Source organism: Vreelandella sp. L-15 (genome assembly GCF_056857635.1).
Genome location: NZ_JBSXNN010000088.1, coordinates 1 through 50,566, shown reverse-complemented (window position 1 = coordinate 50,566; position 50,566 = coordinate 1). Strand labels below are relative to the sequence as shown.

Genomic DNA, 50,566 nt, shown 5'->3' with positions numbered 1-50,566 from the left:
ACCACTCGTCTACCGAAGGCGGCAGCAGGTAATCGGTCTGGCGATCCACAGGGATGAAGCGGCTCATGGCGATCTTCTCAGCTCGGCGATGACGGTGGTCAGTATCTCACGGTGCAACGGAAAGACCGACAGGCTGCTAGAGGTGTTGTATCTACCTGAGGTGCGCTATACCGAGCTTGGGTTCACAGAGTTTACCCAAACGTTGATATTGGCTAGCTGCTGCGCGCTGCTTATTTATATTCGACAAGTGCTGAAGATCTGGCCAACGGTAACACTGCTGCTCTTGGCGTTTGTGTCCGCTTCGCTCGTACGCGAGCAAGATTACTTTCTGGACTATTACGTAGCGGATAACACCTGGAAGTTTGTAGTGGCGCTGATTGTGCTACCGAGCCTTGCCTGGGTCATTATTCATCGTCAGCGTTTCCTGGATGAGTTCCGCTACTACAGCAATACGTTTTCATTTGGGCTGTTCGCGGCAGGTGTCCTGGTCACTTATATCTTTTCTCGTCTATATGGACGTCAGGATTTTTGGCGCGCCGTGCTTGAAGAGAGCTACATTCGCGACTTTAAAGATATCGCCGAAGAGGCCATCGAACTACTCGGCTACAGCTTGATTCTGTTTGCCACCATCGAGCTTCTCTTTCTCGCACGACGCATCCATCGCGCACGGCAAACGCCTTAACCAATCACTTATCCCCCCAGCCAAACACCGCTGACGCCCCGCGTCAGCGGTGTTTCATTTTTTACATCTCCCTATACGTAAAGCCATTTGCGCCGCTTGCATTATCAACGTAGTGTCAGCCACCAAACCTACATGGGCATTTTTGCTGAAAAATAACCTATCAACGATATAAATCTTATGACAAACCCACAAAATCGCGAAGAAAACCTAAAACGCGGAGCATTTACCCGCTTTCTCGATAGCGTCGAGTGGCTGGGAAATCTATTACCGCACCCGGTCACACTGTTTGCCATTCTGTGTGTACTGGTCGTGCTGGCTAGCGGTATCGCTGCCGCCCTGGGCATATCCGTCGCCGACCCGCGCCCAGCAAACGAGGGCGAGTGGATTGCGGTGAATTCACTGCTCAATGCGGAAGGGCTACGCCTTCTCGTCACCAATATGGTGACCAACTTCACCGGTTTTGCACCTTTGGGCACAGTGCTGGTGGCCATGTTAGGAGTCGGGGTTGCCGAACACTCCGGCCTATTATCGGCGAGTATGCGCGCGCTGGTGCTCAACCGCTCTCCGCGCATCGTGACTTATGCCGTAGTGTTTGCCGGAATCATGTCGAACATGGCCTCCGAGCTTGGCTATGTGGTGCTCATTCCGTTGGCCGCAATGATTTTCCACTCTTTGGGTCGCCACCCACTGGCTGGCTTAGCAGCAGCTTTCTGCGGCGTTTCTGGTGGCTATAGCGCCAACCTTTTAATCGGCACGGTCGACCCGCTGCTTTCCGGCATCACCCAAGAAGCCGCACGCCTACTCGACCCTGCCTACATCGTTGGCGCCGAGGCTAACTGGTTCTTCATGTTTGCCAGTACGTTCTTCGTCACCCTGATTGGCGGTTTGGTTACCGAACGCATCGTGGAACCCAAGCTTGGCAAATTCGATTCAGCCTATGCCGATAGCGATATCGACCAGCACCGTATGGAGGGTCTGACCGCTACAGAGAAACGGGCACTCAAAGGTACGGGCTTGGCTGCCCTGGCGCTGGTAGCGTTAGTGGCCGTCATGGTAGTGCCGGAGAGTGGCATTCTGCGCAACCCTGAGACGGGCCTTGTGAGCGGCTCGCCCTTCCTGCGCGGTATTGTGGTTATCGTCGCCATTGCCTTCACCGTACTGGGCTTTGTCTATGGCCGACTCGCGGGCACCATGCAAAACGATCGCGATATCGTCGATGCCATGGCCAAAAGCATGAGCAGCCTGGGGCTCTATATTGTACTGGTGTTCTTTGCCGCTCAGTTCGTGGCGCTGTTCAACTGGAGTAATTTTGGCACCGTGACTGCCGTGGCGGGCGCTGACCTGCTGGACTCCCTTGGCTTGCGCGGCCCTGGCCTGTTTGCGCTGTTCATCCTCATGTGCGCCTTCGTGAACCTGTCGCTGGGTAGCGCGTCGGCGCAGTGGGCGGTCACTGCCCCTATCTTCGTCCCCATGCTGATGCTCATGGGTTACGCGCCCGAAGTCATTCAGGCGGCGTATAGGATCGGCGATTCCGTCACCAACCTGATTACGCCCATGATGAGCTACTTTGGCCTGATTCTCGCAGTGGCGACCCGTTATCGTAACGACATGGGCATCGGCACGCTGGTCGCTCTCATGCTGCCTTACACGCTGTTCATGCTGATCGGTTGGAGCATGCTGTTCTTTATCTGGGTGTTTATTCTTGGCTTGCCGGTTGGTCCAGGCTCTGCCACTTACTACACGCTCTAAGCTTTAAACGGCATAACATAAACCGAAAAGCCCGCCGTTCAGAGAACGGCGGGCTTTTCGGTCTTCGTGGCGACTCTATTTCACCACTCACTCTTCACTACTCGCGGCTTTACTCGTCTAGGAACGAACGAAGCGGTTCTGAGCGGCTGGGGTGACGCAGCTTGCGCAGCGCTTTGGCCTCGATCTGACGAATCCGCTCACGGGTGACGTCAAACTGTTTGCCCACCTCTTCCAACGTGTGGTCGGTGTTCATGTCGATACCGAAACGCATACGCAGGACTTTCGCTTCGCGGGCAGTCAAGCCACCCAGCACGTTGCGGGTTGCTTCGATCAAGCCTTCGCCGGTGGCCATATCGATCGGCAGCAACATGGTGCCGTCTTCGATAAAGTCACCCAGGTGCGAATCGTCGTCATCACCAATCGGCGTCTCCATAGAGATCGGCTCTTTGGCGATTTTGAGCACCTTGCGCACCTTGTCTTCCGGCATTTCCAGGCGTTCGCCCAGCTCTTCCGGCGTCGGCTCACGACCCATCTCTTGCAGCATTTGACGGGAGACGCGGTTGAGCTTGTTGATCGTCTCGATCATGTGGACCGGAATACGAATGGTCCGCGCCTGATCGGCAATCGAGCGAGTGATGGCCTGACGAATCCACCATGTCGCGTAGGTCGAGAACTTGTAGCCACGACGGTATTCGAACTTGTCCACCGCCTTCATCAAGCCGATGTTGCCTTCCTGAATCAGATCGAGGAATTGCAGGCCGCGGTTGGTGTACTTCTTGGCAATCGAGATTACCAAGCGCAAGTTCGCCTCAACCATCTCTTTCTTGGCGCGACGAGCTTTTGCTTCACCAATCGACAGCTTGCGATTCACCTCTTTGAGGTCGGCAACCGAGAGCTGCACCATGTCCTCTTCGAAGGCAATCTTACGCTGAGCGCGGGCGATATCGGCACGCAGTGGCTCTAAGCGGTCAGCGTACTTGGGATGCGCTTCTTGGAAGGCGTCCAGCCACGTCGGATCCGACTCGTGGCCCGGGAACGACTTGATGAACGTCTTGCGCGGCACCTTGGCTTTCTTGACGCACAGCTGCATGACCGCTTTTTCTTGGGCACGCACCTGTTCAACGCTGATACGTATCTGACCGACCAAACGCTCAAAGTGTTTAGGCACCAGCTTAATCGGCGAGAACAGCTCCGCTAGGCGGGCTTGTTCAGCCTTGAGCTCAGCGCTACCCCGACCATGCTTGGCCAGCACTGCTTCAACGGCAGCATTTTGCTCACGAATCTGCTCAAAACGTGCCTTCGCCTCTTCGGGGTCCGGGCCACCTTCACTGGCGGTAGTGTCGTCCTCTTCGTCGTCATCGTCGCTGTCGATATCGTCATCATCGCTCAGCTCAGTCTCAACGACAGGCTCCGGCACTTCCGCTTCAGCAACACCCGGAATACCTTCGTCGGGGTCGATAAAGCCAGAGAACAGGTCAGATAGGCGCCCAGGTGCTTCTTCATCCTGGGTAGCGTCGTAGGCTTCGAGAATAGAGGCAACTGCACCCGGCAAATAAGCCAGTGCGGACATCACTTCCCGCGTGCCTTCTTCGATCCGCTTGGCGATTTCGATTTCGCCTTCACGGGTCAAAAGCTCAACCGTTCCCATTTCACGCATGTACATGCGCACGGGGTCGGTGGTGCGACCTACGTCGCTTTCCACGGCGGCGAGTGCCGCAACGGCCTCTTCCGCAGCGGACTCGTCCGTGGAGTGATCCGACATCATCAAAGTGTCTTCATCTGGCGCTTCCTCAACGACACTAATACCCATGTCGTTGATCATGCCAATGATGTCTTCCACTTGATCCGGGTCGGCGATATCCTCGGGTAGATGGTCGTTGACCTCGGCATAGGTCAGGTAGCCCTGTTCCTTGCCGCGCGCGATCAACTCCTTCAGACGTGACTGCTGCTGCGCATTTCCAGCCATAGAAACCCTATCTCGACGAAGAAGAATGAAACACCTGGGGCGCTGAATCGATTAAACTCAACAAGCCGAACAGTATAGCGTAAATAGCTGGAATTTTTCCAGCGAAACGTATTTGCGCGGTCATTCAGGTGTGTTAGGTTGTTCGGTTAGGCCAGCGCCTGGCGACTAACCCTGTATGTGGTGCTGAAGCTTGTTAATTCAACCCCATTGTGCGAATTGCTTTGGTTTGACGCCCTCATATGCGCTGAATTAGCTCCATCATCAGACTCGCCAACCGCTGCCGCTGAGCTTTATCCAGCTTCTGGCCAGAACGCTCTAGTGCCAACAGCGCATCGTACTCTTCCTGGGGCGAACGCTTACGCTGCTTCTCGACCAAATGCTCTACCAGCCCGCTTAGCTCTGCTTCCCTTGCCCCCTTAGGAATCAGCAGCTCCCGCTGTGCCAGCTCTGCCAACACCTGCCCCTCATGGCTACCCTGAAAATGCGCTAACACCACCTGCGGACTGCGATAGCGTCCGGCGCGCAGCAGCTCGATTAAAGCGCGGCACAGCGGCGCCTCTTCACTATTTTCTGGCAGCCAATCCAGCGATTCGGGCAACGATGTCACCAAGCACGGCTCATGAAGCAACAGTTGCACAATACGGCTCACCGTAGAGAGCGTTTGCAGCCTTGCCCCTTGGCGGCGGCCACGTGCCGCCGAGCGAGGCAGCGCCTGCTCTGGCACCATTTCAGCGGCTGGCTCCTCAACAGGCCCCCACTGCGGCAACGCTTTTGCAGCGGCATCTGCCGTGCGCCTATCTAACAGCGCCTGCAACTGCGACTGCGCCAGCCCGCTACGCTTTGCCAGTGATTCAAGCAGTAGCGATTTGAGCATGCCTTCAGGCACTTTGTTCAATGCCTCTAGCACCTGGGTGGCAAAACGCTCGCGCCCTTCCACCGTGTTCAAGTCACGCCCCTGGGCGGCCTGCTCAAAGAGAAACTCCGAGAGCGGCATCGCACAGGTCACACGATCCTGAAATGCTTCGCTACCCTCGCGACGCACCAGTGAATCAGGGTCATCGCCATCGGGCAGAAATAGGAAACGCGCCTCACGTCCATCAATCATTTGCGGCAGCGCCGTTTCCAAGGCGCGGCTTGCCGCCTGACGGCCAGCACGGTCACCGTCAAAGCAAAACACTACTCGGCTCACCAAACGAAACAGGCGGCTTAAGTGGTCTTCCGTGGTGGCAGTTCCCAACGTAGCGACGGCGTTATGAATGCCGAACTGAGCCAGCGCCACCACGTCCATATAGCCTTCGACCATCACCAACTGCTCAAGTTTGCTAGACGCTTGACGCGCCTCGTACAAACCATATAGCTCGCGCCCTTTATGAAAGACAGGCGTTTCTGGTGAATTAAGATATTTGGGCTGTTCATCCCCCATGACCCGGCCGCCAAAGCCTAGGGTACGGCCACGCAAGTCGCGGATGGGAAACATCACTCGGTCGCGAAAACGATCGTAGGTGCGCCCAGTGTCTTCGCGGTGGATCAGCAGTCCGTACTCGACCTGTACCGGCTCGCCGATACCTTTTGCAGACAAGTGCTGTTTGAGCGCCTCCCAGCCACCCGGTGCATAACCAATACCATAGGTATCGATGACCTCTGGCGACAGCCCGCGGCCCTGCAGGTAGCGCTGAGCACTTTGACCCTCCTGCATTTTCAGCCGCTCGCGGTAGAAGCTGGCGGCCACTTCCAGCAGGTTGACGCCCTCTTTACGCTTTTTCTCGCGCTGCTGAGCACGCGGGTCATCCGCTCCCTCACGGGGAACATCGAGACCTAAACGCCCGGCCAACTGCTCTACCGCCTCGGGGAACGGCAGCTTGTCGTACTCCATCAAAAAGCGCAGCGCGTTGCCATGAGCGCCACAGCCAAAACAGTGGTAGAACTGTTTATCGGCACTCACCGTAAACGACGGCGTTTTTTCTTGATGGAAAGGACACAAACCGGAGAAGTTACGACCCGCTTTCTTGAGCTGCACGCGCTCGCCGACAACCTCCACCACGTCAACGCGGCCGAGCAGATCGTCAATGAAACGCTGTGGAATTTGGCCTGCCATGAACTGCGGGCATCCTCGCGCGAAGCGCTAATGGGCGAGTCTAACGTCATCAGACAGCGCGCCTGATCACCTTAAACCGCGCAAAACACACATCACAGAACGAAAAACAAACGGCCACCTAGTGGCGGCCGCTTGGCATCCCTCTTGAGACAACCAGCCAACTGCTCTGGCTCTCTCCAGGTACGGATCAATAGAGCCGTTCGAAACGCTTACGCTCACGCTGCAACTTCTTGGCGTGACGTTTTACGGCAGCGGCCGCTTTGCGTTTACGCTCAGCAGTCGGCTTCTCGTAGTGCTCGCGACGACGTACTTCAGACAGAACGCCAGCTTTTTCGCAAGAACGCTTGAAGCGACGCAGGGCGACGTCAAACGGCTCGTTATCACGTACTTTTACAGAAGGCATTAAGCACTCACCTACCTTAAGGAGTCTTGAGTTCGGATAGTTCGCACACCGAACACAACGGTGTACGACCCAGTTTTACAGCGCACAGTAGTCTAGTCGTGGTTGGCGATCTTTGCAAATGCTTACGCCCCTCTACTGCCATAATGCTAGACTAGCCGGTTTTAAACCTCTGCCTTACCACCTACACGAGTTCTTTTGCCATGCGCGTACTGGGCATTGAAACGTCTTGCGATGAAACTGGCGTCGCTATTTACGATACCGCGTTCACCGGTGGACAGGGCCTGCTGTCCGATGCGCTGTATAGCCAAATCGCCATGCATGCGGAGTATGGCGGCGTCGTGCCTGAGCTGGCCTCTCGGGATCACACCCGCAAGCTATTGCCGCTAATTGAGCAAGTATTGAAGGATGCCAACCTCACCCGTCAAGACCTGGACGGTATCGCCTACACTGCCGGACCGGGCCTGGTTGGTGCCTTGATGGTGGGCGCTAGCACCGCTCACGGCATGGCCAAAGCTCTGAACATACCGGTGCTGGGCGTTCACCACATGGAGGGCCACCTGCTCGCCCCGATGCTGGAAGATGACGCGCCGGAGTTCCCGTTCGTGGCCCTTCTGGTCTCGGGCGGCCACACTCAGCTAGTCGAAGTACAGGGGTTAGGGCACTACCAACTGCTGGGGGAGTCGGTGGATGACGCCGCCGGGGAGGCTTTCGACAAGGCCGCCAAAATGCTCGGCCTTGCTTATCCAGGCGGCCCGCTGGTCGCAAAGCTTGCCGAACAGGGCGACCCAAAGCGCTTTCGTTTTCCGCGCCCAATGACTGATCGTCCGGGGCTGGATTTTAGTTTCTCCGGTTTAAAAACCCATACCCTGACGGCGATTCGCCAGTTAGAAGCAGCGGGCGAGCTGGATGAGCAGGCCAAAGCAGATGTGGCCCGGGCCTTTGAAGAGGCCGTGGTGGATACGCTGGTGATCAAATGCCGCCGAGCGCTCGACCAAACCGGGCTAAAGCGCATTGTTATGGCAGGTGGCGTGAGCGCCAATACGCGCTTGCGTGAACGGCTAGCGCTGGAGACCCAAAAGCGCCAAGCCCGTGCTTATTACCCTCGCGGGCGCTTTTGTACCGACAACGGCGCCATGATTGCCTATGTCGGTGCGCAGCGCTTGGCAGCCGGCGAGCGTGATGACAACGGCATAATGCAGGCGACCCCTCGCTGGCCGCTCGATACGCTTACAGCACCACGGTAGCTCTCGCGCCTATCCGCGTAGGGCTATCCGCGTAGGGGCGGCTCTTCCCCACGGCGTAAGCGGCGAATATTGAGGCCATGGCGGGCTAATACGAGCAGGCTAAAGCCCCCTACAACGCTGACGTAGCCAGGGGCTAGCCAGAGACACAGCAGCGGTGCCAACAGCGCGCTAACGAGCGATGCCGCCGCCGCCGTGCGCAACCGCCACGCGAGTAGCGCCCAGCAAAGCGCCGTGATCAGCGCCACGCTGGGCACCAATACCAGCAACACGCCAAACGCACTGGAGACCGACTTTCCACCACGGAAGCTAAACCAAATCGGGTAGCTGTGTCCCAGCAGCACAGCCAAGCCGACAAGCCCCTGCAGCCATACCGGCAGCGCCAGCAGCTTGGCAGCCAGCACGGCAGGCACCCCTTTTAACGCATCGAGCAGCAGCGTGGCCGCGGCGAGCCTTGGACCATACAGGCGGAGCACGTTCGAAAATCCTGGGTTGTAAGAGCCGCAAAACCGTGGATCCGTCACACCGGCCCACCGACATACGCTCACTGCCGCCAGCCAACTGCCGCTTAAATAGCCGATCACTATCCATATCATGGCCTGCCCACCCTGGCATTAGCGGCCAACGCCGCTGCCTTACTGTCGTTTCTGGTCATCCTCAAGTACAATCGCCCGCTTGTTGACCCTGGGGAAGGCCTGTGGACCGCATTTTGATCGAAGCACTCACCGTAGACACCGTCATCGGTGTGTACGACTGGGAACGCACGATAACGCAATCGCTGAGCCTGGATCTATCGCTGGCAACGGATATTCGGCCAGCGGCCGCTACGGATGATTTACGCTTAACGCTTGATTATGCCGCGATATGCCAGCGAATCCAGCAGTTCGCCGATGAGCATCAGTTCGCCTTGGTAGAAACCTTCGCTGAACGTCTCGCCGCCTGCTTGCAACATGAATTCCCGATTAGCTGGCTGCGCATGACCGTCCGAAAGCCGGGCGCGGTGCCTCAAGCGGCAAGCGTTGGTCTTGAAATCACTCGCGGTACGCTGCCGGAGGCTACCAAGGACCCGAACTTATGAGCCTGGTAACTCTCAGTCTAGGCAGCAACATTGATCCCGACACGCATATTCGCCTCTGCCTGGATGCTCTAGAAGCTACGTTTGGCCGCCTACAGATATCGCGCATTTTTGAAAGCGAGCCCGTAGGTTTCAAGGACAGCCGCAACTTTTACAACTTAGTGGTGGCGTTTGATAGCGACTGGTCGGTGGGTGAGCTCCAGGCGTGGTCTAAGCAGCTTGAGATTGATCATGGCCGCACCCCCAACATGGCTAAATACAGCCCTCGTGCTCTGGATATCGACCTGCTGACCGTCGGCAGTGTCTGCGATACGATTGATGGCGTCGCCCTGCCCCGCGCGGAAATCACCCGCAATGCCTTTGTGCTCCAGCCACTCGCTGAACTGTTACCCAACGAGCGCCACCCCGCCTGCCAAACATCCTACGCTACACTCTGGAAGCGCTTCACATTAGGTGACCAGCGCCTGTGGGCGATTGATTTTCACTGGCGGGGCCGTTGGATTTCCCAAGCAGATCCGCAGCCTCGTGCGGCGATGCCGCGCTAGCGCGACTACCCCTCGCCTAACGCACCTGCCACCGCCTTCTGCCGATGCTGGCGCAGCGCTTCTCCTAATGCCGCTCCCCGATACCCCTCGCTCAGCAGCGCTTGCGGGCTTACCGCTTGCGCTGCCTGCCACGCAGCGCGCAGCACAGCTTGGCGCTCAGGTGCCAGACGACTAACAAGCGCCAGCTGCGCCGCTACCTGGGCAGGTTTACGCCAGCCATCCAGCCGCTCCAGCCAGTGCAACACTCGCTCGCCGTTTAACGGTTCATTGAGCAACGCTTTAGTCAGCGCGGTATGGCGAGCCAACTGCGCTACTGAGTTGGGCAGCCGCAGCCTGCTCGCTAGCGCATCCCGCTGCTCATCACTCAGCAGCGAGACCAGCAGCGCGTAGCGCCAGTGGGCCAGCGGCAATGCAGACTCCTCAGGCGCGCTTGGTATTTCAGCGAGCGCGGCAGTCAACGTCTCGCCCTCGGCAAGCTCAGGCCACCAAGTGGCAAGCGCCTGGCACTCGTTTAGCGTGGTGAAATATTGTTCAGGATTGGGTTCACCCAATGCTTTCTCGGTTTCTATCCACACCCGCTCTGCGGCTAAGTGGCCAAGCTCACCGCTTTGGCTCACTTCACGCATCAGCGTTTGGGTATCTGGGGCAATGGTAAAACCTAGGTGAGCATAGCGGGCTAAAAAGCGCGCGGTACGCAGCACCCGTAACGGGTCTTCGCTAAACGCAGGCGATACATGACGCAGCAGGCGCTGCTCTATATCCTGCTGGCCGTGAAAGGGGTCTGTCAGTTGGCCGCCTGGCCCTTGGGCAATGGCATTGATCGTTAGGTCACGCCGGGAGAGATCCTCTTCCAGTGTTACATCGGGGCTGGCATACACCTCGAAACCACTGTAGCCATGGCCGGACTTACGCTCGGTGCGCGCCAGCGCATACTCTTCCGCGGTGTGCGGGTGCAAAAACACCGGAAAATCTCGGCCAACGGGTTTAAAGCCCCGCTGACGCATCGCTTCCGGTGTGGCACCCACCACCACCCAGTCGTGGTCCACTACTGGCCAGCCAAGCAGCGCATCCCGCACCGCGCCGCCTACCCGGTAAACGTCAAGCCCTTGGGTCAATGCATCCTGTTGAAACACTTAACGGCCTCCTTGCAGGCTCGGCACGCTAGTACGTTCACCGGTGTCCAGGTTCATCGCGGTGAGCGAGCCACCCCACACGCAGCCGGTATCTAGCCCTTGAACGTTGATCTTCGCATTCGGCGTGCGCCCTTCCAGTGCCGCCCAGTGGCCAAACAGAATGTGCAGATCATCCTGACGAGCAAATTGAAACCAGGGGGCAAAGCCTGCCGGTGCGCTATCGAGCCCCTCCTTGGCGGCAAAATCGAGGCACTCCTGCGCATCAATGAAGCGCATGCGGGTAAACACGTTAACGATGCAGCGCAGGCGATCCACGCCTTCCAAGTCCTCCCGGAAACGGTCAGGCTGATTACCAAACAACTGGGTCAGAAACGCACCCGCGCTTTCACTGTGTAGCGCCGCCTGAACTTCACCGCTCAGCGCCAGAGCCTGCTCAGCACTCCAGCTCGGCAACACTCCGGCGTGGGTCATTAACGTATTGCCTTCTTGAACCGCCAAAGGCTGGCTCTGCAGCCAATCCAGCAGCGCTTCCCGCTGGGGCGAGGCGAGAATATCGTCCAGCGTATCGTTTTTCTTCAACCTGCCGCCCCCGCGGGCGACCACCAGCAGGTGAAAATCGTGGTTACCGAGCACACAGCGCACGGCACTGCCCAGCGCTTTAGCTTCCTGCAGGCAGGCAAGCGACCCTGGGCCACGGTTAATCAAATCCCCAACCAGCCAGAGCGTATCGTGGGTCGGGTTAAAGTCTATTGCTTCCAGCAGGCTAATAAATTCAACATGGCAGCCGTGCAGGTCGCCAATGACATAGATACTCATGGGCATTCCCGGCTAACAGAGTTCAGTGCAGTTGACGGGGCACCGCTAGACGAAAAGGCGAAACGGGCACATCAAAAGCCCGCTGGGTATACGTATTAAGCAGGGTGTAGGCACCCTCCATCACACCGACCGGCGTTTGCAAAATCGCCCGGCTGGTATAACGAAAACGCTGGCCAGGGCCAATCAGCGGCTGCTGGCCCACCACGCCCTTGCCACGCACCTCTTGGCTGTCGCCGCTGCCCTGGGTGATTTTCCAGTAACGCGCCATTAGCCGTACGCTGTGCGGGCTTTGGTTATGAACCGTCACCGTGTAGCTAAACACGTAGCGGGATTCACTGTCGCTAGACTCTGCGTCACGAAACTCCGGCGTGACGCTCACCTCAATGTCTAAACCGCTCAAGCCTCATCACTCCCCTTAGTATCACCGTTAGCCACTGCGCTGGCCGCCTCATCGGCGGCTACTTGGTTGGCAATTGCCACGTACTCCGCCACGGTTAGAGTTTGCGGCCGCCGTGCAGGGTCAATGCCTAGCGCTTCCAACGTGTCGGCACTCACCCGCCCTTTCAGGTTATTCCGCAGGGTTTTACGCCGCTGGCCAAAGGCCAGCTTCACCAGCTCGAACAGCAGCGTCGGGTCATCGGCGGTGTGGGGCAGGTGTTCGTGGGGCGTTAAGCGCACAATCGCGGAATCTACCTTCGGACGCGGTACAAAGGCTTCCGGCGGCACGATGAACAGATGGTCTACCTGGCAGTAGTACTGCGCCATGACGGAAAGACGGCCCCAGTCGGTGCTGCCTGGCTCGGCGGCCAAGCGCTCCACTACCTCTTTTTGCAGCATGAAGTGCATATCGGCGATGGCGCTGCCCATACTCAGCAAATGCACGATCAAAGGCGTGGAGATGTTGTAAGGCAGGTTACCCACTACCCTCAGCGCCGGGCCATCGCCCTTCAGCTCGGCAAAATCGAACTTCAGCGCGTCGCCTTCGTGAATCACGAACTCGGGGTAGTTGAAAAACTGCACCCGTAGGCCAGGAATCAGGTCGCGGTCGAGTTCGATTACTTCCAGCTTGCCAGTCGCCTCTAACAGCGGCGCCGTCAGTGCCCCTTGCCCAGGGCCGATTTCAACGAGTCGGTCACCTTCACGTGGCCCAATGGCGCGGACGATACGAGAAATAATACCGAGATCCCGCAGAAAGTTTTGACCGAAACGTTTACGAGCGCGGTGCTGCTGAGGCACTTGAGACATCTAACAGTGTTCCTTGGAGGGTTGATTCATGGAGCGGCCAGGGTGCTGGCACGCTGGGCAGCAAGCCGCTGTGCAAGCGATAGCGCGACGCCCAGGCTGTTGGGGTCGGCAGTGCCGCGGCCCGCCAAATCCAGCGCGGTGCCGTGGTCCACTGAAGTACGTACCAGCGGTAGGCCGAGGGTAATATTCGCAGCTTGCCCAAAGCCTGCGTATTTTAGCACTGCCAAGCCCTGGTCGTGATACATCGCCAGCACCGCATCGACTCCGGCTAGGTGGCGTGGAGTGAACAGCGTATCGGCGGGCAGCGGCCCTTGGATATCCAACCCGTCGGCACGCAGCGCGTCGAGGGCCGGAATGATCGTGTCCAGCTCTTCGCGCCCCAAATGCCCTTCTTCCCCGGCATGGGGGTTGAGGCCGCACACCGCAATGCGCGGATTCAAGATGCCAAATTGGCGCCGCAGGTCAGCGGCCAGTAAGCGGCTAATCTGGGTGACCCGCTCGAACGTGATGGCATCGGCCACGTCACGCAGCGGCAGATGAGTCGTCACCAGCGCCACGCGCAAATCGCCGCTGCCTTGCCAAAGCGGGTTCTTGGCATGCAGCGCGGCATCGGTCGCCAGCAGCATCACCACCTCATCGACGCCACAGGCGTCGCGCAACCACTCGGTATGGCCGGTGAAGTGGGGAAAGCCCCCTTCGATGATGACCCCTTTATGCAGCGGCGCGGTGACCATTGCCGCAGCCTGCCCTGCTTGGCAGGCGTCTACGGCAATTTGCAGTGTCTCCAACACGTAGCGGGCATTGGCGGGATCGAGCACCCCAGGCGTGGCAGGCGCTCGCAGTGTGGCGGGCCACACCACCAAACGCCCTGGAGAGGATATATCCAAGCCACCCGGCGCGGCCTCGACGACCTCTACGGCCAGCCCGAGCAGCGCGGCGCGCTGGCGCAGCATCTGCGGGTCACCCACCGCCACCGTGTTGGCTAATTGCCCACGAGCGGCCAGCATCAGCGCAAGCTCTGGCCCGATGCCCGCAGGCTCACCGGTGGTCAACAGCAGCGGCCGCGTCATTAGAGACGAATATCCACGAAGGCCTGTTCACGGATTTCACGCTGCCAGGTTTGCAGCTCTTCGTTGGCACGACGCTGGAAAATCGCTTGGCGCACCTGCTCACGACGGCTCTCTTCGGTCACGTCCTGACGGCGACGCTCCAGCACTTCGATGACGTGATAGCCGAACTGCGAGCGCACAGGCTCGGAGAGCTGGTTCGGGCTGAGAGACGTCATGGCTTCTTCGAACGCAGGGACCGTTTGGCCAGGGCGCACCCAGCCCAGGTCGCCGCCGTTCATGGCGCTACCACGATCGTCGCTGTACTCACGGGCCACCGACGCGAAGTCTGCGCCCTGCTGTAAACGCTGGCGAGCCTCTTCTGCGCGGGCGCGGGCTTGGTTCTCGTTACGCGTAGGCGTCAGTTCCACCAGGATATGGCGGGCACGGGTCTCTTCGATAAAGGCTTGCCCCTGCTGCTGGCTTGGCTGCTGGCTCAAGAAACGCTCCACATCGCGATCGGAGACCGTGACGCGCTGACTGATCTGGCGCTGCTGTACTTGACGCATCAACATTTCACGGCGTACGTCTTCGCGCACGTCGGCCAGAGTAATGCCGTCGGCTTCTACCGCATCGGCAAACTGATCCAGCGTCATGTTGTTGGATTCGGCAATGCTGCGTAGCTGGCGGTTGAGTTCGGTGTCATCCACACTCAGATTGGCTCGGCGGGCCATTTGCAGCTGGATTTCATCCATGACCATACGCTCCAACACTTGCTGGGCCAGCTGGTTACGCGGCGGCAAATTGCCGCCCTGAGCCGCTGCTTGCTGCTCCACCTGGGCAATGCGGTCATCCAACTCGCTGCGCATGATGACGCCATCATTGACGACTGCGACGACGCTATCCAACTGCTGACGCTGGGCCGACTCGAAATTTTGCGCATGCACGGTCAGCGGAACCAGCGCCGCACCCGTGCTCAGGCAGAGCACCATCAGGCTGCCTGCGGACAGCTGGGTGGCTCGTTTCTTCAGCGCGCAGCTCAGCAAGGTCTTTCTGATCATCATAAAAAGTCTCTTTCAGTCGCTATTTTAAAGTGGTCGTTCATAAGGGCGTGGGACGGTAGCCAGGAATCGCCTGCTCAAAGTAGCCGTCGGCCTCTTGACCCACGCCACCTAGACCACGAAACACAAAGCGCAAAAATAGCCCGCGGTCGTTGAAGTCATCGCCAACCCGCGCCGTATCGTTATCGTCGATCCATTCACGCCATACCAGCTGTACGCCATAGCAGCAGTCGTTCCACTGCAGGCCCGCGAGCTGTTCCAGGGGACGGTTGTTGGTTTGATCGTGCAGGTAGCGGCCAATCAAATCAATCCTTGGGTTCGCTTTCCACGCCAGCGAAAGATCCCACTCTTCGCGACTGTAGTCACGGAAGCCATAGTCGCCGGGTATCACGCTCGGATCGAACCCTTCGATCTCCCAACGGTAGCCAAGGTTCACTACGTGCCCTTCCGGGTGGCGATAGCGTACATCCACACTGGAGCGCTCGGTCTGTTCACGCTCGTCATCGTAGAGCCATTCGTAGCCGGTACTCCAGCGATCCGATATTTGCCAATCCAGGCGAGTGACCAGCGGAGAGCGGTCACGGGTGGCCTGATAGCGGCTTTCCGGATTCACGGAAGGGTCTTCGCTGGGGCGCGGCGGCAGCGTGTCCGGGTCGCCTTCGCTATCGATGCGCCGCTCGGAGAAGTAGTAGCTTTGACCGACGCCGAAGGTGAGTCGGTCCCGACCAGCGCTATCTTCGATCAAGCGTGACTGTACGCCCAACGAGACGCGATTCAGATCACCGACCCGGTCAGCCCCCGAGAAGCGGTGCGGGGACCAGAGCTGATCCCAGGAGAATACCCGTTCACGGCTATCGAAGTACGGCAGCTGGGTCTGGTCGGTACGCGGCACGTAGGCATAGTTAACGCGGGGTTCAAGCGTCTGGCGATAACCGCGCCCGCCTAGCTCAAGCTCACGCTCAAATACCAGGCCGCTGTCGATGGAAGTGATCGCCACGCTGCGCGTCGGTGAGGTCGTGCGATCGGTCACGCGGTCGCCATAATCCAATTCGTACGCGGTGTGCCAAAGCTCGGTGCGTGGCTCGATATAGCCCCAGGGCTGCTCATAGCGCCAGCCCACCGCAGGCGTCAGGTGAAGGCGCGAACCGATGGCCGCCTCGCGCTCCGGAACTCGCCGCTCATCCACGTCGCGCCAGAAGTAGGTCGCGTTCGAGCGCCACTGGGTATACAGGCCGTTGTCTAGCTGCCAGTTGGCATTGGCGGTCAAACTCGGCAGGCGGTAGAACGGACGGTCGGTATCGCTGAGCGGGTCTTCCAAACGTTGGAAGCCCTGGGCGCGGGCGTCTAACTGCCAGCGCTCGCCGCGATAATCGACCTGGGCAAGGCGCTCCATACTGACGCGGTCGCTGTTGCCGAACTCGCCGCCAAAGTCGTCGAAATAGCGCCCGTCGCTGGCGGCGCCGTAACGGAGCCGGTAATCACTGCGGGGCGTTAACGTGCCCGCGTGCTGGGCATCAATGTACCAGCGGTCGTCGCCTTCAAAGCGGTTGTCACCTCTATTGGTGCCGCCGTCGCTATCGAGATAACCGCCCTCGACCAAGCCTTGGCTCTCTTCCAGCAGGTAGCGGTACTCGCCGTTGAGCAGCAGTCCTCGGTCAGACATCCAGCGCGGGGTAATGGTGGCATCCTGGTTCGGTGCAATGTTCCAGTAGAAAGGCTGGGTATAATCAAAGCCATCGCTTGAGAAGCTCACTGACGGCGAGAGCAGCCCGGTATGGCGGCGGTCATCAATGGGGAAGCGCAGCCACGGCCAGTAAAATACCGGCACATCTTTAACTTCCAGGCGCGCATGGCGGGCAGTGCCAAACCCCGAGGCTTGATCGAGGCGAATATCACTACCTACCAACTGCCAGCTATTGGCGCCGGGGTCACAGGTGGTAAACGTGGCCTCCTGAAGGCGGTACTGATTTTCGCCGGTCTGCTCTAGCTGGCTGGCCTGGCCGCGCAGGTGCTGGTCGTAGAGCACATAGTGGCTGTTACGCAGCGAGGCGCGGTCTTCGTTCAGCATGAGGGTGGCTTGCTCGCCACGCACCAGGGCTTGTCCATCGCGGATAGCCAGGTTGCCCTCAGCATCCACCTGCTGACGGTCTGCGGGTAGAAAGACGCGCTCTGCCTGCAGTTCGGTATCGCCCCGGCGTAGTACCACGTCGCCACGCAGCAGGGCTTCACCGTCTGCGGCGTAATCCACTTCCCGGGTTTCTACCGAGAGCGTTTCCGGGTTCTCTTCCGCTGGCAAGCGGTAGGCGGGCATCACATAGCGCCCCCGACATAGCTGTTGCGGCGCTTCGTCTTGGCTCCAGGCCTGCCAGTCCAGCGCTTCTGCGGGCAGGGTTTGGTCCTGCGCCACCGCTGAAAACGAGGCGCCAGCGAGAAAACTGCCCAGCAGCGTATGCGCAACCGGTACGGTGCGCGAGATTCGCTTGCCCATGTTCGTTATCCTTGGCATCCAGAATCGGTATTATACAGCCCGCATGATGCCCGACCAGCAAGGAGCTTGCATGTCCTCTTCTCGGATTGACGCCCTCACTCAGTGGGCGGCGCAACACCACGGCCTTGATAGCGCCACTATTCGCCTCTCTGCTGCGGGCGGTGACGCCAGTTTTAGGCGCTATTTTCGACTAACGCTACCGGATGGCAACACCCAAGTGGTGATGGATGCACCCCCGGCACAGGAGGACTCGGCGCCGTTTGTGGCTATCGGCCAGCGCTGGCACGCCGCCGGGCTGCCTGTGCCTTACATTCACGCCAGCGACTTAGACGCTGGTTTTTTGCTGCTTGATGACTTGGGCGACACACCGCTGCAGGCTACCTTCACCGATCCAGCACGCACAGAGCAGAGCCATTTAGACGCACTCGCTCTCATTGCCCAGTTGCAAAACCGCACTAACCCGGCCGCCCTGCCTGATTACGATGCCGCCCTGCTTGGCCGGGAGCTGGACCTATTTCCCGAGTGGTGCCTGGGGCGCTGGCTGTCGCTATCAGTTCCCGATAGCTGGGAGGCAGTACGCGATAAATTGATAGAGCATGCATTAGCGCAGCCGGTGGTGAGCGTCCACCGCGATTTCGATGCCATGAACCTGATGCTGCACGATCAAACGCTTTACATGATCGACTTCCAGGACGCCGTGGCAGGCCCGCTCAGCTACGACGTTATTTCGCTACTGCGGGGCCGCTACTGCCGTTTTAGCGCTGACCAGTTTGCCTCCTTCGTCGGCGCTTTCTATCAGCAGGCGCGGCAAGAGGGTCGCCTGACCCGCTCGGTCAGCGAGGAAACTTTTTTAGCGCAGTGCCACGCCATGGCCGCACAGCGCTCGCTAAAAGTGCTGGGCATCTTTTGTCGGTTGACGCTGCGCGACAGCAAAGAAGGCTATTTAGCCCGCCTGCCCCACTTTTTGGCGCACCTGGAAGATAGCCTAGCGGCCCTACCCCAACACCGCGAGTTTACCGACTGGGTAACGGGCGTGCTGCGCCCGGCGATCATGCAGCGCCTGGAAGAGGGCGCGCCATGAAAGCGATGATTTTGGCGGCAGGCCTGGGCAAACGGATGCGCCCGCTCACCGACCACTGCCCTAAACCATTGCTGCCCGTGGCGGGCAAACCGCTGATCGTGCACCACTTGGAGCGTTTAAAGCGTGCAGGCATTAATGAAGTGGTCATTAACGTGAGCTACCGTGCCGAGCAAATTATCTCTGCACTGGGCGATGGCTCGGCCTACCAAATGCGCATTCACTGGAGCCAGGAGGCTAGCCCGCTTGAGACCGGCGGTGGTATTCAACAGGCACTACCGCTGCTGGGCGATGCGCCGTTCTTACTGGTCAATGGTGATGTGTGGTGTGACTACCTACCGAGTGCTTCCACGCTGGCAGCAGGTGATTTGGCGCATCTGGTATTGGTGGATAACCCTGCCCATCACCCTGAAGGCGATTTTTCACTTCGCCAGGGGCGCGTTTCACCACACGGGGAGGCTCGCTTCACCTTTGCAGGCATCAGTTTGATACGCCCTGAACTGGTCGCCTTTGAACCTGCCGGCGCCTTCGCCCTGGCCCCACTACTGAAACGGGCCATGGCAGAGCACCGCGTTAGCGGCGAGCACTTTGCGGGCCACTGGGTCGATGTGGGCACGCCTGAACGACTGGCCGAGCTTGATAGGCACCTTCAATCAGCCTGATACCAGCTGGCAGCGCACGATGAAGCCGTGCGTTGCCTTCTAGAAATGTTATGCTGCGCGACTTACCTTTCGTCGCCAAGATGAGGAGAGCAACGTGAAAGCACGGGTAAAATGGACCGATGGCCGCCAGTTTGTAGCGGAATCCGGTAGCGGACACAGCGTTGTGATTGATGGCCCACCCGACCACGGCGGTCGCAACACCGGCCCTCGGCCGATGGAAATGCTGTTGATGGGCATGGGCAGTTGCACCGCCTTTGATATCTTGAACATTCTTGATAAGGCCCGCGCAGAGGTCACCGACTGCGTTGCCGAGCTGGACGCCGAGCGCGCCGATGAAGTGCCGTCCGTGTTCACCAAGATCCACGTCCACTTTGTGGTCACTGGTCGTGGCTTAAAAGAGAAGCAGGTTCAGCGGGCTGTGGAGCTATCGGCAGAGAAATACTGCAGCGCTTCTATCATGCTGGTCAAAGGCGGCGTTGAGATCACTCACTCCTATGAGATCCGCGAAGCTTGAGCCGTCATGGGTCGGCTGGCCACGCGGGTGACGCTGCAGCATCAAAAAAATGGCGTGACTGGATGCAAGCCACGCCCTGGGCGGGCATAATACGCCCGCTTGTTTTTCCCTTTACTGCGTAGTGCGGGGTCGTCTTCACGGCGGCTGCGTTAGCACGGTGACAAGTGTTTATCGGTTCCGGCGCTGGCTCGTCGGGGTGTCCTCATCTGCCATAGGGAGGTTCGGAAGTGTCAGATAATCTCCGACTCCACGGGTTCAACAACCTGACCAGCTCTTTGAGCTTCAATATTTACGACATCTGTTACGCCAAAACCGAAGAGCAGCGTGCGGCTTATATCGACTATATCGATGAGCTTTACAACGCCGAACGTTTGACGCAGATCCTGAAAGACGTCACCAACATCATTGGCGCTCATGTACTGAACATCTCGCGTCAGGATTATGAGCCGCATGGCGCGAGTGTGACCATCCTGATCGCCGAACACGAGCTGGATGAGCCAACCGCAGGGCAAATCGAACCAGGCCCAGGCCCGCTACCGGAAACCGTGGTGGCCCACCTGGATAAGAGCCATGTGACGGTACACAGCTACCCGGAGTCGCACCCTGACAACGGCATCAGCACCTTCCGTCTGGATATCGATGTCTCGACCTGTGGGCATATCAGCCCGCTGAAAGCGCTGAACTACCTGATCCATAGTTTTGATTCCGATATCGTGACCATGGATTACCGCGTGCGCGGCTTTACGCGGGATGTGGATGGCAAAAAGCTGTTTATTGACCACGACATCACCTCGATCCAGGACTACTTGGCGGAAGACACCAAGCAGGCCTATCAGATGATCGACGTGAACGTGTATCAGGAAAACATGTTCCACACCAAGATGCTGCTCAAGGACTTCGAGCTGGATAACTACCTGTTCGGCACGTCGCGCCGCGACATCACCTTCGAAGAAGCGCGGGATATCGAAAGCCGCCTACGTAAAGAGATGCTGGAGATCTTCTACTCCCGTAATCTCGATTAAGGCGTTGCCTTAAGCAAGCTATGAAGCCACCGAAAAGCTGCCCGCGGGCAGCTTTTTTTATGCGCTTTGTTGATACGGCTAGTAAAAACCTGCCTCGCCCTCAGGACGGGTTTTAAAGCGCCGATGCAGCCATAGATACTGCTCGGGATGTTTGCGTATCGCTCGCTCGATGAAGGCATTTACCCGCGTAGCATCGGCCAGTTCATCGCCGCAGGGGAAATCCTCGAACGCCGGCAAACACTCAATGGTGTAGGTGCGATTATCCGGATTACGGTGGAACATCAGCGGAACGACGGGGGCGCCCGTCATGCGGGCAATTTTGGCCGTAAGACGAATCGTCGCCGCTTGCTGACCAAATAGCGGCGCAAAGACGCTCACATCGCGGCCGAAATCCTGATCCGGTGAGTACCACACGATGTGCCCCGCTTTGATACGGCGCACCACGCCGCGCAGGTCATGGCGATCAATGGCTTGGCCGAAAATACGCGAACGGGCGCGGGTCATAAATCGCTCGAACAGCGGGTTGTTATGGGGGCGGTAAACCACATCTGCCGGGAAGAACAGCGAGTGCAACGCCCCGCCTAAGTCCAGCGTCGAAAAGTGGATACCCACCACCAGCACGCCTTTGCCCTGGGCTTTAGCGCGTGCAAGGTGCTCTTGGCCGTGATAGGCCACTCGATGACGCAGCCCTTCGGCATCACGACACCAGCCAGTTGCGGTTTCAACCAAACCGATCCCGTTGGCAATGAATGTCTCTTTGACCAGTTGACGCTGCTCGTCGGCGCTTTTTTCTGGAAAGCAGAGCGCGATGTTCGTGGCGGTGATGTGCCGACGACGCTTCACGAAGCGCCACGCCAGCAGGCCAATCGCTTTACCTACCCATAGCTTCAACCGCCAGGGGAGCCACGCGGCCACATACATTAGGCCAATCGCCAGCCATGTCGGCCAGTAGCGAGGGTGCGCAAAGGAGCGCGGATAAGACGCTTTTGACATACAGATAACCGTTTAAACGTGAGCCCCATGATAGCGCCGAGGAGCCCTGGGAAGCACACCGGTCAGCAGCGTATAGCTGATGGTATCGCAGTAGCGGGCCACCTCGTCCACCGGCAGCACACTGCCATTGCTAGCTGCTCCCCATAGCACCACTTCACTGCCAATCGCGGCATCAGGCACGTCGGTAACGTCCACCGTCAGCATATCCATCGAGACCTTACCGGCAATGGGGCAGCGCTGCCCATTGACTAGCACCGGCGTGCCGTCGACCGCGTGGCGATCATAGCCATCGCCATAACCTGCGGCGACCACGGCAATTTTAGAGGGTCGCTTGGCCTTCCAGCGGCCGCTATAGCCCACCTGATCCCCCTCCGCCAACTCGCGCAACGCAATAATTTCTGAGCGTAATGTCATCACCGGGCGTAGCTGCTGGGCGATCTCGTTGGGCACTTCCAGCGGGTCGCTGCCATAGAGCATCACGCCGGGGCGATTCCAGTCGCCATGTGCGGCAGGCCATGCCAGCGTCGCCGGGGAGTTGGCCAGACACAGCGGTGCCTTCAGCTTGGCAGCCAGCGCTTTTAGCGTATTCATCTGGCGGTTGAAGTAGCTAGGATCTTTCGCATCGGCGGTGGCAAAGTGGCTCATCAGATGCAGCGCCGTTACCTGCGGCGCATCCACCAAACGCTGCCAAACACTGGTCGCTTCCTCCGGCGAGAACCCCAAACGATGCATCCCCGAATCCACCTTTAACCAAACAGGAATAGGCTGCCGTGGCGAATACGCCAGCAGCGCTTCGACCTGCCACGCACTGTGCACACTGATCCATAAACGGTGCTGATCGACCAGCGCCAGCTCATCGGCACTGAAAATACCCTCTAGCAGCACAATGGGCGCTTTGATGCCTCCTTCGCGCAGGCTCAGCGCCTCTTCGATGCAGGCCACTGCAAATGCCGGAACGTCAGTTTCTAAGGCACGGGCACAAGCCAGTGCACCGTGGCCGTAGGCATCGGCTTTAATGACGGCAACTGAGCGACTTTGCGGGGCGCAGCGGCACGCCAGTTGATAGTTGTGACGCAGCGCGTCCAAATCAATATGGGCCACTAACGGGCGCATGGCTCTCTCACTTACTAGGTCACTGACCGGCGTACTTGCCGGACTGAGCGGAGTCACTCAGTAATGTATGAATGAAAATGGTTCGCCCTAAAAACAGCGCACCGAGCAGATAACTCGGTGCGCTATTTAATACTTCCGTTGGGCTTGTCGGAAGCAGCTGGTTTAACTCTCGACCCGGAATTAACTCTCGAAAATCGCGTCGAGGGAAAGCCCCTGTTTTTCCAGGGAGCGGCGCAGCTTCTTTAACGCTTCTACCTGAATTTGTCGAACGCGCTCCCGCGTTAGGCCAATCTCGGCACCCACTTCTTCCAGCGTTGCTGCCTCGTGACCGCGTAAACCGAAACGGCGTACCACGACTTCGCGCTGTTTTTCGCTTAGCTCATCCAGCCAGTGGTCTACGTGTTCGCGCACGTCGCCATCCACCAAGCACGCTTCCGGCCCCAGCACCTCATCGTCGGTGAGCGTATCAATCAGCGGCTTATCGCTGTCGCCGCCCATGGGAGAATCCACCGACGACACCCGCTCGTTAAGCCCCAGCATTTTCTTAACTGTCTCGACCGGTTTATCAAGATGCTCGGCGATCTCTTCGGCGGTAGCTTCGTGATCCAGCTTTTGAGTCAGCTCACGGGCAGCACGCAGATAAATGTTGAGCTCTTTCACCACGTGAATCGGCAGACGAATAGTACGCGTCTGGTTCATCAGCGCACGCTCTATCGTTTGGCGAATCCACCACGTGGCGTAAGTAGAGAAGCGGAAGCCCCGTTCGGGGTCAAACTTCTCCACCGCCCGAATCAAACCAAGATTACCTTCCTCGATTAAATCGAGCAGCGTTAAGCCTCGGTTCAGGTAGCGTCTGGCAATCTTGACCACTAGACGCAGGTTAGACTCAATCATCCTTGAGCGGCCAAGCGCATCGCCTTTACGCGCTAGGCGGCCATAGTAAACTTCTTCTTCCGGCGTCAGCAGCGGAGAAAAGCCAATTTCGTTAAGGTAGATCTGTGTCGCATCCAAGCTTTGAGTCGATTGACGGTCTTCACGGCCCAGCGCTTTTTCAAACGCTTCCTCCTCTGCCGTGGCGTCGTCGTCGGCGTCATCTAACGCCTCTTCAACCTCATCCAGGTCAATCTCCTGTAGGTCCTTCTCCAGCATACTCATGTTCATACCCCCGTTGTCTCGCCTAACCGCCATTTAGAAAAGTAAGGGTGGTCGCACTCCCTGTGCGCATACACCTTATTGTTATATGACGCTCTAATTCAGCTATGCGGGTTGCCCTAGCAGGCTTGACACGTTACACCTGCTAGGTAATGACTAGCGCGATGGCAGATAGTCCAACGGATTTTGCGGCTGACCATCGCGGCGCACCTCAAAATGCAGTTTGATGGCATCTGCATCGCTATTGCCCATCGTGGCAATCACTTCACCTGCCTCGACGACATCATTCTCTTTGACGCTTAAACTATCATTATGTGCATACGCGCTGAGAAACTGATCGTTATGTTTCAGTAGTATTAGGTTACCGTAGCCACGTACACCGCTACCGGCATAGACCACAATACCAGGGCCTGCTGCACGAATAGGTTGCCCCTTTTGCCCAGCGATATCAATCCCTGCTGTAATGCTGCCTCCCTGCCCAAACTCACCGATGACCTGACCATCGGTTGGCCATTGCCAATCGATGTTTTCGGCAGGCGTAAAGGTACGCGACGAGCGATCGGTGCGGACGGTTTGAGTGGGCTGAGCGGCAGGCTCTGGCTCAGCGGCAGGTTCCGGCTCAGTGGCAGGTTCCGGTTCTGGGGTCGGTTCAGGCGTGGGCGCTGGCTCCTGCGCGGGCTGGGCTGGCGGCTGTTGATTAGTGGATTCAACCGGGGCATTAGCAGCGGCAGCTACCTGCTGGGATGCTTCCACCGCCGTGCGCTCAGCCCGCTCGGCGGTTAGGCGCTGGTTGCGCTCGATGGCACTCTCGTCCGGCAGCAGCCAGTCGAGCTCCTGGTCATTGCTTGCCACGGCAGTGGCTTGTGGTTGCAGCCCCGTAGCAACGGCACCGCTGGTCGAAGCGGGTGACGCGTTGTCGCCAGACGAAGTCGACATACCTCCCGTGCCTTCACGCAAAGCGATGGTTTGACCAGGATAAATTTGGTAAGGCGCATCGATATTGTTGATGGCGGCGAGCTGGCGATAGTCCAGATTGTGCTGCCACGCGATGCCATAGAGCGTATCGCCTGCTTTGACGGTGTACTGTGGTGAGTTTTCCACCGCACGGCGTGCGTCGCTCAAATCGCGCACCTGGGGGGTGTTGGACTGCTGACTGGCACAGCCACTCACCGCCAGTGCAAGCACCGTCATCATAAAAACCTTACGCATGGAAACCCTACTCCTGTTCAACGCCGTGCTAACGATCAATGGAACGATTATCTGTCGAGTGATGCTGGGCATGAGTGGCCGCACGACGGTTGAGCGCTACGACGAGTAGCGCACCGACGACCATCAACGTTATCACGCCAGTTACCTGTGCCGACGCCCCTGTCAGCACGGCGTAATCGCTGGGTAATAGATAGCGATAATCCAGCGGAATCATTTGCCCATCGGGACCTAGCTGGTAGCGTAACAGCTCACGCCAGGGCCAGAGAACCGGTAGCGAGCCAACAATAAAGCCCAACAATAGCTGTAGTGTCGCGCCATGGTAGCGCCGCAATAGCCACGAAAGCAGTCGTGAAGAGAGCGCCAACCCGATGATGCACCCCATTCCAAACAGCATGATAATGCCAAGATCGAAGCTGCGAATAGCCCCCATGATGGTGCCGTAGAGCCCCATCGTGAGCAATAAAAAGCTGCCGGATACGCCGGGCAGCAACATGGCACTGATCGCAATGGCACCCGCCAGGATGACGACCAGCGACTCGTTACCCGCCATGAGCACCAGCGGCATCAGGCTCGGCAACCATTCGGCGAGCATCAAGCCAATGAGCAGCGGCAGCAAGTACCAAATTTTCCATCGTTCTCCAGCCTGCCCAACCACCAGTGCCGAGGCCGCTACAAGCCCGAAAAAGAACCCCTCCAACAGCAGCGGTTGCGCCTCCATTAGCCACAGCGCTAAGTGAGCCACGCTCACCAAACTGACCGCAACACCCAGCAGCAGTGGTATTAGAAACGCCAAGTTCAGGTGCCGACTTAAGCCCACCCAACCCTCGCGATGCCAAGCGCCAAAGGCGCTAGGCCCAAACTGTTTAATAGTGTTGATTAACTCTTCATAAATACCGGTAATAAAGGCAATCGTGCCTCCCGATACGCCAGGTACTGCATCGGCAGCGCCCATCCCGGCGCCTTTTAAAAACAGTCCTATGGGTCGACGCTTCAATCCACCACTCCTTGCAATAGGGGTACAAAACGCACGGGTTCAAGCCTGCGCTTTTCAAAGGCAGAGCCAATACGCTTAATTTGGGTAAGCCACTGACTGCCATCTGACTCTTCCAGCGGTGCAATAAGCACACCGTCATAACTCAGCTGTTCAAGTAATACTTCCGGCAGCGTTTGCGCGCAGGCCGTGAGCAAAATAACGTCAAAGGGCGCAGCTTCCGGCCAGCCTTCGCTGCCGTCGGCCACAGCTAATGTCGCTGGGGCACCTAGCCGCCATAGCCGCTCTGCTGCTCGCTCGTGCAGCGTATAGATTCGCTCCACGGAGTAAAGCGTTTCTACTAGGCGCGACAAAATCAGCGTTTGATAACCTGAACCAGTCCCCACTTCCAGCACGCGCTGGGGCGACGCGCGAAGTACCAGCTCGGTCATGCGCGCGACGGTTAGCGGCTGGGAAAGCGTTTGACCAAAACCAATGGGTAGAGCGGTATCTTCATAGGCGCGATGAGCGAGCGCTTCATCGACAAACAGATGACGCGGCTCGCTGGCCATCACGTCTAACACGCACTGGTTACGCACGCCTTGTTGAATCAGGCGCTTGATCATACGGTCACGGGTGCGCTGGGAAGTCATTCCACGGCCGCGCCGCTCACCAGGAGATAGCTCAGGCAAAGGCATCCAACCAGTCCTGCACATCACGACGCGCGGAGTGGCGCGTTAAATCAGTTTGCAGTGGCGTAATCGATACATAACCTGCTTCGATGGCCGCAAAGTCGGTATCTTCACCGTCGTCAGCGTTAGCCGCCACCGGGGCAATCCAGTAGCGGGTACGGCCCCGGGGGTCTTGCACCGGCACAGGCTTTTCGGCTGGGCCGCGGTAGCCCAAGCGGGTAACTTTAACACCTTTGATTTTTTCCCAGGGCAGGTCAGGGACGTTCACATTCAGCAGCGTACGAGGCGGCAGTGAGAGTTGATCAGCGGCACCGATGAGGCTCGCGGCAAACTGGGCTGCCGTCGCAAAATGGTGGGCGCCGCACAGCGACATGGCAATCGCCGTCATACCTAGATTACGCCCCTCCATCGCGGCGGCGACCGTGCCTGAATAAAGCACGTCATCACCGAGGTTACTGCCATGGTTAATCCCTGAAATGACCAAATCAGGACGCTCGTCCCACATCCCATTCACGCCTAAATAGACGCAGTCGGCCGGAGTGCCGTCCACACTATAAAAGCCGTTGTCTAACGCCGTCAGCGCAAGCGGACGCGATAGCGTCAGCGAATTACTGGCCCCGCTGCGGTCACGGTCAGGGGCAACCACGCGTAGGTTAGCGTGGGGTGTTAGTGCCTCGTAAAGCGCTCTAAGGCCGGGGGCGTGAACACCGTCATCGTTGGAAAGCAGCAGTCGCCGCATCAGAATCTCCTCACCTCAGCGTTAAGCCGTGTCGGGATGATGAATTAACTCGCCAATGACCGCCGTGGCAAAGCTGCCTCGCGGCAGGGCAAACGAGAGTAGCACGGCGTCTGCATCGAAGGTTATTTGCGGCGCAATAAGCCGGGCACGTAGCGCACGCTGCCCGCGCTTGACGCCGCTCTTTTCAAGCCCTTCACACAGTGCAGGGTGCTGAGCGGCGAGCTGCGCTTCATAAGCCCCAGCATCTCCTTCAGCCGAGCGGCCAACGCCCCACAGCACGCCGGTTGGGTGAACGTCTAGCGCAGCGGCGCGCTCCACCAAACTCTCCTCCACCGCCTCAATGCCAAACACACTTTGGGTGCCATCAAGCATGAGAGCATCCCCAGCGATGGGCTGGCACCAGTTACCATCCTGCAGCCGCGCGCTAAGCAGCTCATTGAATAAAAAGCTGCGAGCGGTGGAGAGCATCATGCCCTGCCGGTCGTCGCGCTTGCGCCAGCCTTTCGCCAGCACGGCGGCGGCACGCTGTAAGTTGCGCGCCCCTGCGCCAAAGCGCTGATGGCCGAAATAGTTGGGCACGCCCTGGGCGCAGAGCGTTTCCCAGCGCGGCAAAAAATCGGCCGACTGAACGGCCTCACCGCTCAGGCGTAGCGTAAAGTGGTTAGTGCGATGCACGCCCCGCTTTAGCTTACGTGGGTGGCGTGCCTGCTCAAGTACCGTAACCCCCAGCGCTGCCAAAGAAGCCGACAAATCCGCCGGGGCATCGCGCCCTGGCAAATGGACGCTTAACCATTGGCGAGCCACCGCGACCCGATCTTTCATGCCGGAATAGCCAATATCTCTAGGCGTGACGCCACACAGTCGGCTTAGCTGTTTCACCATATCTAACGTGGTTTGGTTACGCTTTTCAAGCCGCAGCCACAGGTGTTCACCATGAGCTTCCGGGGTAAAATCAAGCTGCTCATCGACGATAAAGTCTTCCGGCTGAGCACGGTACTGCCCTGGCGCGGGCACGCCGAAAGCGGGCGTTAGGCTACGCTGCCATGGGGGTAGGTTAAGCATTCAGCGCCTCTGGGGCCGTCAGCAGTACCACCGCCTCTGCGGCAATGCCTTCACCGCGCCCGGTGAAGCCAAGGCGCTCAGTAGTGGTGGCTTTGACGTTTACCTGGCCAAGACTAATTCCTAAATCTTCAGCGATGACGGCGCGCATAGCGTCAATATGGGGAGCCATTTTGGGCGCCTGGGCCATTAACGTTGCATCCAGATTCACCACGCGATACCCCTCGCTACGCACCAGGGTTACCACATGGCGCAGCAGGCCACGGCTGTCAGCACCGGCCCAGGCGGGGTCGGTATCCGGAAAGTGACGGCCGATATCCCCCAGCGCACAGGCACCCAGTAGCGCATCGCTGATCGCGTGGAGCAGTACGTCGCCATCAGAGTGGGCCACAAAACCGTGGTCAAACGGCAGCTTAACGCCGCCAATCATTAAATGGTCACCCGGCCCAAAGCGGTGTACGTCAAAACCGTGGCCAATTCGCATTAGGAACTCCTGTTGCTGGCGGTTGCCGACTGGGCGGCCAGAATGGCAGCCGCCAGGGCTAAGTCGTCAGGGTGGGTCACTTTTAGATTATCTCGGCGTCCGCTCACTAGCCGTGGCGCCTCGCCCAGCGCTTCTACCGCCGAGGCTTCATCAGTGACCACCGTGCCGGTTTGCTGAGCCTGCTCAAGCGCATGGCGTAGCAGCGAGTAACGGAAACTCTGTGGCGTCAGCGCGTGCCATAGGCCATCCCGCGGTTCGGTAATTTGGCTGAGCTGGTCACCGTTATCGCGCTTCATGGTATCCGCCACCGGCATTGCCAGAAGCGCACCGCCTGAGTGTGTCTGCGCTGCTTGATAGAGCGCGTGGAGATCATCACGAGTAATGCACGGACGCGCGACATCGTGCACCATCACGAGGTCTGAGCCCTCGGCGGTCATCGCTTGCAAAGCGTTTAATACGCTATGCATACGCTCAGCACCGCCTGACACACGCTGCCACTGCGCAAAAGGCACCCAGGTGGGGTCGAACCAGCGGTCGTCGCTGTCTAGGCAAAGTACCAACCGCGCCTGCGGAAAAGCGGCGTGAAGCCTTGCCAAGGTGTGGGCCAGAATGGGCTGATTGTTCAACGTCAAATACTGTTTAGGCTTATCGGCCCCCATACGTCTGCCCTGCCCCGCTGCAGGAACGACGAGCCATAGTGTGTTACTCATTCTGCGGCGCCTTCACTGCTCGGTGGTATAGCTCCAGGCAGGGAAACCAGCCCCGCATTGATTCCCACTAGCTCGTTTTTGATGGCAACACCGGGCACCCAATAAAATTGTTCATCGGTGCGCACCATTCCCATATCGCTACGGGCGCGCTCTTCAATGGCATCGAGTCCCGTTTTTAAGTCAGTGACTTCCGCTGCGAGCCTTGCATTGCGCTCACGCATTGGCACGTTATCGGCTTCCTGCACGGCAACGCGTTGCTCTACCTCCTGGAGGTCTTGCCAGCCGCCGTTTCCCAGCCACAGCTGGTACTGCAGCAATCCCAGAGCGGCAAGCAGTATCACCACAAGCCATTTGTGCATCACAGAGATCCTTTGTGAAAGCGAGAACGGCGCGCATTATGCCATTAAGGGCGATAGGCAGCGAGCCGCAGCGCTGTGGGAATTATTTAAACGGTAAGGCATCTTCGGCGGCACGGCGATAGGCCATGATATGGGCAGCCTCTTCTTGGCAAAACTGCGCGACCCCTGCGGCAAGCCCTGGATGGGCCACATAGTGCAGCGAGCGAACCCGCTGCGGTGCAAAGCCCCTTACCAGTTTATGCTCGCCCTGGGTGCCAGGGTCAAATAGGGTTAGCCCCTTGGCTAGGCAGTAGTCGATACCTTGGTAGTAGCAGGCTTCGAAATGCAGGCAGTCCGCGATGATTTCACTGCCCCAGTAGCGTCCATAAAGAGTGTGTGCACCGCGAAAATAGAGCGCAGCGGCCACGGGCCTGCCCTCCAAACGCACCTGCACCAACATCAGCGCCTCGGGCATTACTTGGCGTAAGCGTTCAAAGAAGACGTGATTAAGATAGGGTGGTCGGCCACGCTCATGATATGTAATGGTGTAGCAGCGATAGAAGTGCGCCATATCGACATCACTAATCGCAGCACCTTCCAGACGATGCAGCGTAAGGCCCTGATCAGCGACTAACCGCCGCTCACGCTTTATCATTTTGCGACGCTTTGAGGTCAGACTAGCTAAAAAGCCGTCAAAATCGCCGACACCTCGGTCTCGCCACTGAAACTGTACCCCTTCTCGCGCAATTAGCTCAGGACACTGGCGCTGCCACGCCTCGACCTCTGGCTCCTCGGCAAACAGCAAGTGCCAACTGGAAAGCCCCACCTCATCGCACTGCTGTTTCCAACCGATGGCTAACTGCTCACGGACAGCGGCAGTATCGGTATTCGCGGCTATCAGTGCTCGGGGGCCAGGCGCGGGCGTAAAAGGAATAGCGCTTAGCCCTTTGGGGTAGTAGTCGCCACCTGCCCGCTCCAGCGCCTCCGCCCACCCCCAATCAAACACATATTCGCCATAGGAGTGGTCCTTGCGGTACATGGGCAGCGCCCCGACCAATCGGGAATCTTGCCAAACGCATAAATGGCAAGGCACCCAGCCAGTAGCTGCACTCACCGAACCGCTCGCTTCAAGTGCAGCCAAAAAGGCATGGCGTAAAAAGGGCTGCTCTTCACTCACCAGCGCATCCCACTGGCTTGCCGCAACGGTATCAATCGCAGGTAGAATGGTAAGGGACAGCGAGCGTGAACGCATAACATCTCCCATGGCACACTGGCATAGGTTGTGAATCGTTTACTGTACCATCAAGGCCATGACAGCGTACCAACCACCTTGTTTTGCTTACGATCTTTTGGACCGATAAACACTGCACCCACGCGCAATGAAACCAGCACTGTCAATAACGGATGATTCCAAGGAGAGGCTATGAAGCGCGACCTGACGAGTATGTTTAATGCTCAGCGTCATACGGCTGGCCAAGCGCCATTTCCAACGTTAGGGGTGCGCCGAGAACGTTTGGCCCGCTTAGCCAAAATGACGAAGCGCCATCAGCAAGAGATCGTGCGAGCAATCCAAACCGACTTTGGCCAGCGTAGCGACGTAGAAATACACCTTGTTGAAATTAGCGCTGTGCTGCAAGCAATTCGCCATGCACGCCGCCACTTATGGCACTGGATGCGCCCTCGCCGAGCAGGCGTACCTTGGAAAATGTGGCCCGCTCGTGCTCACGTTGCCCCTCAGCCCCTTGGCATTGTGGGAGTGATGTCCTCCTGGAACTACCCTTGGCATCTTGCTTTGATGCCGGTGGTAGATGCGTTCGCCGCAGGTAATACGGTACTGGTAAAGCCCAGTGAGCAGGCGCCACATACCAGCGCTCTATTGGCCAAACTGGTGCCTCAATACTTCACCGACGAAGAGTTTGGCGTGGTGGAAGGTGGCGCTGATATCGCCACAGCATTTAGCGCGCTGCCGTTTGATCACTTGCTCTTTACCGGCTCAAGCGCAACGGGCCGCCAAGTAGCCGCTGCCGCGGCAACCCACCTCACCCCCGTCACGCTGGAGCTGGGTGGCAAATCACCTGCGCTTGTCGCGGGTGACGCTGATTTAGAACAGGCGGCCGCCGCGATTATCTTTGGCAAAGGCATGAATGGGGGACAATCCTGCATAGCGCCGGACTATGTACTGGTTGAGAGCCGCCACCTTGACGCCCTTACTCACGCTTTAGAGCGAGCCATCCAACATCAGCGGCCAAACGCAAAAGAGGCCACCGGCTATGTGAGCGATGTCCACCAAGCGCGCATCAAGCAGCTATTGGATGAAGCACGCGACCACGGCTGCCGTGTAATTGACCAAGGCACCCATTCCCCCGCGCTCGTCATCGACCCGCACCAGGGTTTAGCGCTAATGCAGGAGGAGATTTTTGGCCGCATCCTGCCGCTTATTAGCGTTAAGCAAATGGACGACGCCATTCGTTTTATTAATGCTCGCCCTCACCCACTCGTTCTCTACGCGTTCACCCGTAACAAGGCGCTCCAGGAATCCCTTCGTCATACCACCCGCTCTGGTGCGCTGGTGTTTAATGAGACGCTGCTGCACCACGCCGTTTCCTCTTTACCCTTTGGAGGCGTTGGTGAAAGCGGCATGGGGGCTTACCACGGCCGTCACGGTTTTGAACGTTTTAGCCATTTGCGCGGCGTCTTTTATCAATCCCAGCGCCCCACCAGCCGGTGGTTAAGCCCCCCTTATCGACGTTGGTTGCTGAAATTACTCGGGCTTGACTAAAGCTATTAAGCTAATGTCCGATATTCACTGAATACGCCTTATAGTTACAGGCCACTACGTTTAGGAAACATTATGCAAGCCGCCGACCTACCTAATAATGAAACACAGCGCCTGACGGCCTTGCATGCACTCAATGTTCTCGATACACCTGCCGACACAGCCTTTGATCGCATCACTGAGCTGGCCTGCGAACTGTTTGATGTGCCGATTGCTTTAGTATCGTTGGTTGATAAAGAGCGCCAATGGTTTAAAGCTCACAGCGGGCTTGAGGCCTATGAAACCAACCGTGATATCTCATTTTGTGCTCATGCCGTAGCAGCTAATCGCCCCTTAGTCATTGAAGATACCAAAAACGACCCGCGCTTCGCTGATAACCCATTGGTATTAGAGCAGCCTCATATCCGTTTTTATGCAGGCCACCCGCTTTGCCCCAGCGATGACCAGTTACCCGTTGGTACGCTGTGCTTAATTGATGAACAACCACGCACCTTTACTGAGCGTGATCATCGCATCCTGCACAATTTAGCCAAGCAGGTAGATGAATTGCTCCGCCAACATGAGCTTAAGGAGCGGCTTTCACGTACGGCAAAACAGTTTGAAGCACTCTTTACCAAAAGTGCGACAGGCAAACTACGCGTCGATCGGGCGGGAAATATCATCGCCATTAATCCATTTGCACTCAACTTATTGGGCTACCAAGCTGAAGAAGTTGTCGGCAACAATGTGGGAATGCTCGCCTTCCCAGAGACCGCGGAGAAATACAATTATTTAATTAGCCGCTACTTCTCTTCTGATGCTAATGAACAGAACGTTGGAAAAGGGCGCGAAACCGTGGTGCGCCACAAGCAAGGGCATCAGATTCCCGTACACTTGGTAGTAAATGCCATCCACAATGACCGTCAGGAATTTGTTGAGTTTCTGGCGATACTCACTGACCTTTCAGACATCAGTGAAGCAAAACATCGCGTAAACCGGGAACGCCGCTTATTAAAAGTGCTTCATCAGGGCATTACCGACTACCAGGCACTAATGTCCGGCGAGCGGCTTTGGACCTTTCTGATGGAAGCACTGCGTGAGCTAACCGACAGCGACTACGCGCTGATTGGTGAAGTACTACCAGCTGAGAGCACCAACGCGCTTAAAATACACGCCATTACCGATCTCTCGTGGAACAAAGAGTCCCGCGAGCTGATGGAGAAGCTGCGCAGTGGCGATATGATGCTTACCAACCCTAACTCCTTGCTAGGGCAGGTTTATGCCTATGGCAACGTGGTGATTACCGATGATGTGTATAGCCATGCCAAGCGTGGCGGTTTCCCACCGGGCCACCCACGGATCAATAACTATTTGGGCGCGCCTATTTTCAACGGCGACCAGCTAATTGGCATGTTCGCTATTGCCAACAGCCAGCAGCCTCTTAGCCAAGCGCTGCTGGACTGGCTACAGCCGTTTACCGACACCTGCGCCCTACTGATTAATCTCTATCGCCAAATGGCCGAGCGCGAACAAGTCACCAAAGACTTAGCGGCCGCACGGGATCAGGCAGAGAAAGCGAATAAGGCGAAGAGTGAATTCCTCTCTTCCATGAGCCACGAGCTACGTACCCCGCTAAATGCCATCATTGGTTTTGCCCAGTTACTCAGTAAAGGGCGACGCGACCCTCTTAGCGAGAAGCAACAGCGCCAGGTCGGCCAAATTGAGAAGAGCGGCCAACACTTGTTGAGCTTAATTAACGAAGTGCTTGATCTAGCGAAAATTGAAGCTGGGCATATGACCCTCTCCATAGAGCCGATCTCTATCGAAGGCGTCATTGAAGATGCTTGCAACACGTTAGAAGCTAATATGAATGCCACTGGCATTCAGTTAATTCGCTACCCAATAAACAGTACCTGGTCTGTTTCTGCTGACTACACCCGCACGAAACAGATACTGCTCAACCTGTTATCTAATGCCATCAAGTACAACCGCGAGCACGGCACCATTACCATTGGGGTAACGCAGCAAGATTCTGAACTACGCTTCAGCATTAGTGACACAGGACCGGGTATTGCCCCCGAGCGGCAAGAGGAACTCTTTGAGCCGTTTAATCGCCTAGACGCTGAGTACGGTACCATCGAAGGCACGGGTATTGGGCTAGCAATCACTCGAGAACTGGTTGAGCGCATGTCGGGGTGTATTGGCGTGGACAGCCAGCCGGGCAAAGGATCTACTTTCTGGTTTACGCTCCCTGTTGCCAACGTTGCCCCACTAACAGAACAGACTGCAACACGCACCTTGGCCAATGCGGAAAAAGCTCAGCGCGATTATCGACTGCTTTATATTGAGGATAACCCCACCAACCAACGCCTGATGGAAGACATTATTGATGACTTCCCCCACGTGGACCTTCAAACCGTTAATAGTGCTGAACTCGGGCTTGAGATTATGCGTCACTCACCGCCTGATCTTGTACTTATGGATATCCACCTACCGGGGATGAACGGCTACCAAGCCCTCGCTGCCATACAAAACGATACGCAACTGAAGCATATTAATGTAGTTGCGCTCTCTGCCAATGCGATGGAACGTGATTTAACCCACGGCTTAGCCGCTGGTTTTGCTGATTACCTGACCAAACCTATCGATATCGACAAGCTATCGGCAACGCTCAGCACCTATTTTTCCGCTGCACCGGCAACAGACGCACCAAGGAAGGCTCCATGATATCTATGAACAAACACCTGCTTGTTGTTGACGACAACAGCGTGAATGTTGAGCTGCTTCTCGACCTATTAGACGACCATGGTTTTGACAATGTGCATGGGCTAAGCGACCCGCGCCACGTACTTGCCTACTGTCAGCAGCAGTTGCCCGATTTGATTTTGCTCGATATCCGTATGCCTCATATAGATGGCTACGCGGTGATGGAGCAACTGCAGGAACATTTTGCAGACCAGACGCCCCCCATCATTGTACTGACCGCCCAAATTGACGACGACACCCGCCACCGGGCGCTTAAAATGGGCATTCGTGACTTCCTTACCAAACCGTTTAAGCACGATGAAGTGCTACAACGCATTCGTAATACGCTTGATGTCGAGCATCGCTACCAGGTTCGCGATAAGCAAGCAGAAACCCTGGAGCAAATGGTTGCCAAGCGGACAGAAGAGCTTGACCGCCAGTCACGCACCGACCCCATCACACAGCTACCCAACCGGCGGGCACTGACACAGCTATTGCAAGAAGCCGCTCAACGAGGGCACGGCACTGGGCTGCTGTTTATTGCTTTGGATCACTTGGACGATGCGGTTCGACTCCATGGCTACGGTATTGCAGACCAGTTAATAATGCATATCAGCCACCGCTTAAACGCCCAATTATCCCCTAAATGTACATTAGGGCTCTGGGGCGGCAGCGAGCTACTGGTGATCACCCAAAGTGCTGAGCTTACCGAGCTACGGCAGTTAGCCTCTCGTCTACTAAGCTGTTTCGACCATGACCAGACGCTGGGCGATTTACTGCTACCGCTCAACGCCCGCATGGGTATTAGCTGGTCCCATGGCCATTTTGAAACCGAGCGACTTGTGCACATGGCCGCCCTAGCCCTGCCCCAAAACGGCTCTTTACGTATCCAAAACTACAACGAAACTCTGGAAACCCAGCAGCGTCATCGCCTACACCTGCAACAGGCGGTTCGCGGGGCAACCCAACGGGGGGAAATGTCACTGGTGTTTCAGCCCAAGCTATCGCTCGCCACCCAGCAAGTCATCGGCGCAGAAGCCCTGCTCCGCTGGTACCATCCAGAACTTGGTCATGTGTCACCTGCAGATTTCATCCCCCTTGCCGAGGCAAGCGGTGATATTCTCTCCATTGGTGAGTGGGTGCTAGAAGAGGCCATGCGCTATATTGTGCAGTGGCGCCAGCAAGGGCTTCTTAATGACCGCTTCCATATTGCGGTTAACGTGGCGGCCCGCCAGCTGGCACGTAAGGATTTTGCTCAAAACCTACTAACACGCTTAGCTAAGCACAACATTCCTGAGCGCTTTTTTGCTTTAGAGGTCACCGAATCCGGCCTGCTCAGCGATATGCACAACGCGCGCATCCAGTTAGCTCAATTAACCGAAGCAAAGATTGCTGTTGCCATCGATGATTTTGGTACCGGGCACTCCTCGCTGGCTTATGTAAAGACACTGCCTTTTTCAACCCTAAAGATTGACCGCGCCTTTGTGCTGGACTTGGAAAAAGACACGGTGGATCGCCAACTGGCTCTGACCATCACCCAGTTAGCCCATGCAGTAGGCTGTAATGTGGTGGCTGAAGGCATCGAAACTGCAGCTCAAGCAGACTACTTACGTTCTATTGGTTGCGAAGCTGCACAGGGGTATTACTATGCTCGTCCGTTGCCCGCCGATGAATTTTATCGCTGGTGCACGAATTGGAAACCTCACCCAAACTTAACGCCTGCCACGGAGTCTGTTAATGGCGCATGACCTGCTAGACCGCTTACGGGAACGCTTAGAAGAGTTGAACCGCTCAGAGCGCAAAGTCGCGAACGTAATTTTGGAAGACCCCGCCGCGGCCACCAGCCTGAGCATCGCAAGCCTTGCCCAGGCAGCTAGTGTCAGCGAGCCGACCGTTAACCGTTTCTGCCGTAACTTTGGCGCCAAAGGCTACCCGGATTTTAAAATCAAGCTGGCCCAAAGCTTGGCGGGGGGCACGCCCTACGTCACCCGCGCCGTTGAGCCCGGCGATACTGCCACGCAGTACACCCATAAAATCTTTGGGGCCACCATTGCCGCGCTGGACGAAGCCCAGCGGGAAGTGGATATGGCCGCCGTCGAGCGGATGGTGGATTATCTGACGCAGGCCAAGCAGATTCACTTTTTTGGGCTGGGTGCGTCAGGTGCCGTGGCGCAAGACGCGCAGCATAAGTTTTTCCGCTTTAACCTGCCGGTCATGGCCTATGTAGACGTGCTGATGCAGCGCATGGTAGCCGCCGCCTGCCACACCGGCGATGTCGTGGTGATCATCTCTTATACCGGACGTACCAGGGAGCTGGTGGATATCGCCAAAGTGGCCAGGGAAGCAGGCGCCGTCGTACTCGGCATTACCGCACCGAACTCTCCGCTCTCACAGGAGTGCACCGCCACGCTTGAAGTCGCCACTCCAGAGGACACCGACCACTATATGCCGATGACCTCACGAGTTATTCAGCTCACCTTAATTGATGCGCTCGCCACCGGGGTAACGCTTAGGCGCGGCGAAGATTTTCTGCCGCACCTGAAAAAGATCAAAGACAGCCTGCGCGATACCCGCTTTCCAGCGGAAAAGCCCACTAAATAAGCGTCGCTAGTGGTTACGCGTCCACAGCGGTGGTGACGGTAATTTCCACTTTTAACTCGTCGGCAGGCATTGGCGCGCATACGCAGGTGCGTGCCGGTGCATAGCCATCTGGCACCCAGGCATCCCATACTTCGTTCATCGCTGCGAAATCGCCACCATCTTTCAGGTAGATAGTGGCACTTAGCAGCTGCTCGCGGCTGGAGCCAATCTCTTTTAGCAGCGCATCTACCCGCGCCAGCATGCTCTCAGTTTGCGCTTTGATGTCGCCATGGCGCGCCTCAGGACCCGCCACCTGACCGCATAAATAGGCAACGCCCTGGTGAATCACGGCGCGGCTCATACGAGCTTTTGTATCATGACGCTGAATGCTCATAGATTAATCTCCTAAGAAGATGAAAAAAGCTAGTGTAAACCGCCACCAAGCCACTGCCTATGCTTCGTTAGCCAACGCGCATTAGGTGGGCACGGGACGATGCTCAAACACGCGGCGCAAAACGAAGCTCGTATGGGCCCCGGTCACCCCTTCAATTCGGTTGATGACGTGCAGCAGCAGGTGCTGGTAATCATCCATATCCTTCACCAGAATTTTGAGCTGAAAATCCGCTGCTTGCCCGGTAATGATCAAACACTCCACCACGTTGGGGATAGTGCGAATATGTCGCTCGAAGTTATCAAACCGCTCAGGGGTGTGCTGGTCCATCGAGATGTGCAGCAATGCCATCAGTTGAAACCCCAGCGGGCGCGCATCCACCACCGCACGGTACTGGGTAATCAGCCCATGCTCCTCCAGCGCCCGCACCCGGCGTAAGCAGGGCGATGGCGAAAGGCCAATACGCTCGGCCAACTCCTGGTTACTAATGCGCCCTTCCACCTGTAGCACATCCAGAATACGCCGATCAAAACGATCCAGCGTCAAGGGTGATACCGTCATAGCCGACAGCTCCTACCAATAAAAAAGTATATATTGATACATTCTGCCACTTACTCTCAATAATGCCATTTTTTCGCAATAACCTTTCAAGGCAAGTTGAGTAAACTGGTGTGACTGTCACAAGCAGGATCATCTTCAAAGCGGCTGACGCCACAAGCGGCCGCCCTAAACAACTCAACGTTTTCAGGAAACTTACCATGGCTGCTTTTGATTATCGCAAATATCGCCCTGCTCCGCGGGTGCCCGCCTTTAACCGCCAGTGGCCCGACCGGGAGCTTACCCACGCTCCTATCTGGGTAAGCGAAGACCTACGCGATGGTAACCAAGCTCTACTGGAGCCCATGACAGTTGAGCAGAAGCAGCGCTTTTGGCACCAGATTATTAAAGTGGGCATTAAGGAAGTCATGGTGGGCTTTCCCTCCGCCAGCCAGCCGGATTACGATTTCGTGCGCTGGTTGATCGAAGAGGATCAAATTCCGGAAGATGTCACCATTGCCGTGCTGGTACAGTGCCGCGAACACCTGATCGAAAAAACGTTTGCTTCGCTGGTGGGCGCCAAACGCGCCATTATCCACCTGTACAACTCCACCTCGACCATCCAGCGGGAGCGAGTATTCGAGATGGACCGCGATGGTATTACCGATATCGCAGTGCAAGGGGCGACCTGGGTAAAAACCTATGCCGCGCAATACCCAGACGTTGATTGGCGCTTCCAGTACTCGCCGGAGAGCTTCTCCAGCACGGAAATCGACTTCTCGCTGGCGATCTGCGAAGCGGTGATGGAAGTATGGCAGCCCACCCCAGACAACAAGTGCATTCTTAACCTGCCCACCACGGTAGAAGTGGCTGGCCCGCATCATTACGCCGACCAAATCGAGTACTTCTGCCAGCACATTAGCCGCCGCGACAGCGTGATTATTTCCGTTCACACCCACAATGATCGTGGCGGTGCCGTGGCCTCGGCTGAGCTTGCACTGTTAGCGGGTGCCGACCGGGTAGAGGGCACCTTGCTGGGTAACGGCGAACGCACCGGCAATATGGATATTGTCACGCTGGCGATGAACCTCTACAGCCAGGGGATTGACCCCGAGCTGGATCTTTCCAATCCAGACGAGATCATTCAAGTGGTTCACGAATGTACCGGCATTACGATGCACCCCCGCCACCCCTGGGTAGGCGAAATGGTCTACACCGCCTTCTCAGGCAGCCACCAGGATGCGATTCGCAAATCGCTCAAACACCAGAAACCCGATGAGCCGTGGCAAGTAGCCTACCTGCCGATTGACCCCCACGATATTGGGCGGGATTACCAAGCGGTCATTCGGGTCAACAGCCAGTCGGGTAAGGGTGGTATGGCCTTCCTACTGGAGCGCGACTACGGCATTAACCTGCCCCGCTGGATGATGCTAGCGCTGGCCCCTTACGTGCAGAAAGAGAGCGAGCGACGTAACGGCGAGCTCTCTAGCGAGATGATTCGCCAAGTGATGTTCGATAACTTCTCCCATGACGCCCCCCTAGCGCTGGCCGACTACCGGCTCTCGAAGGGGCAGCAGGAAGGTATCGATATGACGCTGTGGCAGGGTGCCGAAACGCTGCGCTTATCCGGCACGGGAAATGGCGCGATGTCATCATTCACCGACGCCTGGAAGAAACATACCGGCACCCATGTGGCCATTCTCGATTACAGCGAGCACTCGCTAGGCGGCGACAGCGAGGCCAACGCCATTGCCTTCGTGCAGCTTAATATTGATGGGCAGCGCATCTGTGCCGTGGCGGAAGATAGCGACACGGTCAGCGCCTCGCTTAAAGCGGTGCTATCGGGGATTAACGCAGCGCAACCAACCCGCACCACTCAGCCAGAGGCCGCCACCAGCCTCGCGTAAGCCGCCTGGCCGCCACTAAGGGGTATAGCGGCGGCCAGGGTTTAGCGTCAACCGCAATTCAGCGCAGTATCAACACCGGTAAATGCGCATTACGCAGCATTGCCGTGGTGGTGCTGCCCACCAGCAGATGACGAATGCGCGAGTGACCGTAAGCCCCCATCACGAGCAGATCAATGTCCTTTTCTTGCTTATAAGCGCGCAGCGTCTCTTCCACCTCACCGGCGCGAATAGCGCCTTCGGTTTGGTGGCCTGCGGCCCGGAGGGTATCCATAGCCCACTGCAGCTGCGAGTGATTCTCTGCCGTCTCTGCGCCCACAATCACCACATGGCATGATGCGTCATCAAACAAGGGGCTTTTCGCCAGCATTTCAACGCCTTTTCGCGCTGTTTTGCTGCCATCGAAGGCCATCAGCACGCGTTTGGGCAGCGTAAACGCCTTCGGCACCATCAAGATGGGACGGTGGAGCTCACGTACCACGCGCTCAAGGTTAGAGCCCAAGTGGCCGCTGGCTTGGTGGGCCGCTTCCCCTCGCTTTCCTAGCACCAGCAAGCGGATCTCTTTTTCATGCTCGGCCAAGGTATCCACCAGGGTGCCATTGCGCAGCATACAGGGCGGCTCTGCAAACCCAGCCGCTGCTACCCGCGCTTTCGCGGCATCCAACATCAAGCGCCCCTGCTGGCGAGCAAGCTTGCCGCGCTGCTCTTCAATATCCGAGAGCTGTTCCAGAAGATGTTCTCGCGTGCCCAGGCCTAGATGGCCGGTTAAGTCGGGCTCCGCCACCTGCGTGTGGTTATCAACGGTGTGAAGAAAACGCAGCGGTGCCGAAAGCGCCGTGGCTGCCCAAACCGCATAGTCACACACACTTTCTGAATAGTGGGACCCATCAATGGCTGCTAACACGTAATCAGACATACTGGCTTCTCCTTGAGAGGGTGCACCAAACGTTGTCGTTATTCTGACTCTGTTGTACACGAAGACGTTGGACAGCAACACCGTCAGCGGCACGTTTTTAGGCGCTCCGACCTTGATGGATACAGGTGCTACAATTAGCCGCCTATCAATAGATTCATCATAGGGCGAGGAGCAGCATGGGACATGGCATCACCAGCGTATTACTCGTGGCGCTGGGCGGCGCACTGGGGGGTATCGGGCGCTTTGCCATTTCCAACGCGATGGCTCATGCGCTGGGTAAAGCCTTCCCCTGGGGAACACTCGTCGTCAACGCTAGCGGAGCGCTATTAGCAGGTTGGCTACTAGGCGTTTACGGCGTGGCTAATACGCAGTCGCTTTGGCTATTTGCGGTAGCAGGCCTGTTAGGCGGCTATACCACGGTGTCGTCGTTTAGCTTGCAGACCCTTGAGCTGTGGCAGCGCGGCCAAGCAAATCGCGCCGCGCTCAATATGGTCGCTACGTTACTATTAGGCATCGCCATGGCAGCGCTAGGCTGGTGGTTGGCCCAGGGTTAGCAAGGAGTCCTTAATGAGTATCAACGCCTATCTCGCCGTCGGCCTTGGCAGCGCTATAGGAAGCGTTCTTCGCTATAGCGTTTCGCTGGCTTCTATGGCCGTGCTGGGTAGCCACTTCCCCTGGGGAACACTATTGGTAAACGTGCTGGGTTCCTGCCTCATCGGCTGGTTAGCCGCGACAGCGTCTCGCGCGCCACATGGCAAACTGGCGCGCCAGCAGCCGCTGTTAGTGGCAGGGTTTTGCGGCGGCTTCACTACCTTTTCGCTCTTCAGCCTGGAAACGCTGCACTTGGCACAGCAGGGCAGTCTAGGGCTCGCGCTGCTGTACGGCATAGGCAGCCTGCCCCTCTGTGTATTCTCCGCCTGGATGGGCGAGCGTTTGGCCTTTTCACACCCACCAGCGGCCTAACCTTTTGATACGCGGGTCGCTCGAACAGCAGCAGCCCTAGGTTTATCTCTCCTTGATCCTCTGGCTGCCACAAACTGCTGCCGGGGCGAGTGGTTAGCTAACACGGGAGTATCCACCAAGTATCCCTTGCTTGCTCATCACTAGTTGCCAGAGCTGAATTTGCCGGGCGCGAAAAGCCCCTGCACACACCAGCAGGTAATAGCGCCACATGCGGTAAAAGCGCTCGCCATACTGCTCTTTAAATCGCGGCCAGTGGGTTTCGAAGTTATGGTGCCAAGCCATTAAGGTGCGATCATAGTCAGCCCCGAAGTTATGTAGATCTTCAATAACAAACAGTGCTTCGGCGGCGTCTGTGATTTGCCCTAAGGTAGGCAGCTCACCATTGGGGAAAATATACTTATCAATCCAAGGGTCGGTCACGGTATTGCTTAAGTTTTTACCAATGGTATGCAGCAAAAATAGTCCATCATCTTTTAAGCAGCGGTGAACAACACTCATATACTCGCGATAATTTTTATGACCTACGTGCTCAAACATACCGATACTCACTACGCGGTCAAACGTCTCGCTTTCATCACGATAATCCTGCAGGCGAAACTCTACCGGTAAGCCTTTTCTTAGCAGCCGCTGCCCAAATTCAGCCTGCTCCTTAGAAATGGTCAGGCCCACACACTCCACCCCATAATGCTCGGCAGCGTAGCCCATAAAACTGCCCCAGCCGCAGCCGATATCCAGAACACGCATCCCTGGTTTTAGCTGGAGCTTACGACAAATAAGATCAAGCTTGGCTTCCTGGGCTTCATCCAGCGTTTGGGCATGTTTCCAGTAGCCACAGGTGTAGGTCATCCGCTGGTCGAGCATCGCGGCATAAAAGTCGTTGCCGAGATTGTAGTGCTTCTCCCCTACTTCCCACGCCCGCTTCGCTGTTTGGCGGTTGAGCAGGCGTGAACGTAGCGAGTGGTAAATCAGCTGGGTGGGCTTAATGCGTTGGCCAAGCTGGGCACGCATGATGCGGTAAAACAGCTCATCTAGCCGTATGGCATCCCACTCCCCTCGCATGTAGCTTTCGCCAAGTCCCAGATTACCTCGCGAAAGAGCACTATCGATAACGCCGGGTGCGTACAGCTGTATATCCCAAGGGCGGCTCCCATCCAGTTGAATGTCAGCCTCGCGCAATAGCTCGGCAATAAAACGGTGAGAGGGTGAGGTTGCATCAAAGCCAATAGGCGATTTTTCCAACGTTGGCACGGCAGGCTCCTCGCTATTCCAGAGAGTGGATAGGTAACAACCTGCCTAACAGCATAGTATCGAATAGCACAGTATTGCACTGCAGCATCAACAACCTCCCACAAAAAAGCCGGGCTGCTCTTACGAGCAGCCCGGCTTAAGCGATGTTGATAAGCGGTTAACGCAGTATTAACACAGGTATCCGGCTGCTTCGCAGCATGGCCGTGGTGGTACTGCCTACTAGCAAATGACGAATGCGCGAGTGCCCGTAGGCTCCCATCACCAGTAGATCAATACCGCTTTCCTGCTCGTAAGCTTGCAAAGCGTCATCCACTTCACCCGCGCGAATCGCGCCTTCTGCATGATGCCCTGCTTCACGCAAAGTGTTTAGCGCCCACGCCAGCTCACTGCGGTGCTCGGCTGTTTCTGCTCCTACAATCAGTACATGGCAGGTTGCCCCCGCAAATAGCGGCGAGCGGGCCAGCATCTCCACCCCTTTGCGGGCGGTTTGGCTGCCATCAAAGGCAATCAGCACCTTTTCCGGCCGCTGAAAGGCTTTCGGCACCATCAAAATCGGGCGGTGCATTTCCCGCACCACCCGCTCTAGGTTAGCGCCCAGGTGCCCACTTGCCTGGTGGGCGGTTTCGCCGCGCTTGCCTACCACTAGCAGGCGCACGTCTTTTTCCAGCTCTACCAGTGTTTCCACTAGCGTGCCGTTTAACTGGCGGGTCGTGGGGCTACTTACCCCATCTTCCACCGCCCTGGCCTTGGCCGCTTCGAGCATCAGCTTGCCTTGCTCACGATTTACCCTGGCACGCTGCTCATCAAGCGCTGAGAGTTCTTCCATCAGCTTTTCGCGGGCACCGAAGCGCAGGCTGCCGGATAAGTTTTGCTCTTCGGGTGCCCAAGAGTGATTATCTACAACGTGCACAAAGCTTAGCGGTGCACCCAGGGCCAGGCTTGCCCAGGCGGCATAGTCGCAAACGCCTTCGGCAAATTGGGAGCCGTCAATGGCGGCGAGTACGTGTTCAGTCATGCTGTTCTCCTTGCCTGGCTTAGTGGCCGCCCATCAGTTTTTCAACGGCTTCCGGGTCGTTATGAACGGCGTAGCGGTCCACCACGGTGGCGCTTGCTTCGTTTAGGCCTACCAGTTCAACCTCGGTGCCTTCGCGGCGGAATTTAATCACCACGCGGTCAAGCGCCTGAACGGCGGTCACATCCCAGAAGTGCGCCTTCGATAGGTTAATGATCACCTTATCGATGCTCTCTTTGAAATCAAACGCGGCCATAAAGCGCTCAGACGAGGCAAAAAACACCTGTCCAACCACTTGGTATTCGCGCTCTTTACCGGCCTCTATTTCTTTTGAGCCGACGTACATGATGTTGCTAACTTTATTGGCGAAGAACAGCGCCGCCAGCAGCACGCCGACAAAAACCCCCATCGCTAAGTTATGGGTACCGACGGTCACCGCGACAGTCGCCAGCATGACGATATTGGTGCTCATCGGATGCTTTTTCAGATCGCGAATGGACTCCCAGCTAAAGGTACCAATCGAGACCATAATCATCACCGCGACCAGCGCCGCCATGGGAATTTGCGATACCCAGTCTGACAAGAACACCACCATCAGCAGCAGCACCACGCCCGCAATCAGCGTCGATAAACGCGTCCGGCCACCCGATTTAATGTTGATCACCGACTGGCCAATCATCGCGCAACCAGCCATACCGCCCATTAAACCAGCGCCAATATTAGCCACCCCTTGGCCTTTACACTCGCGGTTTTTATCGCTGGGTGTATCAGTAAGATCATCCACAATCGTGGCGGTCATCATCGACTCAAGCAGGCCCACCACTGCCAGCATCACGGCGTAGGGAAAAATAATCATCAGGGTTTCAAGATTTAACGGCACGTTCGGCCATAGGAAAACCGGCAGCGTATCCGGCAGCTCGCCCATATCGCCCACGGTGCGAATATCCATACCGCTCACCATATACACCACGGTCAGCACCACGATGCACACCAGGGGCGAAGGAACCGACTTGCCAATCTTCGGCAAATAAGGGAACAAGTAGATAATCCCCAGGCCAGCCAGCGTCATGGCATACACATGCCACGTCACATTAGTAAGCTCCGGCAGTTGCGCCATAAAAATCAGGATCGCCAGCGCATTCACAAACCCGGTGACTACCGAGCGGGAGACAAATCGCATCAGCTCCGCCAGGCGCAGGTAGCCCGCGATAATTTGCAGCACGCCGGTCAGCAACGTGGCGGCCAGCAGATACTCCAAGCCATGCTCACGCACTAGCGTTACCATCAAAAGCGCCATGGCACCGGTGGCCGCAGAGATCATACCGGGGCGGCCACCGGTAAAGGCGATAATCACCGCGATACAGAACGAGGCGTAAAGCCCCACTTTCGGGTCCACGCCCGCGATAATTGAAAAGGCGATCGCTTCAGGAATTAGCGCCAGCGCGACGACAATACCTGAGAGCGTGTCGCCCTTAATGTTAGAGAACCACTCATGCTTACTGAAAAGTGCCATTCAGGGAGTCCATGGTTAGAGGTTTAAAGACATTGCGCGCCGCAGCCGCACACAAAGGCAGCACAAGAGCGCACGTTAGTAATAGATTGTCGGATGAGTGCTACCAATCGAAGACGCAAACGCGCCGATAGCCAAATAGCGGCAACGGGGTGCCATAGCACCGATATAACGCGAAGAGCGTTATGGCGCTAATTAAGGAGGGAGAACCTAGGGTGGAGTCATCAGCCCTGGTGTCGGCAGAGCAACGGCTGCCATTGCATTGATCATTACAGATAAACCTTGCTGTTTTAACATCGTTATTCAGGCGAGATGGCGGCAGCTAAGTGCGTTCCAGTCGCCTTGAGCGCGGCATTCTACCAGCAAACAGGCCAATTCGCACCCGCCACCCTAGACGTTTAGACGATGACCTGATCCCTAAGCTTGGCTTACCATGGCACTCAAACGGCGGCCCCACCGCCCTTTCCTCGCCACTTTCTACCCTACCAACGAGAGGACCCGCTCATGAGCCAGACAGTCGCAGTGATTAAAGGCGATGGCATCGGCCCCGAAATCATGGATGCCACCCTGCAAGTGCTAGACGCCCTTGAGTGCGGGCTGAACTACGAGTTTATCGACGCGGGCCTGGTAGCGCTTGAAAAGCACGGCACGCTGATTCCTCAAGCCTCGTTGGATGCCATTGAAAAGCACGGCATTGCCCTGAAAGGCCCACTCACTACGCCGATTGGTAAGGGCTTTTCATCGATTAACGTGCAGCTACGCCGCCACTTTGACCTCTATGCCAACGTGCGCCCCGCCATCAGCTTTCCGGGCACCCGCTCCCGCTACGATGATATCGACATGATCACCGTGCGGGAAAACACCGAAGGGGCTTACCTCTCCGATGGCCAAGAGATGCTCGACGACGGCAATACCGGCATCTCGGTGATCAAAGTGACCCGCAAAGGCTCCGAGCGCATCGTGCGTTACGCCTTTGAGCTAGCCAAACAGAATGGTCGCAAGAAGGTCACCGCCGTTCACAAAGCCAACATCATCAAGACCAGCTCCGGCCTGTTTTTAGACGTTGCCCGTGAAGTGGCCAGCGAGTATCCCGAGATCGAATTCCAAGAGATGATCGTGGATAACGCCTGTATGCAGCTGGTTATGAACCCTCACCAATTCGATGTGGTCGTCACCACCAACCTGTTCGGCGATATCCTCTCCGACCTGTGCGCTGGACTCGTGGGCGGTTTGGGCTTAGCCCCAGGGGCGAACATCGGTGAAAAAGCGGCCATTTTTGAAGCGGTACACGGCTCGGCGCCGGACATTGCAGGCAAGAAAATTGCCAATCCCTGCGCCCTGCTGCTTGCCGCCGCCCAGATGCTCGACCACCTCGGCATGACCGCCAAGGGGGATGCCATTCGTCAGGGGATTCGCGCCGTGCTAGAGAATCGCCGCGATATGGTCACGCCCGATATGGGCGGCACCGGCACCACCGATACCTTTGCCCAGGCGCTGGTGGAGCACCTAAAAGGCTGAGCCTAGCCCAGCCATACATCGAGAAACAGCATGATCACCAAGCCCATCGCCAGGCCAAACGTCGCTTTCTTCTGGTGGCCACAGCGATGGGTTTCGGGAATGATTTCGTGGCTAATCACGTAGAGCATGGCACCCGCAGCAAACGCCAGGCCCCAGGGCAACAGCACTTGAGAAACGGTGACGACGCTGGCGCCAAACAGCCCGCCAATCGGCTCAATGAGCCCGGTCAGCGCCGCAATCGACCAGGAGCGCCACTTGGAGTAGCCTTCCCCCATCAGCGCCACGGCTACCGCTAACCCTTCCGGCATGTTCTGCAAGCCAATGCCAATTGCCAGCGGCATCCCGCCTTCTAATCCATTGGCACCAAAGCCAACGCCGACCGCCAAGCCTTCCGGCAGGTTGTGAATTGCAATAGCAAACACAAACAGCCATACCCGGCGCAGCGATGCGGCTTCAGGCCCTTCCCTTCCTTGCTGAAAGTGCTCGTGGGGTAAGCGCTCGTTGAGCAGTGCAATCGCCGCCATACCCAACAAAATAGCGGTGCACACCAGTGCCGCCGGAATTGGCCCGCCCGAATAGTAGATCTCTGCGGCATCTAGCGCCGGAATAATTAGTGAGAAAAACGAAGCCGCCAGCATCACCCCGGCCGCAAAGCCCAGCGCTAAATCACGAAACCCCCGACTTGGCGTTTTGCCCAGCAGCACGGGCAACGCCCCCACGGCGGTCAATAGCCCAGCCACCAAACTGCCTAAAAATCCTAATAACAGCGTATTTTCCATGAATATCGTAAACTCGATGTGCGATGAGAAGGAACCAGCAACGACAAGGGGACACTGTGACCATCACCGCTTCACTGGCCGCCACGCATTTCAGCTACATGCGCCCTCGCCTACTTGCCTTTGCGCGCTTACAGCTAAGGGACTCAGCCGCCGCCGAAGATGCCGTTCAAGAAACTTTACTGACCGCCTTTGAAAAAAGCACGACGTTTGAAGGCCGCTCAGAGTTTGAAACCTGGGTATTTGGCATCTTGAAATTCAAGATTCTAGATCAGTTACGCCACCAGAAAAAACAGGGGCGCTGGCAGCCACTAGAAGAACCCGCCTAGCATAAAAAAAGCCCCGACAGTGGCACTGGCGGGGCTTCCAATCGACTGCTTGTCGCGCGATTAACGCAGCTTGGTCTTGCGTAGGTAAGGCAGCACGGTGTCAAACTCACCAAATTTCTGCTTGGCGTCCTCGTCTGAGACGCTGGGCGGGATGATGACATCCTGGCCGACTGTCCAATCCGCCGGGGTGGCAATCCCATGCTTTGCCGTGGTTTGCAGCGCATCCAGCGCACGCAAAATTTCGGCAAAGTTACGGCCTACGGTCATCGGGTAGGTCATGGAGAGCTTTAGCTGCTTATCCGGGCCGATGATGAAGACCGAACGCACGGTGGCGCTGTCCGCTGGCGTGCGGCCATCGGGCAGGTAGGCATCTTCCGGCAGCATATCGAACAGCTTGGAGACTTTGAGGTCTTCATCAGCAATGAGGGGGAAACCCACGCTACTGCCGCTCGCGGTTTCGATATCGCCTGCCCAGCGATTGTGGTCTTCCACGCCGTCAACAGAAACACCAATTACCTTAGTGCCGCGCTTTTCCCATTCGGCACTCAGTTTCGCTACTGCGCCCAACTCAGTGGTGCACACCGGTGTGAAGTCTTTGGGGTGCGAGAAGAGAATCGCCCAGCTATCGCCGATCCAATCGTGAAAACGAATCGGCCCTTGGCTGGTTTCTGCTTCAAAGTCAGGTATGACTGCATTGATACGTAATGACATCGTTGCTCCTCGTTAAAGTGAAGTGGCTCTCATACCTTATATGACTTTCAACGCCTTCACTATAGAAGAACGTTTAGCGCTAAGACAATGAGGTTATGGCAGCGTTCACTCTGCTGGTTTCACATTCTTATCTTCGCGTTTAATACGTTTGACCCAACGCTGTTTCGCATAGTGGCGCAGGTTCGCCACGCTGTCAGTTTCATCGACGATATCTTGGCCGAGAATGGTCTCAATAATATCTTCCAGCGTGTTGACCTCCTCCCCTTCCTCAGCTTCTTAGGAAGCTGCCGCCTGCGGCGGAAAGGAAGGGGATTCCCGGTTGTTGCCTTCCGGGTTCCTGCTTCACAGCCCGTTGCCCTTGGTGATGGCACCTCAGGTCTTACACAAGCTC

The 50,566-nt window shown here is 57.1% G+C and carries 49 protein-coding genes and 1 pseudogene; 18 read left to right on the top strand and 32 right to left on the bottom strand.

All coding sequences use genetic code 11. The annotated features are described in order from the left end of the window. Positions 1-88: 88 nt before the first annotated feature. Together AC13CY_RS13310 and AC13CY_RS13305 are read left to right on the top strand one after the other, a co-directional pair. Positions 89-682, top strand: a complete 594-nt coding sequence (locus AC13CY_RS13310) for a hypothetical protein (protein WP_172514802.1) — start codon at positions 89-91, stop codon at positions 680-682. 177 nt (positions 683-859) lie between these two features. Next, positions 860-2,431, top strand: coding sequence for an AbgT family transporter (locus AC13CY_RS13305; protein ID WP_172514803.1), 1,572 nt, complete (start codon positions 860-862; stop codon positions 2,429-2,431). A gap of 109 nt (positions 2,432-2,540) precedes the next feature. Here AC13CY_RS13305 and rpoD read toward each other — a convergent pair whose 3' ends face one another. The 3 genes from rpoD to rpsU form a co-directional block, all read right to left on the bottom strand. After that, on the bottom strand, positions 2,541-4,397 hold the full coding sequence (gene rpoD, locus AC13CY_RS13300) for an RNA polymerase sigma factor RpoD (protein ID WP_044629663.1): 1,857 nt from the start codon (positions 4,395-4,397) through the stop codon (positions 2,541-2,543). Positions 4,398-4,632: 235 nt separating this feature from the next. Beyond that, the gene (gene dnaG, locus AC13CY_RS13295) at positions 4,633-6,492 is read right to left on the bottom strand and encodes a DNA primase (protein ID WP_137093551.1); all 1,860 of its coding nucleotides are present in this window, start codon (positions 6,490-6,492) and stop codon (positions 4,633-4,635) included. A 187-nt stretch (positions 6,493-6,679) separates the two neighbouring features. Further along, positions 6,680-6,895 carry a 30S ribosomal protein S21 gene (gene rpsU / locus AC13CY_RS13290; RefSeq protein ID WP_016416934.1) on the bottom strand — a complete coding sequence of 72 codons (216 nt, stop codon included), beginning with the start codon at positions 6,893-6,895 and terminating at the stop codon, positions 6,680-6,682. Between the two features lie 200 nt (positions 6,896-7,095). Here rpsU and tsaD point away from each other — a divergent pair, with 200 nt between their 5' ends. Continuing rightward, positions 7,096-8,139, top strand: coding sequence for a tRNA (adenosine(37)-N6)-threonylcarbamoyltransferase complex transferase subunit TsaD (tsaD, locus tag AC13CY_RS13285; protein ID WP_137093553.1), 1,044 nt, complete (start codon positions 7,096-7,098; stop codon positions 8,137-8,139). Positions 8,140-8,162: 23 nt separating this feature from the next. Here the strand turns inward: tsaD and plsY are convergent, their stop codons facing one another. Then, positions 8,163-8,732: a glycerol-3-phosphate 1-O-acyltransferase PlsY gene (plsY, locus tag AC13CY_RS13280; protein ID WP_054641174.1), complete on the bottom strand. Its 570-nt coding sequence runs from the start codon at positions 8,730-8,732 to the stop codon at positions 8,163-8,165. A 101-nt stretch (positions 8,733-8,833) separates the two neighbouring features. Between plsY and folB the strand changes: the two genes are divergently transcribed. Together folB and folK are read left to right on the top strand one after the other, a co-directional pair. Beyond that, positions 8,834-9,214, top strand: a complete 381-nt coding sequence (gene folB, locus AC13CY_RS13275; protein WP_044629667.1) for a dihydroneopterin aldolase — start codon at positions 8,834-8,836, stop codon at positions 9,212-9,214. After that, a complete protein-coding gene (folK, locus tag AC13CY_RS13270) occupies positions 9,211-9,756 on the top strand; it encodes a 2-amino-4-hydroxy-6-hydroxymethyldihydropteridine diphosphokinase (protein WP_044629668.1) in 546 nt (181 codons plus the stop codon). Before folB ends, folK begins: the two co-directional genes overlap by 4 nt. A 5-nt stretch (positions 9,757-9,761) precedes the next feature. On the opposite strand, the gene AC13CY_RS13265 is transcribed toward folK, so the two are convergent. The 7 genes from AC13CY_RS13265 to AC13CY_RS13235 are packed head-to-tail and all read right to left on the bottom strand — an operon-like array spanning position 9,762 to position 17,545. After that, complete coding sequence (locus AC13CY_RS13265) at positions 9,762-10,889, bottom strand: tRNA nucleotidyltransferase/poly(A) polymerase-related protein (RefSeq protein WP_058577500.1); 1,128 nt, start codon at positions 10,887-10,889, stop codon at positions 9,762-9,764. Further along, the gene (locus AC13CY_RS13260; protein WP_058577499.1) at positions 10,890-11,705 is read right to left on the bottom strand and encodes a symmetrical bis(5'-nucleosyl)-tetraphosphatase; all 816 of its coding nucleotides are present in this window, start codon (positions 11,703-11,705) and stop codon (positions 10,890-10,892) included. It abuts the gene before it with no gap. A 22-nt stretch (positions 11,706-11,727) separates the two neighbouring features. After that, complete coding sequence (gene apaG / locus AC13CY_RS13255) at positions 11,728-12,105, bottom strand: Co2+/Mg2+ efflux protein ApaG (RefSeq protein ID WP_058577498.1); 378 nt, start codon at positions 12,103-12,105, stop codon at positions 11,728-11,730. After that, the gene (rsmA, locus tag AC13CY_RS13250) at positions 12,102-12,950 is read right to left on the bottom strand and encodes a 16S rRNA (adenine(1518)-N(6)/adenine(1519)-N(6))-dimethyltransferase RsmA (protein ID WP_054645097.1); all 849 of its coding nucleotides are present in this window, start codon (positions 12,948-12,950) and stop codon (positions 12,102-12,104) included. The genes apaG and rsmA overlap by 4 nt, the downstream gene beginning before the upstream one ends. 26 nt (positions 12,951-12,976) lie before the next feature. Continuing rightward, the gene (pdxA, locus tag AC13CY_RS13245; protein ID WP_058577497.1) at positions 12,977-14,020 is read right to left on the bottom strand and encodes a 4-hydroxythreonine-4-phosphate dehydrogenase PdxA; all 1,044 of its coding nucleotides are present in this window, start codon (positions 14,018-14,020) and stop codon (positions 12,977-12,979) included. Beyond that, positions 14,020-15,060: a peptidylprolyl isomerase gene (locus AC13CY_RS13240; protein WP_054641172.1), complete on the bottom strand. Its 1,041-nt coding sequence runs from the start codon at positions 15,058-15,060 to the stop codon at positions 14,020-14,022. The genes pdxA and AC13CY_RS13240 overlap by 1 nt, the downstream gene beginning before the upstream one ends. A gap of 37 nt (positions 15,061-15,097) precedes the next feature. Then, on the bottom strand, positions 15,098-17,545 hold the full coding sequence (locus AC13CY_RS13235) for an LPS-assembly protein LptD (RefSeq protein WP_074210209.1): 2,448 nt from the start codon (positions 17,543-17,545) through the stop codon (positions 15,098-15,100). 70 nt (positions 17,546-17,615) lie between these two features. Here AC13CY_RS13235 and AC13CY_RS13230 point away from each other — a divergent pair, with 70 nt between their 5' ends. From AC13CY_RS13230 to speD, 4 genes are all read left to right on the top strand, one after another. Beyond that, positions 17,616-18,626, top strand: a complete 1,011-nt coding sequence (locus AC13CY_RS13230) for an aminoglycoside phosphotransferase family protein (RefSeq protein WP_253557032.1) — start codon at positions 17,616-17,618, stop codon at positions 18,624-18,626. Beyond that, positions 18,623-19,285: an N-acetylmuramate alpha-1-phosphate uridylyltransferase MurU gene (gene murU / locus AC13CY_RS13225; protein ID WP_062361000.1), complete on the top strand. Its 663-nt coding sequence runs from the start codon at positions 18,623-18,625 to the stop codon at positions 19,283-19,285. The genes AC13CY_RS13230 and murU overlap by 4 nt, the downstream gene beginning before the upstream one ends. Before the next feature lie 94 nt (positions 19,286-19,379). Beyond that, the gene (locus AC13CY_RS13220; RefSeq protein WP_054641169.1) at positions 19,380-19,799 is read left to right on the top strand and encodes an OsmC family protein; all 420 of its coding nucleotides are present in this window, start codon (positions 19,380-19,382) and stop codon (positions 19,797-19,799) included. A gap of 227 nt (positions 19,800-20,026) precedes the next feature. After that, complete coding sequence (gene speD / locus AC13CY_RS13215; protein ID WP_062373986.1) at positions 20,027-20,821, top strand: adenosylmethionine decarboxylase; 795 nt, start codon at positions 20,027-20,029, stop codon at positions 20,819-20,821. A gap of 78 nt (positions 20,822-20,899) precedes the next feature. On the opposite strand, the gene lpxL is transcribed toward speD, so the two are convergent. The 12 genes from lpxL to AC13CY_RS13155 form a co-directional block, all read right to left on the bottom strand. Beyond that, entirely contained in the window at positions 20,900-21,814 is a 915-nt protein-coding gene (lpxL, locus tag AC13CY_RS13210) for an LpxL/LpxP family Kdo(2)-lipid IV(A) lauroyl/palmitoleoyl acyltransferase (RefSeq protein WP_054641168.1), read from the bottom strand. 12 nt (positions 21,815-21,826) lie between these two features. Then, entirely contained in the window at positions 21,827-22,927 is a 1,101-nt protein-coding gene (alr, locus tag AC13CY_RS13205; protein ID WP_058577492.1) for an alanine racemase, read from the bottom strand. A 180-nt stretch (positions 22,928-23,107) separates the two neighbouring features. Then, the gene (gene rpoS / locus AC13CY_RS13200) at positions 23,108-24,082 is read right to left on the bottom strand and encodes an RNA polymerase sigma factor RpoS (protein WP_044630278.1); all 975 of its coding nucleotides are present in this window, start codon (positions 24,080-24,082) and stop codon (positions 23,108-23,110) included. A 153-nt stretch (positions 24,083-24,235) separates the two neighbouring features. Further along, positions 24,236-25,288 (bottom strand): peptidoglycan DD-metalloendopeptidase family protein, encoded by a 1,053-nt coding sequence (locus AC13CY_RS13195; RefSeq protein ID WP_054641167.1) that lies wholly within the window; start codon positions 25,286-25,288, stop codon positions 24,236-24,238. A 28-nt stretch (positions 25,289-25,316) separates the two neighbouring features. Next, positions 25,317-26,282: a DUF368 domain-containing protein gene (locus tag AC13CY_RS13190; RefSeq protein WP_058577491.1), complete on the bottom strand. Its 966-nt coding sequence runs from the start codon at positions 26,280-26,282 to the stop codon at positions 25,317-25,319. Further along, positions 26,279-26,956, bottom strand: a complete 678-nt coding sequence (locus tag AC13CY_RS13185) for a protein-L-isoaspartate(D-aspartate) O-methyltransferase (protein WP_054641166.1) — start codon at positions 26,954-26,956, stop codon at positions 26,279-26,281. Before AC13CY_RS13185 ends, AC13CY_RS13190 begins: the two co-directional genes overlap by 4 nt. Next, positions 26,943-27,689, bottom strand: coding sequence for a 5'/3'-nucleotidase SurE (surE, locus tag AC13CY_RS13180; protein ID WP_062374003.1), 747 nt, complete (start codon positions 27,687-27,689; stop codon positions 26,943-26,945). Before surE ends, AC13CY_RS13185 begins: the two co-directional genes overlap by 14 nt. Positions 27,690-27,710: 21 nt before the next feature. After that, a complete protein-coding gene (gene truD / locus AC13CY_RS13175) occupies positions 27,711-28,751 on the bottom strand; it encodes a tRNA pseudouridine(13) synthase TruD (RefSeq protein WP_074210203.1) in 1,041 nt (346 codons plus the stop codon). Then, positions 28,744-29,232 (bottom strand): 2-C-methyl-D-erythritol 2,4-cyclodiphosphate synthase, encoded by a 489-nt coding sequence (gene ispF, locus AC13CY_RS13170; protein WP_062360982.1) that lies wholly within the window; start codon positions 29,230-29,232, stop codon positions 28,744-28,746. Before ispF ends, truD begins: the two co-directional genes overlap by 8 nt. Continuing rightward, positions 29,232-29,942: a 2-C-methyl-D-erythritol 4-phosphate cytidylyltransferase gene (gene ispD, locus AC13CY_RS13165; RefSeq protein WP_074210202.1), complete on the bottom strand. Its 711-nt coding sequence runs from the start codon at positions 29,940-29,942 to the stop codon at positions 29,232-29,234. The genes ispF and ispD overlap by 1 nt, the downstream gene beginning before the upstream one ends. Beyond that, complete coding sequence (gene ftsB, locus AC13CY_RS13160) at positions 29,939-30,301, bottom strand: cell division protein FtsB (RefSeq protein ID WP_044630252.1); 363 nt, start codon at positions 30,299-30,301, stop codon at positions 29,939-29,941. The genes ispD and ftsB overlap by 4 nt, the downstream gene beginning before the upstream one ends. A gap of 82 nt (positions 30,302-30,383) precedes the next feature. After that, positions 30,384-31,532, bottom strand: a complete 1,149-nt coding sequence (locus tag AC13CY_RS13155; protein ID WP_074210201.1) for a GNAT family N-acetyltransferase — start codon at positions 31,530-31,532, stop codon at positions 30,384-30,386. Positions 31,533-31,703: 171 nt separating this feature from the next. On the opposite strand from AC13CY_RS13155, the gene AC13CY_RS13150 reads away from it, so the two are divergent. From AC13CY_RS13150 to AC13CY_RS13135, 4 genes are all read left to right on the top strand, one after another. Next, positions 31,704-33,059 (top strand): aldehyde dehydrogenase family protein, encoded by a 1,356-nt coding sequence (locus tag AC13CY_RS13150; RefSeq protein WP_058577486.1) that lies wholly within the window; start codon positions 31,704-31,706, stop codon positions 33,057-33,059. 72 nt (positions 33,060-33,131) lie between these two features. After that, the gene (locus AC13CY_RS13145) at positions 33,132-35,762 is read left to right on the top strand and encodes a GAF domain-containing protein (protein WP_483052654.1); all 2,631 of its coding nucleotides are present in this window, start codon (positions 33,132-33,134) and stop codon (positions 35,760-35,762) included. Next, positions 35,759-37,528, top strand: coding sequence for a GGDEF/EAL domain-containing response regulator (locus AC13CY_RS13140; protein WP_483052653.1), 1,770 nt, complete (start codon positions 35,759-35,761; stop codon positions 37,526-37,528). The genes AC13CY_RS13145 and AC13CY_RS13140 overlap by 4 nt, the downstream gene beginning before the upstream one ends. Further along, a complete protein-coding gene (locus AC13CY_RS13135; RefSeq protein ID WP_054641164.1) occupies positions 37,518-38,381 on the top strand; it encodes a MurR/RpiR family transcriptional regulator in 864 nt (287 codons plus the stop codon). The genes AC13CY_RS13140 and AC13CY_RS13135 overlap by 11 nt, the downstream gene beginning before the upstream one ends. 13 nt (positions 38,382-38,394) lie before the next feature. Here the strand turns inward: AC13CY_RS13135 and AC13CY_RS13130 are convergent, their stop codons facing one another. Both AC13CY_RS13130 and AC13CY_RS13125 read right to left on the bottom strand, forming a co-directional pair. Then, positions 38,395-38,754 (bottom strand): RidA family protein, encoded by a 360-nt coding sequence (locus AC13CY_RS13130; RefSeq protein ID WP_044630258.1) that lies wholly within the window; start codon positions 38,752-38,754, stop codon positions 38,395-38,397. A gap of 81 nt (positions 38,755-38,835) precedes the next feature. Next, positions 38,836-39,312: an Lrp/AsnC family transcriptional regulator gene (locus AC13CY_RS13125; RefSeq protein WP_044630259.1), complete on the bottom strand. Its 477-nt coding sequence runs from the start codon at positions 39,310-39,312 to the stop codon at positions 38,836-38,838. A 197-nt stretch (positions 39,313-39,509) separates the two neighbouring features. On the opposite strand from AC13CY_RS13125, the gene AC13CY_RS13120 reads away from it, so the two are divergent. Beyond that, the gene (locus AC13CY_RS13120; RefSeq protein WP_062360970.1) at positions 39,510-41,195 is read left to right on the top strand and encodes a 2-isopropylmalate synthase; all 1,686 of its coding nucleotides are present in this window, start codon (positions 39,510-39,512) and stop codon (positions 41,193-41,195) included. Positions 41,196-41,253: 58 nt separating this feature from the next. On the opposite strand, the gene AC13CY_RS13115 is transcribed toward AC13CY_RS13120, so the two are convergent. After that, positions 41,254-42,108 (bottom strand): universal stress protein, encoded by an 855-nt coding sequence (locus tag AC13CY_RS13115; protein WP_062360967.1) that lies wholly within the window; start codon positions 42,106-42,108, stop codon positions 41,254-41,256. Positions 42,109-42,284: 176 nt separating this feature from the next. Between AC13CY_RS13115 and crcB (AC13CY_RS13110) the strand changes: the two genes are divergently transcribed. Together crcB (AC13CY_RS13110) and crcB (AC13CY_RS13105) are read left to right on the top strand one after the other, a co-directional pair. Continuing rightward, complete coding sequence (crcB, locus tag AC13CY_RS13110) at positions 42,285-42,662, top strand: fluoride efflux transporter CrcB (protein WP_062360965.1); 378 nt, start codon at positions 42,285-42,287, stop codon at positions 42,660-42,662. A 13-nt stretch (positions 42,663-42,675) separates the two neighbouring features. After that, positions 42,676-43,071, top strand: coding sequence for a fluoride efflux transporter CrcB (crcB, locus tag AC13CY_RS13105; RefSeq protein ID WP_483052652.1), 396 nt, complete (start codon positions 42,676-42,678; stop codon positions 43,069-43,071). 93 nt (positions 43,072-43,164) lie between these two features. Here the strand turns inward: crcB (AC13CY_RS13105) and cfa are convergent, their stop codons facing one another. The 3 genes from cfa to AC13CY_RS13090 form a co-directional block, all read right to left on the bottom strand. Beyond that, positions 43,165-44,319: a cyclopropane fatty acyl phospholipid synthase gene (gene cfa, locus AC13CY_RS13100; RefSeq protein WP_054641161.1), complete on the bottom strand. Its 1,155-nt coding sequence runs from the start codon at positions 44,317-44,319 to the stop codon at positions 43,165-43,167. 157 nt (positions 44,320-44,476) lie between these two features. Continuing rightward, entirely contained in the window at positions 44,477-45,334 is an 858-nt protein-coding gene (locus AC13CY_RS13095) for a universal stress protein (RefSeq protein ID WP_058577479.1), read from the bottom strand. A gap of 19 nt (positions 45,335-45,353) precedes the next feature. Beyond that, positions 45,354-46,844 carry a SulP family inorganic anion transporter gene (locus AC13CY_RS13090; RefSeq protein WP_074210198.1) on the bottom strand — a complete coding sequence of 497 codons (1,491 nt, stop codon included), beginning with the start codon at positions 46,842-46,844 and terminating at the stop codon, positions 45,354-45,356. A gap of 501 nt (positions 46,845-47,345) precedes the next feature. Between AC13CY_RS13090 and AC13CY_RS13085 the strand changes: the two genes are divergently transcribed. Next, positions 47,346-48,359, top strand: coding sequence for an isocitrate dehydrogenase (locus tag AC13CY_RS13085; protein ID WP_074210197.1), 1,014 nt, complete (start codon positions 47,346-47,348; stop codon positions 48,357-48,359). A gap of 2 nt (positions 48,360-48,361) precedes the next feature. Here AC13CY_RS13085 and AC13CY_RS13080 read toward each other — a convergent pair whose 3' ends face one another. Further along, positions 48,362-49,138 (bottom strand): ZIP family metal transporter, encoded by a 777-nt coding sequence (locus AC13CY_RS13080; RefSeq protein WP_074210196.1) that lies wholly within the window; start codon positions 49,136-49,138, stop codon positions 48,362-48,364. Positions 49,139-49,194: 56 nt separating this feature from the next. On the opposite strand from AC13CY_RS13080, the gene AC13CY_RS13075 reads away from it, so the two are divergent. Then, complete coding sequence (locus tag AC13CY_RS13075) at positions 49,195-49,464, top strand: sigma factor (RefSeq protein ID WP_082051476.1); 270 nt, start codon at positions 49,195-49,197, stop codon at positions 49,462-49,464. 60 nt (positions 49,465-49,524) lie between these two features. On the opposite strand, the gene AC13CY_RS13070 is transcribed toward AC13CY_RS13075, so the two are convergent. Both AC13CY_RS13070 and AC13CY_RS13065 read right to left on the bottom strand, forming a co-directional pair. Beyond that, positions 49,525-50,175, bottom strand: coding sequence for a peroxiredoxin (locus tag AC13CY_RS13070; RefSeq protein ID WP_483052651.1), 651 nt, complete (start codon positions 50,173-50,175; stop codon positions 49,525-49,527). Between the two features lie 105 nt (positions 50,176-50,280). Further along, positions 50,281-50,424 (bottom strand): annotated as a pseudogene (locus tag AC13CY_RS13065) (CNNM domain-containing protein); the annotation flags it as partial. Between the last annotated feature and the right edge of the window lie 142 nt (positions 50,425-50,566).

What these genes read in the sequence shown, in the direction of transcription:
- AC13CY_RS13095 (WP_058577479.1), bottom strand. Translation starts at nt 45,334, where the DNA reads ATGACTGAACACGTACTCGCCGCCATTGACGGCTCCCAATTTGCCGAA.
- ispD (WP_074210202.1), bottom strand. Translation starts at nt 29,942, where the DNA reads ATGAGTAACACACTATGGCTCGTCGTTCCTGCAGCGGGGCAGGGCAGA.
- AC13CY_RS13240 (WP_054641172.1), bottom strand. Translation starts at nt 15,060, where the DNA reads ATGATGATCAGAAAGACCTTGCTGAGCTGCGCGCTGAAGAAACGAGCC.
- plsY (WP_054641174.1), bottom strand. Translation starts at nt 8,732, where the DNA reads ATGATATGGATAGTGATCGGCTATTTAAGCGGCAGTTGGCTGGCGGCA.
- crcB (WP_062360965.1), top strand. Translation starts at nt 42,285, where the DNA reads ATGGGACATGGCATCACCAGCGTATTACTCGTGGCGCTGGGCGGCGCA.
- AC13CY_RS13310 (WP_172514802.1), top strand. Translation starts at nt 89, where the DNA reads ATGACGGTGGTCAGTATCTCACGGTGCAACGGAAAGACCGACAGGCTG.
- AC13CY_RS13115 (WP_062360967.1), bottom strand. Translation starts at nt 42,108, where the DNA reads ATGTCTGATTACGTGTTAGCAGCCATTGATGGGTCCCACTATTCAGAA.
- surE (WP_062374003.1), bottom strand. Translation starts at nt 27,689, where the DNA reads ATGCGGCGACTGCTGCTTTCCAACGATGACGGTGTTCACGCCCCCGGC.
- AC13CY_RS13120 (WP_062360970.1), top strand. Translation starts at nt 39,510, where the DNA reads ATGGCTGCTTTTGATTATCGCAAATATCGCCCTGCTCCGCGGGTGCCC.
- AC13CY_RS13085 (WP_074210197.1), top strand. Translation starts at nt 47,346, where the DNA reads ATGAGCCAGACAGTCGCAGTGATTAAAGGCGATGGCATCGGCCCCGAA.
- alr (WP_058577492.1), bottom strand. Translation starts at nt 22,927, where the DNA reads ATGCGCCCGTTAGTGGCCCATATTGATTTGGACGCGCTGCGTCACAAC.
- rpoD (WP_044629663.1), bottom strand. Translation starts at nt 4,397, where the DNA reads ATGGCTGGAAATGCGCAGCAGCAGTCACGTCTGAAGGAGTTGATCGCG.
- ispF (WP_062360982.1), bottom strand. Translation starts at nt 29,232, where the DNA reads ATGCGAATTGGCCACGGTTTTGACGTACACCGCTTTGGGCCGGGTGAC.
- rpsU (WP_016416934.1), bottom strand. Translation starts at nt 6,895, where the DNA reads ATGCCTTCTGTAAAAGTACGTGATAACGAGCCGTTTGACGTCGCCCTG.
- rpoS (WP_044630278.1), bottom strand. Translation starts at nt 24,082, where the DNA reads ATGAGTATGCTGGAGAAGGACCTACAGGAGATTGACCTGGATGAGGTT.
- AC13CY_RS13080 (WP_074210196.1), bottom strand. Translation starts at nt 49,138, where the DNA reads ATGGAAAATACGCTGTTATTAGGATTTTTAGGCAGTTTGGTGGCTGGG.
- AC13CY_RS13070 (WP_483052651.1), bottom strand. Translation starts at nt 50,175, where the DNA reads ATGTCATTACGTATCAATGCAGTCATACCTGACTTTGAAGCAGAAACC.
- AC13CY_RS13235 (WP_074210209.1), bottom strand. Translation starts at nt 17,545, where the DNA reads ATGGGCAAGCGAATCTCGCGCACCGTACCGGTTGCGCATACGCTGCTG.
- dnaG (WP_137093551.1), bottom strand. Translation starts at nt 6,492, where the DNA reads ATGGCAGGCCAAATTCCACAGCGTTTCATTGACGATCTGCTCGGCCGC.
- AC13CY_RS13135 (WP_054641164.1), top strand. Translation starts at nt 37,518, where the DNA reads ATGGCGCATGACCTGCTAGACCGCTTACGGGAACGCTTAGAAGAGTTG.
- AC13CY_RS13185 (WP_054641166.1), bottom strand. Translation starts at nt 26,956, where the DNA reads ATGCCTTTGCCTGAGCTATCTCCTGGTGAGCGGCGCGGCCGTGGAATG.
- AC13CY_RS13260 (WP_058577499.1), bottom strand. Translation starts at nt 11,705, where the DNA reads ATGAGTATCTATGTCATTGGCGACCTGCACGGCTGCCATGTTGAATTT.
- rsmA (WP_054645097.1), bottom strand. Translation starts at nt 12,950, where the DNA reads ATGTCTCAAGTGCCTCAGCAGCACCGCGCTCGTAAACGTTTCGGTCAA.
- AC13CY_RS13150 (WP_058577486.1), top strand. Translation starts at nt 31,704, where the DNA reads ATGAAGCGCGACCTGACGAGTATGTTTAATGCTCAGCGTCATACGGCT.
- truD (WP_074210203.1), bottom strand. Translation starts at nt 28,751, where the DNA reads ATGCTTAACCTACCCCCATGGCAGCGTAGCCTAACGCCCGCTTTCGGC.
- AC13CY_RS13130 (WP_044630258.1), bottom strand. Translation starts at nt 38,754, where the DNA reads ATGAGCATTCAGCGTCATGATACAAAAGCTCGTATGAGCCGCGCCGTG.
- AC13CY_RS13140 (WP_483052653.1), top strand. Translation starts at nt 35,759, where the DNA reads ATGATATCTATGAACAAACACCTGCTTGTTGTTGACGACAACAGCGTG.
- pdxA (WP_058577497.1), bottom strand. Translation starts at nt 14,020, where the DNA reads ATGACGCGGCCGCTGCTGTTGACCACCGGTGAGCCTGCGGGCATCGGG.
- AC13CY_RS13305 (WP_172514803.1), top strand. Translation starts at nt 860, where the DNA reads ATGACAAACCCACAAAATCGCGAAGAAAACCTAAAACGCGGAGCATTT.
- ftsB (WP_044630252.1), bottom strand. Translation starts at nt 30,301, where the DNA reads ATGCACAAATGGCTTGTGGTGATACTGCTTGCCGCTCTGGGATTGCTG.
- murU (WP_062361000.1), top strand. Translation starts at nt 18,623, where the DNA reads ATGAAAGCGATGATTTTGGCGGCAGGCCTGGGCAAACGGATGCGCCCG.
- tsaD (WP_137093553.1), top strand. Translation starts at nt 7,096, where the DNA reads ATGCGCGTACTGGGCATTGAAACGTCTTGCGATGAAACTGGCGTCGCT.
- AC13CY_RS13145 (WP_483052654.1), top strand. Translation starts at nt 33,132, where the DNA reads ATGCAAGCCGCCGACCTACCTAATAATGAAACACAGCGCCTGACGGCC.
- AC13CY_RS13155 (WP_074210201.1), bottom strand. Translation starts at nt 31,532, where the DNA reads ATGCGTTCACGCTCGCTGTCCCTTACCATTCTACCTGCGATTGATACC.
- AC13CY_RS13090 (WP_074210198.1), bottom strand. Translation starts at nt 46,844, where the DNA reads ATGGCACTTTTCAGTAAGCATGAGTGGTTCTCTAACATTAAGGGCGAC.
- AC13CY_RS13230 (WP_253557032.1), top strand. Translation starts at nt 17,616, where the DNA reads ATGTCCTCTTCTCGGATTGACGCCCTCACTCAGTGGGCGGCGCAACAC.
- lpxL (WP_054641168.1), bottom strand. Translation starts at nt 21,814, where the DNA reads ATGTCAAAAGCGTCTTATCCGCGCTCCTTTGCGCACCCTCGCTACTGG.
- crcB (WP_483052652.1), top strand. Translation starts at nt 42,676, where the DNA reads ATGAGTATCAACGCCTATCTCGCCGTCGGCCTTGGCAGCGCTATAGGA.
- folK (WP_044629668.1), top strand. Translation starts at nt 9,211, where the DNA reads ATGAGCCTGGTAACTCTCAGTCTAGGCAGCAACATTGATCCCGACACG.
- AC13CY_RS13195 (WP_054641167.1), bottom strand. Translation starts at nt 25,288, where the DNA reads ATGCGTAAGGTTTTTATGATGACGGTGCTTGCACTGGCGGTGAGTGGC.
- AC13CY_RS13125 (WP_044630259.1), bottom strand. Translation starts at nt 39,312, where the DNA reads ATGACGGTATCACCCTTGACGCTGGATCGTTTTGATCGGCGTATTCTG.